The organism is Acetobacter malorum (assembly GCF_002153605.1).
Taxonomy (GTDB): Bacteria; Pseudomonadota; Alphaproteobacteria; order Acetobacterales; family Acetobacteraceae; genus Acetobacter; species Acetobacter malorum_A.
In genome coordinates this window covers 1-57671 of record NZ_JOPG01000014.1, presented here as the reverse complement: position 1 = coordinate 57671, position 57671 = coordinate 1, and the positions used below count along the sequence as shown (strand labels likewise).

Here is a 57671-nt window from a genome sequence, read left to right as displayed (position 1 = left end):
TCCATGGCGGCAATCTTGGCTGGCTGATATTTCAGTGTGTTCAGGCCCTGCGTATCACCCGCCAGAATTTGCAGCGGCGCAACAATGGCAGCCATCCACATGGCCATGGAGAACATGACCTTCACCGCTTCCGTCGGGGCACGCCCTGCCCGTCTGGCCCGCAGCAGATGCCAGGCTCCTACGCCACCCACCACAAACGCCACGCACAGGAAGGCGGCCAGCGCCATGTGCACAAGGCGGAACGGGAAGGATGGGTTGAAGACAATGGCCCACCAGTCTGCCGGGATAAAGCGGCCTGTGCCGGGCTCAATCGCGTAGCCTTGCGGAGTTTGCATCCAGGAGTTGGAAGACAGGATCCAGCTCATGGAAATCAGCGTGCCCAGTGAGACCACGCAGGTGGCGAAAAAGTGCAGCTTCCGCCCCACCTTGTTCATGCCAAACAGCATGATGCCGAGAAAGCCTGCCTCCAGGAAGAAGGCGGTCATCACCTCATAGCCAAGCAGTGGCCCCAGAATAGGCCCGGCTTTTTGCGAAAACTGCGCCCAGTTGGTGCCGAATTCGTACGACATGACCAGCCCGGAGACCACGCCCATGCCAAAAACAATAGAAAATGCCCGCAGCCAGTAGCGGAACAGGTCCAGATAAACCTGCCGCCCGGTTTTAAGCCACAGGCCTTCCAGCACCGCCAGAAACGCGGCCAGCCCGATAGAAAAAGCGGGAAAAACAATATGAAATCCGACAGTGAATGCAAATTGCAATCGTGCCAGAAATAAGGGATCCAGTGCGCCCACGAGGCCCGTACTCCATTCTCAGAACGTACGCGCCTTCAAAACCTGGTCTCGACGACACGAACGCGGTTTTAGTGCGAAACATTTCCGATGCATGCGCCTGAAATGTCGTCGCGTTCTGCCTGGATGTGCCACCAGCACACCCCACGCGACAAAGCGTTTGTCGTCATGACATCATAAACAGGCTTTATAGTGAACACGTGGGCACACGGAAAGTTGCATGCCCCGCGTAAGAAAACCCTGCGCAGAGCGTGCCCTTACAGGGGGCAACCTTCCGGCGGCAGGGCCAGAGCCGGATTATGCAGAAAGCTCGGGTCTGTCAGCGTCTGAAGGAAGGCCTCCAGCGCCTGCTCGTCCATCGGAGACAAGGCGGGGCTGTACGTATGCGCCTGCAAAGCAGCACTCAGCGTGGGAGCTGAGCCATCATGCAGATAAGGCGCGGTCACCCCGACATTGCGCAGCGATGGCGTTCTGACCCGCGCCGGATGGGCGGCGTTAATGCTGTGGAAAGACTGATCCGTGAACAAAGAGCCACTATGGCAGGACGCACAGTGAGCCTGCCCGAAAAATAGCGTCGCCCCGCGTTGCGCATCATCCGGCAGACGGGCCTGTTTTTTCTGCGCCTGATCCCACAGACTGTTTTGCGAGATCAGCGTGCGCTCAAACGCGGCCAGCGCCTCCGGCACGGTATGGGCATCAATACGCCCGTTTTCATTTTTGAAAGCACGCGCAAAAAGCTTCTGATAACAGGCATCAGCAGATACCCGATGCAACAACGTCGTCCAGTCCGGCATGCCCATTTCCACCGGACCATGCCCGAAGACGGGCGTGGAGACCTGCTGCTCCAGCGAGGTAATATGCTGGTCCAGCCATGTCAGCGTTTTTAACCCGCCAACATTCCCGAGTGATGGCACGTTGCGCACCCCGGCATCATCCGTAATGCCTGCATGGGTTGGCATCCCATCCGCAAACGCATGCCGCTGCTCATGGCAGGAGGCGCAGGACATGCTGCCATCGCCCGACAGATCCGCATCATAAAACAACCGGCGCCCAAGCTGAATACGCGCCTCGTCATCTGACAAAGGCGCGCTCTCTGCCGGAGCGATGAACGCGGACGCCAGACACATACCCACCACAAAACGCACAACAGAACCGACTGACCTCATGGGGTCGGGATCACCATCAGCGTCATGTCCGGCTTGCCGCTGCCACTCACTTCAATCACTGCGCGTCCGGCTGCCAGTGGGAAATCCACCATTTTGCCAATGCCGCTACAGGCTGGCCCGCGATTATGGCCGGAGGAGAGAATGGTTTTGCCGCCCTGCACCACATCCAGCCAGGCCCGGCTGCCCAGCATGACGCGATACGTACCTGCTGCTGGCGCATCAAACGCAAACATGCCGCCGGAACTCACCTTGCCACCCGGCTGCTCAGGCCGCACGGCATAATGCATGTCTGCGGTGGAGCGGAGCTGCGCGGCCACGGCTTTTCCGGCTGTGAGTTTGACGCCGTCCAGTTCATCTGTGGTCGCGGCGGCTGTTACGGGGGCTGGTCCCGCCCAGCCCTTTAGCGCGTCTGGCAGAGGCGCTGCTTCCTTTGGGCAATTCTGCATGCCGTGGCCACCATGCTCTGCATGCTCACTGTGGCCCTGATCCATCTGCTGAGCCTGAGCCGACGCCCCCGGAAAACCCGGCACGGCCCCTGCGCCCACAAACCCAAGTGATAAAATTGTCACAGCCTTTAACGCAAACTGTTTCCCAATTGCCATACGCCTCACGCTCCATCTATATACCAACGGATATTGTATATATCGGAATATTGATAAAGGACCCTTATCCTAAATGAAAGCCTTCCTCCCGGCGACCACGCGCACCCTTTCTGCCGTGACACTGGCCAGCCTGCTTTCCACAGTTGCAAGCGCAGCCTTTGCCGAAACATCTTCACTTATTGCCGCGCCGGACCGCCATCAGGTTAAACAGAAGGCTTCCAAACCAACGCCGTCCGCGCCTCCTGCGGCCCCGCAGACACGGGCCGACAGCGCCTATGATGCGCTGACAACCGGCACCCCCACCTATAACAGCGTGGTGGCGGACCGCTCCAATTCTGACATTTATGGCCCCGGTGAAATTACGGTATATGGCACCCCGCACCGGAATGCGCTGGTAGGCAATTCCACCGTCTCCGCCGATGCTATTTATACTTTGAATAAAAACACGCTGGATGAAGCTGCCAATCTGATCCCCGGCGTAAACTCAGCCAACACCGGGGGCACGCGGAATGAGCGCACCATTCTGGTGCGTGGGTTCAACCGCTTTCAGGTCCCGCTGATGGTGGACGGTATCCGCATTTATCTTCCTGCGGATAACCGGCTGGATTACGGGCGTTTTCTGACACCGGACATTGCGGAAATTCAGGTCGCCAAAGGCTATGCCTCCGTGCTGGACGGCCCGGACGCTATGGGCGGCATGGTCAACCTTGTGACCAGAAAACCCCATAAGGAGCTGGAAGGCGAACTGCGCGGCGGCAGCATGCTGGGGCATGATGGCGGGTATTCAGGCTATAACGTGTTCGGGCTGATCGGCACCAAGCATGAAAAATGGTACGCGCAGGCCAATTTCGCCATCAATAACGTGGACCATACGGACCTTTCTTCCAATTATGACCCCACGCCGTCTCAGGGCAAAGGCAAACGCCTGCTGACAGATTCTGAAGACTGGCGCGTGAACTTTAAGGTTGGCTACACACCGAACGCCACGGACGAATACACCATTAACTACACCCGCCAAAGCGGTGAAAAGCGCGCGCCGTTTAGCGTGACGGACTCTGTCAGCGCGCAGAAGGACTGGACATGGCCCGCGTGGGATCTGGACAGCCTCTCCCTCACCTCCCGCACAAAACTGGGTGACCGACTGACCCTGCGCTCCCGCCTGTATCGCAATACCTTCTATAATCTTCTCAGAAGTTTTGATAACGCTGAGCTGAATACCCAGACAAAACCCAAAGCCTTTAACAGCTATTATAATGACACAGCCTGGGGCGGGAACGTCCGTCTGGATGCCGAACTCTCCCGGCAGGATACGCTGGGCATTGCGTTCTATGGTCGTCGGGATGAACATTCCGAAAACGAGCAGGTTTTTCCCAGTGGCGCTTACCAGCCCACCGTCAGTTCGGTTGAAGAAAGCTACAGTATTGCGGGCGAAAACGTGTTTCGCTTTCTGCCCAACCTCGATTTGACAACCGGCGTCAGTTATGACTGGCGCGTGCTGGACAAGGCGCAGGGTTATTCCAGCGGGATTATCCATTACCCCACCCGCAACCGTGGCGCGCCCAACGGGCAGGCTCGCCTGAGCTGGCGGCCGGACAAAGTGTCTGAACTGCATATCAGCGTGTCGGACCGCGTGCGCTTCCCTACTTTGTTTGAGCGCTTCAGCACCCGTTTTGGCGGTGCTGTCTCTAACCCCGGCCTGCGCCCGGAACGCGCCCAGAACTATGAGCTGGGCGGGTCCCATACCTTTGGAAAGATCGAGGTCTCCGGCGCTCTTTTCTATTCTCACCTGACAGACCTGATTGCGTCGTTCCCCGTGCACTATAACGGCACCACCGTCTCCCAGAGCCGGAACATCAACAGCGGGAACTATGCCGGGGCGGAAATTTCTCTGGCCATTCCGGTGCGGAAGGACCTGCTGATTGGCGGCAACTATACCTACACGCATCAGGATGTGAGCGCGCCGGGGTCCTCCCCACGCTACCGGCCAACAGATGTGCCGTCTCACAAGGCATTTGCCTATGTGGAATGGTCGCCTATCAAAAAGCTGCGTTTTATGCCGAACGTAGCAATTTCCTCCAATCGCTGGACCATGAACTCCATGGGCACAACCTATTTCCGCACCGGGCATAATGTGAACATCTCCGCCCGCGTGGACTACCAGATTACCCCCAACGTGCAGATTGGCGCGAATGCCTCCAACCTGCTGGACCAGAACTACCAGATGGTGGGCGGCTACCCGGAACAGGGACGCAACTTTTACGTCAATCTGAAAATATCCGGTTAAACCGCACAGCCCTGTGCAAGGCCGCGTTTGCAGTGAACGCGGCGCATAGCTGACCGGCTATGGCGTTAACATGTTGGCACGGCCTTCGGGCTGTGCCTAAAAATGTCTTATGACATCAGCCCGCCCGGCCCAGACCGCCAGCCTCCGCCCCCGCGCCATCCGCCGTGCTGAAGGCGTGAAGCTCCGCAAGAGCGCGCCCCGCACCAAACAGGCAGACTGGCAGCCCCCTAAAAACCGGAAGGACCCGGTTTCCATCCTTGTGGAACAGGGCACGCATCGCATTACAGCGCTGATGCCGGTGCGGTATGCGCGCATGGCGGCCTCTCCCTTTGCCTTCCTGCGCGGGGCTGCGGCTGTCATGGCGTCAGATCTGGCCGGAACGCTCTCTGCTGGCCCCAAAGTGCAGAGCTGTGGCGATTGCCATCTGGCTAATTTTGGCAGTTATGCCTCCCCAGAAGGCATCCCTGTTTTTGACATCAATGATTTTGATGAAACGCTCTCCGCCCCGTTTGAATGGGACGTGAAGCGTTTAGGCACCTCTCTGGTGCTGGCCGGGCGTGAAGGTGGCCTGTCCGAAAGTGCCTCCCGCGCGCTGGCCCGCACCATGGCCCAGACGTATGCACAGGAAATGGCAAAACTGGCCCCGCTGAACCCGCTGGCGATCTGGGCTGAACGGATTGACCTGTCCGCCGCCATTGCCGGTTTTCAGGACAAGCAGGCGCGCAAAAAGGTGCAAAGCCTGCTGGATGCGCGGCTGGAAAGTGCCCGCAGCCACTTTGGCCTTGTAGCGGATGAGGGCGGCACCCCGCGCCTGACGGAAAAACCACCGCTGGTGGTGCGTCTGCCGGAACAGGATGACACCATCCGCGCCGCCTTTGCCCGTTACCTCGCCACACAGCCGCCGGAACGCGCCATTCTGCTCTCCCGCTACACGTTGCAGGATGTGATTTTTAAAGTTGTGGGCGTGGGTAGCGTGGGCACCTTCTGCGCCATTGGTCTGTTTGCCACACCGGATAATGAGGTGCTGCTGCTCCAGATCAAGGAAGCGCAGACCTCTGTTCTGGCCCCGCATCTTGCCCCCTCCCCGTTCCGCAATCAGGGGGAACGGGTGGTGACGGGCCAGCGGATTATGCAGACCGCATCTGACGCTTTTCTGGGCTGGACACATAGCGGCGGCACGGATGAAGTGGACGGTGAGACCGGCACCCAGCCCATCGGCCAGCGCCAGTTTTACGTCCGCCGCCTGAAAGACCAGAGACTGGCCGCCATTGGCGCGGAATTTGCCCAGATTGGCCTGCCAGACTACGCCCTGCTGTGTGGCCGCACACTGGCCCGCGCCCACGCCCGCTCTGGCGACGTTGCCACCCTCTCCGGCTATCTCGGCGCAGGCCGCGCCTTTGCCGATGCCATCGCCACCTTCTCCACCGCCTACGCCGACCAGACTAAAGCCGACTGGAAAGCGTTTTGTGCGGCGATTAAGAAGGGGAGGATTTCTGCGCAATTACCCGGCACAGAGAAGAAAGCGCCAGAAGATTCCAATATATACTCTTGATCTTTCTGAAACGTCTTGGTAGCGCTAGCATACTCTAGGTTGCAACTCTGTCCACAAATTTTATTATTGAAAAAATGACCGCCTTTGCTCGCTGACGATTTGGGCTGAAATTGCTGATTATCCAGATCCTGCTCAAATTATTAAGAGCATTCCTAAATTTTACTATTCGTGATGCATAACTGAAATGTTCTTACTTTACATATAAAGAATTGTCTCGGGCGCCACAAAGGCAGATACTATTTTACTATGTTGCACGCATTCAACCAAAAAGGTGTTCGCCGCGTTCTATGTAACCGGCACGAGGAACATACGAACAATAAGAACGAAGATGCCATTACATCCATGGTCTTTTCTCCGCTTGCCTTTATGCGAGCAGTAGACGCTTGGTTAGTCGTCAAAACCCTACTTGGACCAGATCTACTCTCTGATTACGCAACACGGCATCCTAACGCGCATGAAATCCAGTTGTGGCCAAATGGACTGAAAGCTCAAGCGCGAAATGGAGATTCCACTTCCCGCTGTGAACCCGATCTTGTGATGCAGTTTCAGTTTGATGACATCCGTTCACTTATCATCACATGGGAAATGAAGTGGACATGGATTATGGCTACAAATGAATTATTGTATGAAATCGTTCGCGAACAGGAAGCCATAAAAAAGGCATATCCTCGGTCTCGGAGACTGATTGTGGCCCTGACCCAGACCGCAGGTCCAATCAAACGTGCAGGCGTTATAAATATACGATGGACTGATGTGCATCGCATAGCCCACCAACTGAAGTCAGAAACTTTTGCTACACCAGTCCGAGAGTGGGGGAAACAAGTGAGCACATTCTTAGAAAAAGCTAAACAGATATCATTTTCTGGCTTTCATACCCTTTCAGTAGAAAAAATTAAATTCCAATTCACGGAGCAACCAAAATGAATGAATGCAATATTTTCAAGTCGTTTTTAAATTCTGATACAACATGGAGGGAAGTAGAGCGCTTATCTGAAGAAGCGCCAGAGATGTTCCATAAAACTGGCTTATCTCTTGATTTACAAGAAAATGATTATGATGAAGCCTCTTTCCAAGATGTTATTGCGAGCAGCTCATGCTATTCCTATAAATTATTTCTTCCAAAGAGCAAAAAACATAGAGGGCTGTTGATCGCTTTTGAAATGTACCGTCCTGTTAGTCATTCATCTTGGGAGCACTCCAACTCTGCTTTGATAACATGCGCTTACACGCCAGCATACAAAGATCTCTGGAGTTTACAGATGGTACTGGCGGATGAAAATGGATATCCCGCGGATGATTACACTAGGGACAATTGTTATTTATATCCTGACGTTCCGGAACTAGTTGTATGGGGAGAAAAAAATAATACGACTGAGCGTCCCAAGGTCCCTTTGGACGAAACAGATTGGTTTTTCAGTATCCCACTCTCAACAATCAGCAATCGACAAGCATTTTTTGAAAAAATTGTGCTGCCATGTTCTAGTCTACTGAAAGGAACAGAGCCCGCTAGCGCTTTGGCCGTCTCTAATGCTGTGCGTTTTAATGAATGGTCAAAGAAATAAAAAATGAAATTTCTAGTATTTTCTAAATAGAATAATTTTGTGAATTTTTAAAGGTGCATTATAATGTTTGTTAATATTTATAATTTTAAAAAATAAACTCCATGACTATCAGTTACAAAAAAGGGCCTCAAAAGAGGCCCTTTTCGCGTCAAACCAAACCCCGAAAACCTCAAACGGTTTCGTAGTTCTTCTGCACAAACTCATTTAGCAGGCGCACGCCAAAGCCGGTGGCACCTTTGGGCTGGCCGTTGCGCGGGGTTTTGCTCCAGGCTGTTCCGGCAATGTCCAGATGCGCCCACGGGGTTTCACCCACAAAGCGCTTGAGGAACTGAGCGGCAGTGATGGAACCACCCGGACGGCCACCGATGTTTTTCATGTCGGCAATGTCGGATTTCAGCATGGCGTCATACTCAGCGCCCATCGGCATACGCCACAGCTTGTCACCCGTTGCCACGCCCGCTGCCGTCAGGTTGGCAGAAAGATCGTCATTGTTGGAGAACAGGCCTGCATATTCATGGCCAAGGCTGATGATGATGGCACCCGTCAGCGTAGCAAGGTCCACCATCAGCTTCGGCGCAAAACGGTCCCGCGCATACCAGAGGATATCTGCCAGAACGAGGCGCCCCTCGGCGTCCGTGTTCAGCACTTCAATGGTCTGCCCGGAAGCACTGCGCACCACGTCACCGGGGCGCTGGGCCGTGCCGGACACCATGTTTTCCACCAGCCCGATCACGCCAACAGCGTTCACTTTCGCCTTACGGCCAGCGAGCGCTGTCATCAGACCGGTCACGGTAGCGGCACCGGCCATGTCTTCTTTCATTTCTTCCATGCCAGCAGCCGGCTTGATGGAAATGCCACCAGAGTCAAAGGTCACGCCCTTGCCAATAAAGGCCAGCGGAGCTTCATCCTTCGCGCCGCCGTTCCAGCGCATCACCACAGTGCGCGGTGCGTTTGCACTGCCCTGTGCCACACCCAGCAGGGCACCAAAGCCGAGCTTTTCCATATCGGCCTGCTCAAGCACCTCGACCTCAAGTCCAAGGCTGCGCAGTGTCGTCACGCGGGCGGTGAATTCTTCCGGGTTCAGCACGTTGGCCGGTTCCGTCACCAGATCCCGCGTCAGGATCACGCCGCGGGCCACAGCGGCCAGCGGAGCGAACGCGGCATCTGCTGCGGCGGGATCAGCCGTCAGCACCGTCACGCTTGCCAGACGGTGCTTTTTCTCAACCGCCGGAGCACTGTGATACAGTGAGAAGTGATACGCACCCAGCACCGCACCCTGCGCTACAGAGGCGGCAAAGCCCTGCGGCACATTACCCAGTGCAACGGTCGCTTTTTCCTGCACCCCAAAAACAGAGGCCGCAATGCCACCAGCGGCTTCAGCTTCTTTCGCGCCAAAAGCGTCCAGCTTGCCAACGCCAATCAGCACAATGCGGGAAAAGCCAGCGCCCGGTGCCAGCACCACGCAGGTGGAGCCGTCTTTGCCGGTAAAATCATCGGCTTCGGCAGCGCGGGTCAGTGCGCCGTTGGTGGCTTTGTCTGCGGCGTCAAAAATGGCCGGGCGGTCCTGCCCTTCGGCCAGCAGAAGAGCCAGTGCCCCACCATCGGGCAGGGTCTCGGGAGAAAATGAAATCTGAAGCATTGCGCGCTGGCCTCCTTAAGACGTCTTAGCTTTTGCCTGACTTGGGTACGTCCCGCCTCGCCCCTTGGCAATAGGGCAGCCGGACCGGCTCTTAAAAAAACAGGCAGGGCATGACGCGCCGCCGTTCCTGGCGTATGATGGGCAAATGAGCACCCATACCGACGCTGACCTGCTGGCCCTTGCCGCCAGACTGGCGGATGAAGCCGCCGAAATTATCCGCACCATTCGCGCGCGGGGTTTTGAAACGCTGACCAAAACCGACTCCTCGCCGGTGACGGAAGCGGACCACGCGGCAGAAGCCCATATCCTCAAGGGCCTGCGCGCTGCCGTGCCCGATATTCCGGTGATCGCGGAAGAGGAAGTGGCCTCCGGGCTGCGTGGCGCTGTGTCCGAGGCCTACTGGCTGGTGGACCCGCTGGACGGCACGCGGGAATTTGCCGCCGGGCGAGATGACTTTACCGTCAATATCGGCCTTGTGCGCAATGGCCGCGCCGTGCTGGGAGCCATGGCGCTCCCCGCTTATTATCAGCTTTACACCGGTGGCGTCGGCCTGCCTGCGCAGCGCCGGGACAAGAACGGCACCACTGCCATTCACACCCGCACACCGCCCGCTGAAGGGCTGAGCGTTCTGGCCTCCCGCCATTATGCGGATGATCCGCGTCTGGCCGCGTATCTGGGGGAACGCCGCATTGCCTCCGTGGGTAATATCGGTTCCGCCGTCAAATTTGCGCGCGTAGCAGAAGGGGCGGTTGATTTCTATCCGCGCCTCGGCCCGACCATGGAGTGGGACACCGCAGCCCCGCAGGCTATTGTGGAAGCCGCTGGCGGCCACATCACGCTGCTGGATGGTTCCCCGCTGCTCTATGGCAAGCCGGACTGGAAAAATCCGCCTTTTGTCTGCACCGGAAAACTCTGACTTTTATGACCGAACGCCTTGCTGCCACCCCTTCTGGCATTGCCACCGCCGCCCGTATTCTGCAGGCCGGCGGACTGGTGGCGTTCGGCACGGAGACCGTTTACGGGCTGGGCGGAGACGCCACGCAACCCGCAGCCGTGGCCCGGATTTTTGAAGCCAAGAACCGCCCGCGCTTCAACCCGCTGATCAGCCATTTTGCCAGCGCTAAGGCCGCCTTTACGCAGGTGCAGGCCAACCCGCTGGCGCAGAAACTGGCAGAAAAATTCTGGCCCGGTCCGCTCACACTGGTTCTGCCGCGCGCCCCCGGCAGCACGGTGAGCGATCTGGCCGCCGATGGCCTGTCCTCCCTCGCCGTGCGCGTTCCCCGCGGTGAGGCCGTTCTGGCATTGCTGGAGGAAGTCGGGCGTCCGGTCGCGGCTCCCTCTGCCAACCGTTCCGGCCGTATCAGCCCCTCCGACGCCAGCCATGTGCTGGAAGAATTGTCAGGCCGGATTGATGCCGTGCTGGATACCGGCCCCTGCGCCGTGGGGCTGGAAAGCACCGTGCTGGACCTGACCAACCCGGACCGCCCCTGCCTGCTGCGCCCCGGCGGTGTCTCGGTTGAGGAACTGGAAGCGGTGTGCGGCCCCCTCGCCCGACCGGAAACAGAAGCCGATGCCGCGCCGCTTTCTCCGGGCCGCATGCTCTCCCATTACGCCCCCAGCCTGCCCGTGCGCCTGAACGCGACCAGCGTTGGCCCGCAGGAAGGGCTTCTGGCCTTTGGCCCCACTCCGCTGCCGGGTGCGGCAGTCACATGGAACCTCAGCCCGACCGGTGATCTGGAAGAAGCCGCCGCCCGCCTGTTTTCCGGCCTGCGTTTTCTGGACAGCCAGCAGCCGACGTTTGATCTGACCGGCCTTGCCGTGCAGCCTATCCCTTCGCACGGGCTTGGCCTTGCTATTCAGGACCGTTTGCACCGTGCCGCCGCCCCCCGGCCTGCGGAACACGATCTGCCATGAGCCAGATGGACCCCAGAGAAATCAAGATTCTCTCCGATATTCTGGCGCTCGTGCTGGAAGATCAGAAGGGACAGTCTGAGACCGCGCTGGAAGCCATCAAAGCCCGCGCCCGCCGGGATGGCATTACCGGTGGCGCACTGAAAAACCTGTTCCAGACCCTCGCTCCGGATATTGACCGCCTGACAGCCGCCCGCAAAGCGCGGGAAGATACCGAAATCCGCACTCTGGAAAGCACCATTCATACCCTCCGCATCCAGTTGCATGACCGCGGAGAAGTGCTGAACCGGATGGAGCATAATCTGCGCATTGTGCGCGGCAATAATGAAAACCTGAAATCTCAGCTGCATGTCATGCAGACAGCCCATGCGGAAGCAAGACATATGCTCAGCATGAAGATGATGGAAAACAGCTACCCCCGGCTGATGATTATTTTCGTCGCCGTTATGGCCGGGTTGCTGGCTGGCATTGCCGGCACACAGCTTTTCCACCTGTTTTATAACGCGTTTCATCCCGTGACAGATAACGCACGCTACCTCTATTAAGAAAAATGCGTGATCTGCTCACAGTCTCTTGTTTATGATACTCTGATCCCCGATCAAGGCTTGCTCCATGTCCGACACTCCCCTGCCCTCCGCTCTTCTTGATGCTCTGTCTGCCCTGCTTGGTCCGTCCGGGCTGCTGACCGAAGCCGGGGATACGGACCCGTTCTGCACAGACTGGCGCATGCTCTATCATGGCCGCTGCGCCGCGGTGCTGCGCCCGGCCAATACGGAAGAATGCGCAAAGGCTGTGGCCCTGTGTGCAGAATACGGCGTGCCGATGGTGCCGCAGGGTGGCAATACCAGCATGGTGGGCGGTGCCACGCCGGATGAAAGCGGCAAGGCTGTTGTTATTTCCACCAACCGCATGACCCGTGTTCACGCCATTGACCATGCCGACCTGACCATGACAGTCGAGGCTGGCGTCACGCTCAAAGCCGCACAGGATGCCGCAGCGGCGGAAGGGCTGATGCTGCCGCTTTCCATTTCCTCGGAAGGCTCTGCTGAAATTGGCGGCATTCTGGCCACCAACGCAGGCGGCAACAACACCGTGCGTTATGGCAATGCGCGGGAACTGGCGCTGGGGCTGGAAGCGGTTCTGCCAGACGGACAGGTACTGAACCTGATGCGCCGCCTCCGCAAGGACAATACCGGCTACGCCCTGCGACAGTTGCTGATTGGCTCGGAAGGCACGCTGGGGATTATCACCACCGCCATTATTCAGCTTCAGCCCGCCCCGCGCTCCCGCGAGACCGCGCTGTGTGCGCTGGCTGACCCACAGGGCGTGCTGGACCTGTTTGCCGCTTTCCGTAGGCAGGACCCGGCCGCCATTCAGGCGTTTGAATATATGTCCGGCACCAGCATGGCGCTGGTCAACAACCTGATTGAAGGAGCCTCCCTGCCGCTTTCCGAACCCGCCCCGGCTTACGCTCTGGTGGAACTCGGCAGCCCGCGCGCGGATGACAGCCTGCGCACCCTGATGGAAGAGGTTCTGGGGCAGGCTCTGGAAGATGGACTGGTGACCGATGCCGTTCTGGCAGAAAGTGAAGGCCAGCGTCAGGCTCTGTGGGTGATCCGTGAGGAACATGCAGAAGCCCAGAAACGCGCCGGGGCCTCCGTCAAAAACGATGTTTCCGTCCCGCTCTCCGCCATTCCGGAGTTCATCACCAAAGCGACGGTGGCGTGTGAGGCGCTGATCCCCGGCATCCGCGTGGCCCCGTTCGGGCATATTGGGGATGGCAACATCCACTTCAATCTGGTGCAGCCGGAAGGTATGGACCCGAAGGCCTTCCTCGCGCAGGACCATGCGATGATGGACACTGTCGCCAATATTGTCCGCACCCTGGACGGGTCTTTCTCTGCCGAACATGGTGTCGGGCAGTTGAAAACCTACATGATGCCGTCCTGGCGTGGTGGTGCGGAACTGGATGCCATGCGCAAGATCAAAGCCGCACTGGACCCGAAAACCCTGATGAACCCGGGCAAAATTTTTCCGTAAGCTTAAAGAAAAACAGCGCCTGCCCTGATAATTTCAGGACAGGCGCTGTTAAGAGAGACCGATAAAGCCGAGCGCAGATTTCAACGCCTCGGCAGGCTTTAAAAGCCACTCACGCAAACACGCATTTATTTATTGCGCGAGAAGAAATCCATTTCAGGATACCGCAGCGCGGAGAGCTGAAGCAGCAGGGCTGGCAGCAGGATCACACCCACGTCCACACCCATCAGCCCGATGGCCGCAATGGTCAGGAGCGGAGCAATAATCCGCTCCACATGGGCCGCGCGTGGGCTGCCACAGGCCAGAACAGAGCACAGGCCACCCACGGCAATAAAGGCCGCCGCGATGATGGCGCGGAACGGATGACGCAGCATGCTCGGCGTAAGACCGCCCATCACACTGTCCAGAGAGGACATGTCTGACGACCAGCCAGCCAGTCCGAACAGGAAGGTGAACGGCAGGATCAGCACGCCAAACACATCTTTGAGCAGCGTCAGAAAGCTCATCACCACCGGAGGCAGCAGAACAAATGCCACCCCGAGCGCGACATCCACAACCAGAACGACAAGTGCGGGCGTGACAGAATTATTCTTCATGCCCGCACTTTACTGCAAAATGTGTCAGGATTTCAGTCTTTCCACCACTTAACGGGCTGCGGCTCATCATTTTCCACCACCAGCACCTCATCTTCTTCCACCGTTTCAAGCGGCTTCAGACGCGGGCGACCACGCGGGCGGGCTTCCAGCTTTTTACGCAGGGCCTGCATTTCTTCTTCCAGCGCTTCCACAGTGCGCTGGGCGCTCCGCAGGGCGCGTCCGGCTTCAGTCAGCTCTTCCTCACGCTCGGCCAGCTTGCTTTTCAGTTCCCGCACCATGATATCCGCATGGGCCTGCCGGGTTTCAAGCCCGCGCTGCGTGGTCTGCAAAGACTCAATCTGGCGTTCAGCGTCTTCAAAACGCAGCTTTTCATCAGCCAGCTGACGACGCAGCTTGGAAACTTCCGAATTTTCTTCATCGGAAAAATGCACAGCGCGAGAGGTTGTACCCGTCCGCGGCATGGCCAGTGTGCGGGGCGTTGTGCGCGCCAGAGAATGTTTTTCCACCTGCACATCACCATCTTTTACAAAACGACGGCGTTTGCCCTGAGCGGGATCAGATGCCGGGCGGGGCGTTCCGGCGCGGGCGCGGCTGGGCGATCCAAGCCGTTCCAGAGCGTTGCGCAGGGAGGCTTCTTCAAAAGCCTCATCACGTTTGTCTTCACCTCGTGAGGTGGATAAAAATGATGGTGTCTTCATAAATTCGGAAGTCACGCTTCTTTATACTTTCCTGACTCTGTCAAACATGAAAACCGGATTTGCCACACAAAACTGATGCTGGACGATGCGCCCACTCCAGCCAGAGCAACCCGGAAAACGTTTTTCCCTGCCCGAGGCAAGGTGGGTATGACCCAACAGGTTCCATGATATTTGTTGGTAAAGACCTGCCTGAGCTTTAAAAGCAGTTAGACGGGTTCGTTGCTCCTGCTTATCACGCATTTCACGGTTTTCAAAGGGTTTCTGGGAAGAACACCCTTCTTTTCTATGAAAAATCCGTCATTTAGCGCAACATACCGCCCGTTCCGGCTAAAACAGTCCAAGAAGAAATCTTGAAATCTCTTTGCAAAACAGACTGTATTTTAGAAAATTCTTTGGCAGAATATTATAATCATTTTTTAGTGTTATTACTTCAAAAACACGGGTGGTTTTAGAAAAACAACCACCCGTCAATCTGATTTTATACCGCGGGCCGCTGCGCCGCAGGGGTCCAGACAAGGTCCGTCTTACCGTCCTGATTAAAATGCCGTGCCAGCACGAAGAAATAATCAGACAACCGATTCAAGCATTTTAAAAGTTCCGGGTTCAGCACCTCCTGCTGCGCAAGTGCGACCACACGCCGCTCTGTTGTGCGCGTCTGAGTGCGGGCCAGATGCGCCCATGCTGCGGCTTGCGTGCCACCGGGCAGCACAAAACTGGTCAAAGGGGCCTGCGTCTGCCGTAACTGCTCCACCCAGAGTTCCAGTTCCAGCACAATTTCTCCACTCAACCGGCTGGCTTTCTGCGCTTTTGGGCCTTCCGGCTGGCAGAGGTCGGCCCCCATATCAAAAAGCCAGTTCTGGAGCTGTGCCAACTGGGCGGCGTCTTTGCTCTCTGCGGGCACATGACTACGCACCAGCCCCACCACGGCATTGAGTTCATCCAGACAGCCCATAGCTTCAATCCGGGCACTATCCTTGGCCACGCGGGAGCCGTCGCCCAGAGAAGTCTGCCCGGCATCCCCGCCACGGGTCACAACACGATCAATGCGGATACTCATGCGCTCATCCTCTTCTCATTCAGGCAGGTTTCTGCTTCCGCCCTGCCCGGTTCTGCCTCTATAAGGCGGCATCATGCTTTCATTATCCAGTCTTCCCCGTTCATGGCGCGTCTGCGGCGCTCTGCTTGCTGGCATCGGCACCATTATGGGCGCGCTCACCGCCCATCTGCCGGAGGCTGACTTCGGCCCCGGTGGCCGCCTGATGGCGCATGGCGCACTGGAAATGCAGATGTGGCACGCCCTCGCCCTGCTTGTGCTGGGCCTGACCACACAGGGCCGCCCCACCAAACCGCTGGCGCTGGGCGGCTGCGGCCTGCTGCTCGGCACCCTGCTGTTCTGCGGGGGCGTGTATTACACGGCCTTTACCGGCCAGCATGCCGCGCATGTTGCCCCGACCGGCGGGAGCATTCTCATTCTTTCATGGCTCTGCCTTGCTGCCGGATGGGTGCGCGGATGACTGAAACTATTCGTGGCGCATGGCTGGGGCCGGAAGGGCTGGAAGCTGTTCTGGAGCAGGATTTGCAGCGACGCGGCGTAACCGTGGACCGCTGGCACGGCCAGCTTGCCCTCTCATCCCAGCCCTCCGTATTTTCCCCCTGGGCGCTGGATGTGTGGGAAGAGCCGGAACTGGTCACCATCCCCTCCATCAAGGGGGCTGCAAAAATCCTGCGTGCCCGCCAGCGGAACTGGGGTTTGTATGCCGCCGACTTCTTCCGACGGGCTGCACTGATTGAAGACAATCTGCCACCCATCAAAGCCGCTCTCCTCACCTTCCCCACGGCAGCACCAACTGCCCCCCTTGGCGCGTGGACCCTGCTGAGCCCGGAGACCATGCTGTTTTCCGCCCGCAAAAGCAGCCCGTTTATCAACGGTGCGCCAAAATTTGTGGAAAACCGGACGGGACCGCCATCCCGTGCTTATCTGAAACTGTGGGAAGCCTGCACGCTGCTGCGCCGCTGGCCGCAGCCGGGCGAAACCTGTCTGGATCTGGGAGCCACACCCGGCGGCTGGACATGGGCCATTGCCCAGCTTGGTGCAGACGTTACCGCCATTGACCGCGCCCCGCTGGACCCCGCCGTGGCCGCCATGCCGCACGTCCAGTTCCAGCAGGGCAGCGCCTTTGGGCTGGAACCCTCTTCCTTCCCGGAAGTGGACTGGGTGTTTTCAGATATTATCGCCTATCCGGCCCGCCTGCTGGCGCTGGCCAGACGCTGGATTGAGTCAGGCCGCACCAAAAACATGGTGCTGACCGTCAAATTTCAGGGCGAAACGGACCATGAGACCGTAACGGCTTTTGAGGCCATTCCCGGTGGCAGCCTGCGGCATCTGGCCCATAACAAGCATGAGCTGACGTTTTTCTGGTCGCAGGCGGAGGCGGCCTCAGCGGCTGCGGTCTAACAACCGCTCGCCCCAGCGCACCAGAACAATCGCCAGCAGGAAACACAGCACCATCAGGCCAGCGGCAATCATCTGCTGCTGGCTGGTGTTGCCATCGGCGGCCAGAACCTGAAGCACTGAAGCCCCGGCATGCTGGCCCGTTTTACGATCCACCCACGGCAGCAGGCTCAGTCCTTCCCGCAGCAGGGAAATCAACAAAGCTGTCAGAGCGACAGCGCACACTGTTTTCAGCAGGGTGCGCCCGATGCTGCCTGCGGCAGTCGGGGGGTGCCTTTTATCCGGCATGCAGTCTCCGTCATGTTTCAGGTCATTGCAGCCGGTCCTTATTCAGAAACCGGATGGCCGCTTTTTTTCATAGCCGCCTGATGGCGACGGATGGAGGTTTTAAAGCCCGGCAGGTCAGTCGCCACCAGCGTGTCGGTATAGGTGCCTTTTTTCCAGATCCAGCGATCAGACCCGTCCACCAGAATATCTTTCATGATGCCATGCGTTGTCGGCAGCAGGCTGATAGGGCCGCTGACAGAATCCAGCACCTTGGTCCAGTTGCCCTTCTGCTGGAGGTAAACGTCCGTGGAGCACCCCGCAGAGCCGCACAGGCTGGCGGACTGTACCTGCACAAACAGGCCAATGCTCTTTCCCGTAGTAGACAGGGGGGCTGAGCCGATCAGCACCAGCGGTTTTTCATGATGCCGCGCGGCAGAAGCCAGATCCTCCGCATTCAGGATGCGGGCCTGTTTATCCAGCGCGGAGCCGGGCTGGCTGGTCATAATCACCGGGTCCCCGCTCTGCTGCGCCGTCCCCTTGCTGGCATGCCCTTTATGCGCGCTGCTTTTGTGCGTGCTGGCCTTTCCTTGTGTTGCGGCATGGCCGGGCACGGCGCTCAACGCCAGCACGGCAAGGCCTGCCAGCACCCGGCCTGAAAGAACATGTCGGTTCAAGGTTGCGATCCTCCCGCAAGCTGTGGAACAGAAGACTACCATGAAAATGCACGATCCCAATACGTTCGATACGTCCGAACCCGACCATCCGCGCCCCGGCCCATACCGACATTATAAAGGTGGACTTTATACCGTGATTTGCGTGGGGCGCCACAGCGAGACCGAGGAATGGCTGGTCACTTACCGGAGTGAAGCACGGGGGGATTACTGGGTGCGCCCTCTGGCCATGTGGCAGGAAACTGTAAACGGTGTGCCGCGTTTTGCTCCCATTGCGTCTTCTGATCAGTGAATAAATAACGATTTCAAAACTATTCACCAACGCCCTCTTTAGAAATAGAGAGCCCATCCACAACACAGAACGACGCTCTTTCGGAATCTTTCTAAAAACCTATTCGGAACCTTTTTAGAAAGAGCGCGTTTAGACCTCCTGTAAGACAATTATACTTCGACAGGAGACGATTATGATTTCAAAAAAACATTTTACGCTTAGTGCTGCTCTGCTGACCGGCGCTCTGGCTTTCGCTCCAGCACTTTCCCACGCAGAGACTATCCAGTCTGAAGGCAATTTTGCCAGCGCGAAAGCAACCCCGTCCCGCGTGACAGGCGGCGTGCGCGCCACGCTGGAAACCGAGAACAATCTGCTCAGCTATACCATCACCTGGAACAACCTGTCCGGCCCGGTGACGGGGGCTGAACTGCTGGCGGCGAAAGACCTGTCCAAAACCGCGGAAAAGGTTGCGGACCTGAAGGGCCCGTATCTTGCACCGCTGACGGGCACCATCACTCTCAGCGCGGATCAGATTGATCTGTATCGCCACGGCCAGCTGTTTGTGGGTCTGGGCACAGCATCCCATCCGCATGGTGAAGTGCGCGCGCAGCTGATCCCGGCTCCGGGCACCAACACCAAATAATCTGAACACATCCGCCTAAGTGTTGAGAAAAAAAGGGGGTGGCCCACATGGGTCGCCCCCTTTTTACTGTCCGGTCAGACCTTACGCGGCCTGCGCCTTCACCAGTGCAATCAGTTCCGGCACAATGTCGGGGTCGGCCAGTGTAGACAGGTCACCCAGTCCTTCCAGATCATGCATGGCAATTTTGCGCAGCAGACGGCGGACAATTTTGCCAGACCGGGTTTTGGGCAGATCCCGCACCACATAGATTTTCTCGGGCACAGCATAACGCCCAACCCCGGCGGCTACCGCACGGTTGACGGCAGACGGGTGAAACACGCCCTCTTCCTTCGGCACCACAAAGACCACCAGCCCCTGCCCTTTCAGGTCATGCGGAATACCGACGGCGGCACTTTCCACCACCTCATGGTCCATCGCCACGGCATCTTCAATTTCCGCCGTGCCAATCCGGTGGCCGGAGACATTCACCACATCATCCACGCGGCCTGTAATCCAGTAATAGCCATCGGCCTCCCGCCGAGCGCCATCCCCGGTAAAGTAGTAGCCCGGACAGGTGGTGAAGTAGGTCTGGCGGAAGCGGTCGTGATCTTTCCAGATGGACAGAGCCTGTCCCGGCCATGAGCGTGCCATGCACAGCAGCCCTTCACCCGGGCCTTCCACCAGTTGCCCCTGCGTATCCAGCAGAGCAGCGCTTACACCCGGCAGAGGCAGGCAGGCCGCACCGGGCCGCGGGGTCACGCAGCCAGCGGCAGCGGTGATCATCACGCCGCCGGTTTCCGTCTGCCACCATGTGTCCACCACCGGGCACCGGCCTTTGCCAACTTCATCATGGAACCACTGCCAGGCTTCCGGGCTGATCGGCTCCCCGACTGTCCCAATCACCCGCAGGCTGGCCAGCGAGCGGCTGCGCACCACATCATCCCCTTCCCGCATGGCAGCACGCACCACCGTTGGGGAAGAATAGAAAGCCGTCACACCATACTGGTCGATCACGTCCCACCAGCGGCCCGGCGCGGGCCATGAGGGCAGACCTTCATACACCAGAATGGTGCCGCCATTGGTCAGCGGGCCATAGACCACATAGGTGTGGCCGGTAATCCAGCTGGTATCCGCCGTGCACCAGAAAATATCGTCCGGCTTATGGTCAAACACCGTGGCATGCGTAAACGCCGCCCAGACCAGATAGCCGCCAGAGCCATGCACCAGCCCCTTGGGGCGCCCGGTGCTGCCGGAGGTGTAGAGCAGAAAGAGCGGGTCCAGCGCGCTCATGCTTTCCGCCGGGCAGTCTGGCTGCTCCTGCGCCACTTCATCCGCGTAAGAAAGATCCCGTCCCGGCTGCATCGGCACATCGGCCCCGGTTACGGCCACCACCAGAACATGCCGCACGCGGCTTTCCGCACCGCAGCGCGTAATGGCCTCATCCATGGTCGTTTTGCTGGGAATGCGCTTGTCGCCCCGGCGGGCTACATCCGCCGTCAGCACCAGCACGGCCCCGCTATCGCTCAGACGCTCAGCCAGACCATCGGCGGAAAAGCCGCCGAACAGCACGACATGTACCGCCCCAATACGGGCGCAGGCCAGCATGGCAATCACCCCTTCCGCCACCATGGGCAGATGGATGGCGACGCAATCGCCCTTCTTGACACCAAGCCGCCGCAGCACATTGGCGAGACGGCAAACGCGGACGTGCAGCTCCTGATAAGTCAGGCTTTCCTTCTGGTCCTCATCCTGCCCCTGCCAGATCAGCGCGATCTTATCAGGCTGGGTCCGGACATGCCGGTCCAGACAGTTTTCCGAGACATTCAGCCGCCCGTCAGAAAACCAGTCAATCCGTACATCATTCTTAAAGTCAGAGCGGGATGCGTGTTGTGGTGGAACATGCCAGGCCAGCTTACGGGCCTGCTCAAGCCAGAAGGTGTCAGGATCCTGATGTGCCTTATGCACCATATCCCCATATTGCCCGGCTGTCAGACCCACTCCAGCCGGAGCTTTAAACACTTCTGGCACGCTCGTTCCGCTCCTTATCTTTGTAGCCCCGTTCTGTCTGGTTACAGGGACAGAATGGTTTTGATCACATCGGGGGCCAGGGGGAAAGGCACAGCGACTTGATCGAGAGGATTAAACTTCGTTCATTACAACACAAAAAAGGCCAGCCGCACTGCGACTGACCTTTTTGCAAAACTCTGCTCTTCCGGTGCTGGGAGACTGTCCCCTCAGCCCAAAAGAGAGATCAGGCGATGCCTTACAGAGCGGCTCTGGCGCGATCCAGAACGGCCTTACAGGTTTTCTGGCGCACAGGAATGCTGGACGTGGCAATAGAATAGGTCTTGCCATTGGCCTGCAGCTGGCCTGCTGTTCCACGCGCGTAGAACATGTTGCCTTCCTGACCATCCGGCACGGCATTGGTTTTCTGATTATAGGACTGAAGCACCTTAAAGGCGTCGTCATAATCAGGAACGTAGTTGCCCTGCGTACAATAGTTCAGCAGGCCACCCACTTCAGCCGGGTCGATGGAACCAACATAACCGGACAGGTCCGTATCGGTCAGCGTCGCCGTTTTACCACCAGATTCAGCCTGTTCGCCCCCTTTGGAGACAGGGGCCGGGGTATCGGCAGCATGAGCAAACAGCGGCGCGCCGGCCAGCATAGTCGTAACAGCAAGCGCCGACAGGGCACGTACGGAAATCAGTTTCATTCAGAATCTCCCTAGCGGAATATGCGCCAAAGTGGCCTGCAAATTTGGGAAAGATCAAGCCAGCCCCCTGCGCACCGGGAGCATGGCAGACCACAGGTCAGCCGCGGCTTTCTTACCAGCGCACGGCCCGGCCGGCCCAAAAAGAGGCCTGCCCGCCTGCCGCTTTCTGGCCATCGGGCAAATGAGTGGCCGCTGTTCCGGCCTGCCTTGCCACCACCCTCATTTTTGATCTGATAACAAAACACCTTGATGAGAGAGGCGCTTTTGGCCTTATCCACAAAGCAGAGACGCCCGCTTTATTCGCCAGAGCACTCTCCCCCCGGCAGCGCACCGGGGCACTGTGATCGCCCCTCCGTTCCTGCCTTGCGCCTCTCCTCACACCACGCCCCAAACCCTGAGCCTCTCCCCCTCTGCACCGTTCACGATAGTGTGACCAGAGCGCCCAAGCCCCTGTTCCGGCAGCTTTATGCAAACTGATTGGACAGAAGGCCTGTGCTGACTATGATAGATAGTCACGAGTCAGAAACGATCTGAAGGGAGCCGTCGCCCATGCTGCCGGCCAGTCTTTTTCACCAGACCGAGTTTGCAGGCCACGGCAAGGCATCGGAAACCATTTGCGACGCGCTGCGCAAAGCTATTCTGGCGGATAGCCTCCGCGCGGGGCAGGCACTCCCACAGTCCGAACTCGCCGCTGGCTTTGGGGTCAGTATTATTCCCGTGCGGGAAGCCCTGAAGCATCTGGAAGCCGAAGGGCTGGTGACATTCCAGCCCAACCGGGGCGCGATGGTGATGGGGCTGGATGCCGAGGACATTCTGGAATACTCGCAAATCCGCGCGTTGCTGGAAGAGCAGGCCGCGCGGGATGCTGTGGCGAACCTGACCCGCGTGGACCTTGCCCATATAGAAGATGCCTATGAGGCTTTTGTGGAAGGCACCCGCAACCCGGATACCTCCCGCCCTTCCGGCGCGCTGAACCGGGCCTTCCACAACGCTATTTATGCAGCAGCCCGTAAGCCCCGCCTGCTGGAAATGATTGACGACCTGCACAACCGGCTGGACCGCTACATTCGCGGGCACCTGGTTCTGGAAGGCCGCAAGACCGTAACCGATGCGGAACACCGGGCCATTATGGAAGCCTGCCGCGCCCGGGATGCCGATCTCGCCGCCCGCCTCACGCGCGAGCATATTCTGGAAGCTGCCCATATCTCCGCTGATGTCTTCCGCAAGAAGAACAATCTGGATGAGGCCAGCTAACAAAACCCTGCGGCGCTCCGCCGAAGGACACATGCGTAGAGGCTGAAGAGGCTACCGGATGATTCTCTGGAATCAGCCCGTTTGCCTGCTTGATGTGTGAAACCGGCCTGAAACGGCCTGCCCCACACGAGTCTGAACACCCCCATATCCCGCAGAAATCTGGCGAAAACACAGGCTTAGCCACGCTCTGATTATATGATTTTGCAAATCATATAATATCGTGTAACGAGGAAAAATCGTTGTGGAGCCAAAACTTCCTGAGTCTTCCCGCAGCCAGCGAAGTCAGGCTTGTCCTGTTCGGAATTCATGCCATGTCCTTATCTGACTCTTTTGCGCCTGCATTCGCCTCCCGAAGCCCGCTGCGTCAGGCGATTATCCGGGCCATGCGCCAACCGGAAGAGCACTGCGTGGCGGCTCTCACGCCCGATGCCACACTTACGGCAGAAGACGGCAAACGCGTTACCGATCTTGCGGCCGGTCTGGCCACATCCCTCCGGGCGGAACGCAACCCCGGTATTGTGGAAAGTCTGGTGCAGGAATTCGCCCTTTCCTCAGCCGAGGGCGTGGCGCTGATGTGTCTGGCAGAAGCCCTGCTGCGCATCCCCGATACCGCAACGCGTGATGCGCTGATCCGTGACAAGATTGGTGAGGGCGACTGGCTCTCCCACATTTCCCGCAGCACGCCGATTTTTGCCAATGCTGCGGCATGGGGGCTGGCCGTAACAGGCAAGCTCGTCACCCCGCAGGATGACAGCAGCCTGAAATCCGCTCTGCTCGGCTTTGTCAGTCGCGGCACCAAGCCGGTGATCCGCAAGGCCGTCGATGCCGCCATGCGCATGATGGGCGAGCAGTTTGTGCTGGGGGAAACCATTGAAAAAGCCCGCGCTAACAGCAGCAAGCTGGAAGCACTCGGCTTTTCCTATTCCTATGACATGCTGGGAGAAGCCGCCCTCACCGCGCGTGATGCCGAGCGTTACAAGCAGGATTACCTGACCGCCATTCGCGCCATTGGCCGCAGCGCGCAGGGGGCAAATGTGTATGAACGCCCCGGCATTTCCATCAAGCTCTCTGCCCTGCATCCGCGTTATGCCCGCGCCCAGCATGAACGCGTAATGACGGAACTGCTGCCGGTTGTGCAGGAACTCACTCTTCTGGCCCGCAAATATGACATCGGCCTGAATATTGATGCCGAAGAAACCGAGCGTCTGGACGTCTCGCTCGACCTGCTGGAAGCCCTGTGCCACACGCCGGGTCTGGAAGGCTGGAACGGCATTGGCTTTGTGGTGCAGGCTTACGGCAAGCGCTGCCCGTATGTGCTGGATTACATTATTGACCTCGCCCGCCGCAGCGACCGCCGTATCATGGTGCGTCTGGTTAAAGGCGCTTACTGGGACAGCGAGATTAAAAAGGGTCAGGTTGAAGGCCTGAAAGACTTCCCGGTCTATACCCGCAAAGCCCACACGGACATCAGCTATATTGCCTGCGCGCGAAAGCTGCTGAACGCACGGGATGTGATCTTCCCGCAGTTCGCCACCCATAATGCCCGCACACTTGCTACCATTTACACACTGGCAGGCGAGAAATTTGAAGTTGGCTCCTATGAATTCCAGTGCCTGCACGGCATGGGGGAACCGCTTTACAAACAGGTTGTGGGGGCAGGCAAACTCAACCGTCCGGCCCGTATTTATGCGCCCGTCGGCACGCATGAAACGCTTCTGGCGTATCTGGTGCGCCGTCTGCTTGAAAACGGCGCGAATTCCTCCTTCGTTAACCAGATTGGCGACCCGGCCATTCCGGTGTCCAGTCTGGTGGAAGACCCCATTCAGGTTGCGCACAGCTTTACGCCGTATGGCGCATCGCACCCGGATATTCGTAAACCGCCTGCCCTGTTCGGGGCCGAACGCCGCAACTCTGCCGGGACCGATCTGGCGGATGACAGCGTGCTGTCCGATCTGCTGGAGGGCCTGACCAAAGCCTCCGGCCCCTGGCAGGCCGCGCCAATGGTGGTTGGCGTCAAACCCGGCAAAAAAACCCAGCCTGTCACCAACCCGTCCGACCGGCGCGATGTGGTGGGCACGGTGGAATACGCCACCCCGGATAGCGTGAAAAAGGCCGCTGCTGCCGCTGTTAAAGGGCAGGCAAGCTGGTCTGACCTCACCCCGCAGGCACGTGCTGATATTCTGATCAAGGCGTCTGACAGCCTTGAAGCCCACCGTGATGAACTGCTGGCCCTGCTCTCCCGCGAGGCTGGGAAATCCCTGCCCAATGGCGTGGCGGAAGTGCGGGAAGCCGTGGACTTCCTCCGCTATTACGCTGCCACCATTGCAAGGGATTTTGACAACGCAACCCATGCCCCGCTGGGCGTGGTGGCGTGTATCAGCCCGTGGAACTTCCCGCTGGCCATCTTCCTCGGTCAGGTGGCCGCAGCCCTTGCCGCTGGCAACGTGGTGCTGGCCAAACCGGCAGAAGAAACACCGCTGATCGCCGCCCTCGCTGTGACTATTCTGCGCGAGGCCGGGGTGCCCGCCGCGGCTCTGCAACTGCTGCCGGGTGAAGGCGACATTGGGGCTGCTCTGGTGGGGGATGAGCGCGTATCCGGCGTAATGTTCACCGGCTCCACCGTCGTGGCCCAGATCATCAATCGTCAGCTTGAAGGTCGCCGCACCCACACTGGCCAGCCGGTACCGTTTATTGCGGAAACCGGCGGCCAGAACGCCATGATTGTGGATTCCTCTGCACTGGCCGAGCAGGTGGTGATGGATGTTGTCGCCTCCGCGTTTGACAGCGCCGGGCAGCGCTGCTCCGCCCTGCGCGTGCTGTGCGTGCAGGAAGATTGCGCCGACCATGTGCTGACCATGCTGCGCGGTGCCATGCGGGAGTTGCGTATTGGCAATCCCGCCTTGCTCTCCACCGATGTTGGCCCGGTGATTACGGCAGACGCAGCGGAAGGCATTACCAAACACGTCGAGACGTTCCGCCAGAAAAAAGCGCCTGTTTATGCGCTGCCCCTGCCGGAACACTGCGCCAACGGCAGCTTTGTAGCCCCCACGCTGATTGAAGTTGCCAACATTCGGGAAATTGGCCCGGAAGTGTTCGGCCCCGTTCTGCATGTGCTGCGCTATTCCCGCAGCACGCTGGATACAATGCTCTCCAGCATTAACGAGACGGGCTATGGTCTGACCTTTGGCCTGCACACCCGCATTGAATCCACCGTGCAACATGTGCTCTCGCGCATTGATGCCGGGAACCTCTACGTCAACCGCAATACCATTGGCGCGGTAGTCGGTGTGCAGCCGTTTGGTGGGCGTGGCCTGTCCGGTACTGGCCCCAAGGCGGGTGGTCCGCTCATTCTGCGCCGTCTGCTGGCGCAGGCTCCGGCCCTGCCTCCGCTGGTGCGTGGGCGTATCCCTGCCACCATGGCCCGCTGGACGGACTGGCTGCGGGAGCAGGGCGAGAGCAAAGCCGCCTGCACGGCTGCTGCTCTCAGCCGCCAGACACTGGTGGGCGGGCAGATCGCCCTCCCCGGCCCGGTCGGAGAAAGCAACCTCTACAGCCTGACGCGGCGCGGCAATATCCTGTGCATCGCCCAGACAAAAGCGGGGCTGTATGACCAGATTTCTCTGGCTCTGTCCGGGGATAACGCCGCTCTTGTTCTGGCGGATGCAAGCCTGACGTGCTGGATTGCAACCCTGCCGGATGCGTTGCAACTGGTTATCCGCCCGGTCACCTCAGCCACGGAAGAGGCCTGCGCCATTGTGCTGGGGGAACAGGATGACGCTGCGTTTGCCGAAGCCCGTAAGGCACTGAGCACCAGTGAGCGCCCGATTGCCTCCGCATGGCTGACGGCGGCAGGTCTGCCTGCGCCGGAAAGCGTGGTGGAGGAACAGTGCCGCAGCATTAACACCACTGCGGCGGGGGGGAATGCCAGCCTGATGGCGCTGGGCTAAACCTTCCGCCCTACCCCTGCACTCCGGACAAAGCAGGCAAGAGACTCCACACAAGCCGGGCGAATAATGATATGACGCCCGGCTTACCGGATCTTTTTCCCGTGTTTATTTTTTAAGTGGAGACCCTATGAGCACCCGTGCAGGACATGACCCCCGACTGGTTATCAGCATCATTCTGGTAACCATGGCCATGGGCATGCTGGACGCTATTTCCCTGCTGCATCTGAAGATTTTTGCCGGATACATGACCGCCACCGTCCTGCTGATGGCCGTGCATATCGCCACATCAGAAAGCGTGGTGCTATCCGGCTTTGAAGCCATTGGCCTGTATCTGCTGGGCGCACTGACGGGTGGCCGCCTTGTGCGGCGGGACCGCACCGTGCGCCTTGCTGTGGGCGATGTTCTGCTGGTGGTGGGCACCATTGTTGGGCTGACTGCACTGGAATGGGCTGCGCAACCGCCGGGCTGCACCTATATCACGCTCGGCCTGCTGGCCTTTGCCATGGGGCTGCAAACCTCCGCCACCCGCCACGCCAAGGTTGCGGATATGAGCCTGCCCGCCGCCACCATGCTCCTGCATGGTCTGGCACATAACAGCACGTTTGCCGGGGGCACCAACCCCGGCACATGGCGTCGGCTGGCCGCCATCAGTAGCCTGTTTGTGGGGGCTGTCATTGGCACACTGACATCCAGCCACAGCGTTTCCCTCGCCATTGCCGTAGCCGCCGGAACGATCCTCACCGCCGGCGCCCTGCTGCACGTGCGCGAGCATAAACTGCTGGCGCATCTGGACCGGATTACGGTGCATTAATTTGTGGAACCGCCTGCGGCTTTCCCCACACTCCCCTCCAAAGACGCGTGTTGGCACTGGATTGAGCAGCTCAATAGTTTTGGCCCGCGTCTGACCGGCACGCCCGCGCACGAGGCCTCTCTTGCCTTCCTCGCGACCGAACTTGAAAAAATAGGGCTGAAAGCCGAAGAAACCGTTCATTCCATCACCCGCTGGACGCCTGAGCATGTGTCCTTAAGCGGGCCGGATGGCCCCATTCCAGTTGCCGCCCCTTATCCATATTCTGGCCAGACCCCGGCAGAGGGCGTGAGCGCAGAACTCGTCTGGTATGACGGCAAGCCGCATTCTTTTCGGAAAGCACAGGGCAAAATCGCCGTTATCCTCCTTAAGCGGATCGATCTGACGCGTTTCCTGATCAGCCTGTTCATGAAACGCAAAAACAGCCTGCCAGATCAAAGCGCCAGCTTTCCCGCCCGGATCAAAACACCGCTTCTTACGGGACTGATGGGCGTTGCGCTGGATAAGGCCCGCAAGGCGGGTGTGCGGGGTGTGATCTGCCTGTTCGAGGGTGTTTCTCCCCCACAACTGGCCGGACAGGTTGTGCCGTTCACAACCCCCTATGCGGATCTGCCTGCTCTCTGGGTCAGTGCGTCTGAACGCACGCGCCTGAAAGCACTCGCCACCACCGGCCAGAAAGTTACGCTGACACTCAAAGCAACTGTAGAACCGGTGCAGACACGCTCACTTCATGCTGTGTTACCGGGGCAACGACAGGATGAAACGCTCCTGATCACTACGCATACGGACGGCCCTAATGCGTGCGAGGAAAACGGAGCAGCCGGCGTTCTGGCGTTGGCACACTATTTTTCCGGCCTCCCGCTACAGGCTCGCCAGAGAACATTGATCTTTGTGCTGGCAACGGGCCACTTCCAGATCCCGCAAATTGGCCTGAAGGGTGATCAGGCCACCTCTGCCTGGCTGGCTGCCAATCAGCCATTGTGGGACGGCAAAGCAGGCCATGCCCGCGCCGTTGCCGGAATAACGCTGGAACATCTGGGCTGTATGGAATGGCGGGACAACCCGACGACCGGGACCCCTGAGGCGACAGGAGAGCTGGAACGGGACATTGTTTACACAACCAATCGTCAGTTCAACCAGATTTACTGTCAGGCCGCCCGGCTCCAGACGCGGCTACGCGCTGTGACCGTCTTCCCACGCCTGAAAAAGACCATGCTGGGTGAAGGACAGCCGCTCTATAGCGCTGGCATCCCCGTTATCTCAACCTGCCCTATCCCCGATTATCTGTGCCAGATCCTGCCCGGCGGCGGGCTGGAACGCCTGAATGCTGAGTATGCTTCTCAGCAGATCATGACGTTCGCACGCGTTGCCACAGCACTCGTCACACTCCCGAAAAAACACTTCGGCCATGTGCCTTTTTCAAGATTTCGCGCCCTCTTGCGGTCTGTCTTATCCCGCTAAAGCACATCCTGAAAATGGGCACATAACCTGCGTCTTGTCGTGCGTGCCCCAGCCTATGCAGCCCCGGTCATAGCGAGACTATTTTTTGGGAGACTTTTCAGGTTTTTTCGGAGGGTCCCGGTCTCCCGTTACCCCGCTGTGGGACGGCGGATCGCTCGCCGGAAAGCTATCGTCCAGAGTGTCGTCCAGATTTTCTTCCTGAATCTGTCGTTTGCCGTTTTTGTCTTTTTTATCGACCATGACACAACCTCACATTGATCTGTGAAAAAGCGCCCCTCACACGGGAAGACGGCAGGACATTTTATCCGGCGTGTTTAAGGGGCATTACAACAGAACGCCGTGCAGACAGAAGGTTTCCATTTTAAATGAAGCCAGATGTTCATCATAAAAAAAGGGCGCTGACTGTGCCGAAACATCAGTCAGCGCCCCTCTTATCTGGCGCGAAAAAGACCGCCCGCTTTTAAGCGCTCTTGTTCTTCAGCGATGCCAGAACGAAGAAGAAGACCGAGGTGCTAAGGCTGGCAATGGCGGTCATCCGTTCTGACGGGTTGAACATCATGGCGATGAACACAAAGGCCACAGCCAGCAGCGTTGCATAATTGCAGAACGGGAACAGCGGCAGGTTGAAGCCATCCCCCTGCCCCGCCTGCTCCGCCCGGCGCCGTGTTTGCACATAAGCGGAGACAATCAGGCAATACACCACCAGAATGACGCCACCGCTACAGCTCAGCAGGAAAGCAAAAATAGTGTTGGGCGCAAGGATGGAGGAAAACGCCACCAGCGTGCCCGCCACACTGCTGACCGTAATGGCCAGACGCGGTGTGTGCGTATGGGATTTACGTGCCAGAATGGCCGGAGCATCACCGCCCCCGGCCAGTTCCGTCAGAATACGGGACGTAATATACATGCTGGAATTGAGGCAGGACAGCACCGCACTCAGCACCACAATGCGCATCAGCAGGCCAGCACCCGGAACACCCATAACGTCCATGGCCGTTACAAACGGAGAGCGGCCCGGAATAATGGAAGGCCATGGCACAACCATCAGGATCATGGCGACGGACGCCAGATAAAACAGCGTGACACGGGTGCCGATACTGCGCGTCACCCGTGCGACGTTCTTGCCCGGTTCCGGGGATTCTGCTGCTGCAACGGTCGCAATTTCAGACCCCATCATGGTGAACAGAATGGTGGGGATAATGGACAGAACCGCCACCGGCCCATGCGGGAAAAAGCCGCCATGCCCAAGCACGTTTTCACGCACTGGCACACCCGGTCCAAACACATGGAAAACATACAGCAGAGCCGCCCCGATAAAGGCGACAATGCTGATGACCTTGATCATGGAAAGCCAGAATTCACACTCCCCAAACACGCGGGGGGCTGCAAAATTGACCAGCTTAAGCAGCACAATCAGGGCAATGGACAGCAGCCAGACCGGCATGGCAATCCAGTCCTGTAACAGAAGGGCGCCGGCAATTGCCTCGCTCCCCAGCACCACAACCCAGAAAAACCAGTAGAGCCAGCCTGCGGTAAAGCCCAGCTTATCCCCATGTGCTGCGCGGATATATTCCACAAAGGAGCCACGTCCCGGGTCCGCCGTGACCATCTCCCCCAGCATACGCATGACCAGAATGACCAGAAAACCGACGGCCAGAAACGCCAGCAGCACGGCCGGGCCAGTTGCGGCAATGGCCGCACTACTTCCGACGAACAGCCCCGCACCAATAATGCCGCCCAGAGCGATCATCGCTATATGCCGGTTTCTTAAACCCGCAGGCTGTGTGGTGGGTGGGGTGCTGTCCTGATCGACCATAAGCGCGGCGTCCTGTGTTGTTGTTATCCGGGAGATTATTGCTCATTCGGAAGAAAGAGGGAAATTTCCGTTAGAAATGCTTGAAGAAGTAAGCCTCGATAATACCGGCATGGTGGCCAAGGTCCGGCAGGGCATAGTTTTGGGGCACGCCAGCGCGGGCCAGCGCCTTTCCGGCAGGGCCGGAAAACGCAACGCCTCCGGTCAGCGCGGCGGATGTTGTGGCGTTGAGCGTATATTCAGCCGAGACATCCAGCTCGTCTGAAATATGCCGCCCGGTATGGGGTTTGAGGCCTGCCCCTGTGGCATAAAGCAAAGACAGATCATAATAATGCAGACCAAGCTTCAGGCTGTCCTGCGGGTTCATCAGATGCACGGGCGGAGTGGCTGTCAGGTCAATCTGATGCACTTCCAGATTGGAAAGCGGGGCCAGATACATCCCCACAATTTCCCCCGGCCAGTACCCGCCATAACAATAGCGCTTACCGTCATACAGGAAGAACGTGTCGTAACTCCGTTTGACGGAGCCTTCCGGGTTTCTGGCACCGCTATAGCGCGTATAGCGATAGAACAGGGAGGGCTGCCAGGGCAGCATGGAAAATCTGTAGCCGGGCTCAAGAAACATGCCGTAGGCCTCAACAGATTGATACCCATTGCCAGCGTGACTGTTCTGCTCGGATACAAAATCTCCGTAGAACGTAAAGTTCTTGGAAATGCCAAGCTGTTTGATGGGGAATAACGTGCCGCCCCAGCTCAGGGAGGCCACGTTCATCCCCTCCCTGTCCGCACGGGCGGAATAATCATAGTGTGCGGACGTATCGGCCTCACGCACATGGAAGTAGGTAAGCGTTACAAACGCCGCGCGGTCCGCATAGGTGTTTTCCCCATGCCCGCCGGGACGATTGACAAACCAGCTGACGTCAAACCCGACAAACTTGGTTTTAGGGCGGTCATACCCCTTGTCGATATCATTATCGGAGTTGCTCTCCAGCATGAAGACATCGGCGCGCACCGGGTTGCCTTCCAGCTTGATGACACCGGGGCCGGAAAAGGCAAAGCGCGGTGCATACCACCATGCGCCACGGTTGCCGGCACTGTAGGTGCCTTTGCCAATCAGGAAGCCATCATCCACCGCAAAGGCCTGCCTGCCACCCAGAATTGTCAGTTTGTTAGGATTTCCGAAAAGCTTGACGGGCATTTCCACGCCCAGATTGGCTTCTTCCAGATAAATAGAACGGGGTGTGCCGGAGGTTTGAGACACCTCTTCCGCATCCCCGTTGCCCAGCGTCGTCGCACCGAGGGCGGAGGCTCTGCCAATAACCGTAAAACCATGCCCCAGCGCCCACTGGCCGGTCAGAATGGGTTTGCCGTAAAACTCACCATAAACAGGGTTTTTATGCCGCTGATAGGCACCGTTTTTCTGGGGTGCGTAAGAACCCGCGCCAAAGTTGGCATTGGGAACAAAAAAGGCTGAACCCCCAATGTCCAGACCGCCCTGCAGCGTCAGACCACGCACAGACACCAGCGTTGTATCCGCCTGTGCGCTTTGGCTTTGCATCCCAAAAGACATACACAGGCCCAGACCGCCCAGAACAAGAGAATGAACTGTCTTGCGCATGGTGCCCTAGCACACACTGCGGCAACAGGCCGCCATACTCTGTCTCATGCCATAACACTCCCTCTTTTTGCCTCGGGGCACATCTTGTGCTTCTGCCCCTGAGGCTCTGACATTTGGGACCAGAAGATCCCTTTCTTCCTCCACATAAAATTCCAGCCTCTGTCTGGAAAAACCCTGCGCACAGATGTGCGAAGACCAGACATCAGGCTCCGCCAGTCAACCGCACACACCAGCCAGAAGGCTGGACGTACAGAGCCCGGACAACGCTCTAAAATATTATAACAACTTCATAACAATATGAGGTTTGCACGATATTATATTATTTTCAAGCGTAACGTGCTTTTACGATTATTACCGCACGGTGGGATTATTAACATATTCCACATGGAAAAGACAAAGAATAAAAAGACATTTCTCTAAACATATAGTTTTGAAAAGAGAATGATGTTGTAGATTATCTGCTTAATACTATACGAACCCGAAACAAAAAAATTATTCGTTTTCGATTTGCCTCTGAGCAAGAAAGCAGATTTCCGGGCCTTCTCAGACAACACAAAATCGTGAGCCGTTGCGAGCAGCAGAAAACACGGAGGGCGTTCCTCCCCGCCCTCAGTCCGTCACAAAATTGTGACGGCCCCCGCCTCCAACCTGCTTCCGGCTGATCCGTTCCCACTGTCATTACAGGGATTACACCGCGCTGCTCCGCCTCCCGCCCAACCAGAAGGAACTGACGCCATATGGCTAAACCCAATGTTTCAGAAGTTATTGTCCAGACGCTTGAAACCGCTGGTGTGGACGCCATTTACGGCGTGGTGGGAGACAGCCTGAACGGCATTACAGATAGCCTGCTCAAACATAAATCAATCCGCTGGGTGCATGTCCGGCACGAGGAAGTCGCCGCTTTTGCCGCCGCTGGTGCCGCCCATGTGACCGGCAAACTGGCCGTGTGCGCGGGGTCCTGCGGGCCGGGCAACCTGCACCTTATTAATGGGCTGTATGACGCGCACCGCTCCCGTGTGCCGGTTCTGGCCATTGCCGCCCAGATTCCCAGCCCGGAACTGGGGTCGGGTTATTTTCAGGAAACACGTCCGGAAGCCCTGTTCCGGGAATGCAGCCATTATTGCGAGACCATTTCCTCGCCTGAACAGGCCCCGCGCCTTGTTGAGCTAGCCATTCGCGCCGCCGTGGGGCAGCGCGGCGTGGCCGTTATTGTCATCCCCGGTGATGTCGCGCTGAAAACGGCTGTGACAACGGCTATTTCTGCACAATCTGCTCTTCTGCCTAAAGCCCCGCGCGTTATCCCGTCAGAAGATGAGCTGAGCGCACTGGCAACGCTTTTAAAGAGCGGCAAGAAAATCACCCTGCTGGCCGGGCGCGGCTGTGCCGGTGCCCATAAGCAGCTTTTAAAGCTGGCGGAAGCGCTGAAGGCTCCCATTGTCCACGCGCTGGGCGGCAAGGAGCATGTGGAATACGATAACCCCTATGATGTCGGCATGACGGGGCTGATCGGCTTTTCCTCCGGCTATCACACTCTGATGGCCGCCGATGTGGTGCTGATGCTGGGCACGGACTTCCCTTACCGGCAGTTCTATCCGGAAAATGCCAAAATTGCGCAGATTGATATCCGGCCAGAACAGCTTGGCCGCCGCTGCACGCTGGCTCTGGGGCTGGTGGGCGATGTTGCCTCCACACTGGACGCCCTGTTACCTCTCCTGCCCGTGCGCACCGACCGCAGCCATCTGGACCGCAGTCTGGAACTGTATGCCAAAGCCCGGCAAGGGCTGGATGATCTGGCAACCGGCGGCAAAGGCCCCATCCACCCGCAATACCTCACAAGGCTTGTCGATCAGGCCGCCGCCGATGATGCCATTTTCACCGCAGATGTTGGCACCCCCACCGTCTGGGCCGCCCGTTATCTGACCATGAATGGTCGGCGGCAGCTGATTGGCTCCTTTGTCCACGGCTCTATGGCCAACGCCTTGCCGCAGGCCATTGGCGCACAGGTGGCGCAGCCTGGCCGGCAGGTAATCAGCCTTTCGGGCGACGGTGGCTTTACCATGCTGATGGGCGACCTGATCACACTGACGCAGGAAAAACTGCCGGTTAAGCTGATTATCGTGAACAATGGCTCGCTCGGCTTTGTCGCGATGGAAATGAAAGCCGCAGGTTATCTGGAAACCGGTGTGAACCTGTAAAACCCGGACTTTGCCGCCATGGCTCGCGCCATGGGCCTGCACGCCGTGCGGGTTGAAAATCCGGCGGACCTGCCCGCTGCCGTGGATGAAATTCTCAACCACCCCGGCCCCGCCGTGCTGGATGCTGTGACCAACACGCAGGAACTCGCCATGCCACCCAAAATTGAAAAAGCCCAGATTACCGGCTTTAGCCTCTACGCCCTGAAAGCCGTGATGAACGGGCGGGGTGACGAAATACTTGATGTTGCCAAAACGAATCTTCCGTTTCTCCGGTAAAATAAGGCAGCAGTTTTCGAAATTCTGGTTGCGGGGCATCTTTTTTTGCGTGATGCTCCTCTTTTTTATTCAGACAATCCATTTTTTAGAAAAAGTGTTTTCAAATTTAAGAACTAACAGACTGTCTGGAATTCTCTTATGGTCATACTTAAAATATTACATAGAAAAATTTACCAGAAGCCTTGAGCATAATATTGACTAAGGATCATCCCATTCACATGTCACAACAAATCGACCACCCTTCTATAAAAGAAGAACTCTTCCTAAAATTACAACAAGACCATTCTATTTTTGATCCCAGCAGTGCAAACACTGATAAAATCAGGTGCTGCATGTGCGGAAGATTACTCGCAAAAGATCAGTTCTCACTCGAACATATAATTCCGCAACAAGCTTTAAAAGCAGACCTAAGGGCTGCTCGAACATTGGTTCCCACGAATACTCGAGCGGGCTTGACGTTACTATGCAACACTCCTTTGGAACTTAAAGGTCGAAAATATTCCGAGAAGGGTTGCAACTCATGGAAAGGAGCAAAATACGACACAAATATAAACAAAATAATAAACGGAGTAATTAATAAAATAAATCACAAAAACCCAATAATTTCATTACTATCTCTGTGTTATTTAGCTCTATTCAGTAAATTTGGCTATAGAGTTGCGTTTACAAAAGCAGGCATCATTTGTAGAAAACAGTTTTTCTCTCCCGCGAAATTTCAAGCTGATCTTCCAGATTTTTCTCAACTAGCTTTTCTCGGTTCTTCACCACTGGATATCACCGAAAATAACCAAGCTTACTGGTCTTCTCCTTTTTGGTTTGATGAAGGGCAGCAGCAAGTAGGCCAGTATGTCGAGTAGGTGTACGTCATTTATCTATGACGCTGCCTCTGTCTCACCCATTAACGCATCCGATCAGTTCATCTATTCCATGGCTACCCCGCAAATACATTTTGCGCCCAGATTTCCGTCAGTTTTTCGACTAATATTTTTCTTTATGCATCAGATATACTGCTCAACCTTACCAAAATGCTTCCACTCAAACGTCGAAAATTTTTATTCGCCGACTGTCCGGCTTCCGACCAAACATTTCAGCATTTTCCCCCAACATAAAAGATTATCGCAGAACGACACCCAATACGGCATCAACCAGCAACAACTGCACATCTGCAATTTGGTGTTTTTATTGGATTTTTGGGAATTGGAGCGGATGAGGGGAATCGAACCCCCGTATGCAGCTTGGGAAGCTGCCGTTCTACCATTGAACTACATCCGCATACCGTGGCGCGCACTATAGCGAGATCAAACGGGCCTGACAATCCGTTCTCTCTCGCTTTTTTCGGCAGTCAGTCTGCCTCCATATCCGCCGTCACCAGATCAGCCACATGCCCAATCTCGCGCAGGGTCAGGCCTTCAGGCGGTTTGGTGCGCGCACTCCCACGGGCAATACGGCGCGGCAGCACGGCTTTATCAAACCCCAGCTTGGCGGCTTCCTTCAGGCGCGCATCGGCCTGTGAGACCTGCCGCACTTCGCCAGACAACCCGACCTCGCCAAAATAGACCTCACCCGCGCTGGTCGGCATGCCGGTTGCTGCGGAAATCAGGGCAGCCGCCACGGCCAGATCGGCCGCAGGTTCGGCCACTTTCAGGCCGCCAGCCACATTCAGATAGACATCCATGCCAGAAAGCTTCACGCCGCAGCGTGTTTCCAGCACCGCCAGCAGCATGGACAGGCGGCCACTATCCCAGCCCACCACGGCACGGCGGGGTGCGTTGTCCCCACTTTTGGGGGCCAGCAGCGCCTGAACTTCCAGCAAAACAGGCCGCGTGCCTTCCAGCCCGGCAAACACGGCAGATCCGGCAATATTGCCGCGTCGTTCCGCAAGGAACAGGGCTGAGGGGTTAGAGACTTCCTCCAGCCCCCGGTCCGTCATGGCAAACACGCCAATCTCATCCGTAGCGCCAAACCGGTTTTTGGCAGCGCGCAAAATGCGGAACTGATGCCCCCGGTCGCCCTCAAAATACATGACGGCATCGACCATATGCTCCAGCACACGTGGGCCAGCCAAAGCCCCTTCCTTGGTGACATGCCCGACCAGTATCAGGCTGAACCCTTTGCGCTTGGCCAGACGGATCAGTTCAAACGCGCAGGCCCGCACCTGAGAAACCGAGCCGGGCGCGCTTTCCACCGTTTCCAGCCACATGGTCTGGATGGAATCGATCACCACCACCCGCACATCCGGCTCGGCTTCCAGCGTGGCGACAATGTCGGCCACGTTGATGGAGGCCGCGAGGTCCAGCGTCGCCTGCCCTACGCCCAGACGCAGGGCGCGCAGACGGATCTGGTCTACCGCTTCCTCGCCCGAGATATACAGAACGCGCTCGCTCTTCGCCGCCAGCTTACAGGCAGCCTGAAGCAGCAGAGTGGATTTCCCGATCCCCGGATCACCCCCCACCAGCACCACAGAGGCCGGAACCAGCCCGCCACCCAGCACGCGGTCCAGTTCTGCAATGCTGGTCTGGATACGCGGTGGCGGAGCGGCCATGCCCTCCAGCCCTTCCAGCTTGACGCGCCGGCCTTTGCTGCTGGCGCGGGGGGAAGACGCCGCCAGCGGCTCCACCGCGATTTCCTCCAGCGTATTCCACTCACCGCAGGCCTCGCACTGGCCCATCCATTTGGGATACACCGCCCCACAGGCCCGGCAGGCAAACTGGCGGGCTGGTCGTTTAGCCAAGAGCGTTCTCCCCCATCATCGTATCGCTCATCTGGGGGCGGACACCCCGGTTCTCAAGAGCCGGGGCTTACGGACGCCCCACGGACTCATAGGTAAACCCGGCAGCGCGCATGGCGGCGGGGTCAAAAATATTGCGCAGGTCCACAATGGTACGAGTGCGCATCCGCTGGCTGAGTTCCACCGGGGAGAGCGCGCGGAAAATGTTCCACTCCGTCAGCACGACCAGCACATCCGCTTGCTCCGCCGCATCGAGCGCATCGGCACAATAGGTGACACTTTCCGGCAGCAGCGGTCTGGCTGCTGTCATACCCACCGGGTCATACGCCCGAATATCCGCGCCGGCTTCCGCCAGACGATGCAGAATCGGGATAGACGCGGATTCGCGCATATCATCTGTTTCCGGCTTAAAGGTCAGCCCCAGCACGGCCACCGTCTTGCCCGCCACCGAGCCGCCACAGGCCGCAATAATGCGCCCGGCCATGCCGGCCTTCCGCGCCTCGTTCACCTGCACCGTGGTTTCCACCAGACGGCAGGCGCTATGGGCTTCCTGCGCAATGCGGGAGAGGGCCAGCGTATCCTTGGGGAAGCAGGAACCCCCATAACCGGGCCCGGGTTGCAGGAACTTGCGGCCAATGCGCCCGTCCAGCCCCATGCCGCGGGCCAGATCATGCACGTCCGCACCCAGCGTTTCGCACAGATCGGCCATTTCATTGATGAAGGAGATCTTCATCGCCAGGAAGGAATTGGAGGCGTATTTGGTCAGTTCCGCCGTTTCCAGCCCGGTGAAGAGCAGCGGCGCTTCAATCACGGACAGCGGGCGATACACCCGGCGCAGCACATCTTCTGCCCGGCTCGCACGTTCCGGGCGCGTCTGGTCCAGCCCGATAATCACACGGTCCGGCCGCATGAAGTCGCCAATGGCGCTGCCCTCCCGCAGGAATTCCGGGTTGGAGGCCACATCAAAATCTGCCTCCGGGCGCGCCTGCCGGATAATCTCGGCAATACGGCGGCTGCTGCCCACCGGCACGGTGGATTTGGTGACAATCACGGCATAGCCGGTCAGGGCCTCGGCAATCTGGCGGGCGGCGGCGTGGACATACTGCATGTCCGCAGCGCCATCGCCATTGCGGGGCGGCGTGCCCACGGCAATGAACACAGCCTCTGCCCCGGACACGGCGCTGGCAATATCATCTCCAAACGTCAGACGGCCTGCCTGACTGTTGGACGCTACCAGCGCATCCAGCCCCGGCTCGTAAATGGGAATACGGCCTTCCCGCAAAGCGGACAGACGCGCGGGGTTGGTTTCAACAATTGCGACATTAATGCCGAACTCGGCAAAACACGCGCCTGATACAAGCCCGACATACCCGCCGCCGATCATGGCTATGCGCATTCCCTGCCCTCCTGCCTTACTCATTATCCATTGGGTAGACTTCAAAACTGGCTGACACCAATGCCCTCCGCAGGCGATTGTCGCAATGCTTGATGTCGCATTTTTATAACCGGACCTTTGACGGCCCCCTGACTTCACGCTACGGCTGAACGTTCCTTATGACTCACCCCAGAAACAGGACCGGACCGCCTGACCGGATGGATATGTTGCTCGATCTTGTGGCCAAACTGGGCCGTACTACCCTCGGCCTGATCCGCGCAGCGGGGTCTCTGACGCTGTTTGCGCTCTCCGGCCTCTCTCATATTTTCAGGCCGCCGTTTTACGGGCGCGTGTTCCTGTCCACGTTTCTGGAAACCGGGTTTTTCTCACTGCCTGTGGTGGCACTGACGGCCCTGTTCTCTGGCGGTGTGATCGCCCTGCAATCCTACACCGGCTTTGCGCAGTACCATGTGCAGAGCGCCATTGCAGGCATTGTGGTGCTGGCCGTAACCCGTGAGCTGGGGCCTGTTCTGGCCGGGCTGATGGTGGCGGGCCGCGTGGGTGCTGCCATGGCGGCGGAAATTGGCACCATGCGGGTGACGGATCAGGTGGATGCACTCACCACCCTCTCCACCAACCCCATGAAGTATCTGGTGGCCCCGCGCCTGCTGGCGGGACTGATTGCCCTGCCGCTGCTGGTGCTGGTGGCGGACGTGCTGGGTGTGGCCGGGGGCTTTACTGTCTCCGTCGTCAAGCTCGGCTTTTCTCCCCACGCCTACATCACCGCCACGCTGAATTCGGTAAAGGTGATTGATGTCACCGTCGGGCTGGTCAAAGCCGCCCTGTTCGGCTTCCTGATCGCCCTGATGGGCTGCTATTACGGCTATAATAGCAAAGGCGGCGCGGAAGGCGTTGGCACCGCCACAACCTCCGCCGTGGTGGCTGCATCCATCCTGCTGCTGGCCTTTGATTACCTCCTGACGGACCTGTTCTTCTCACAATGACCGGCACCCTCCCCAAAATCCGTATTCGGGACCTTCACAAGTCCTTCGGTTCCAAAAAGGTGCTGGATGGCATCAATCTGGATGTCATGCCCGGCACGTCCTTTGTGATTATCGGCGGCTCCGGTAGCGGGAAATCCGTTCTGCTGCGCTGTATTCTGGGGCTGATCACGCCGGACACGGGCAGCATTGAAATTGACGGCGAGGACATGATTACCGCCTCCCCCCGCAGGCAGGACGCTCTGCGCGGCAAGATTGGCATGCTGTTCCAGAACGGCGCGCTGTTTGACAGCCTGCCGGTGTGGGAGAACGTGACCTTCGGCCTGCTGGCCCTCAAAAGGCTGAACCGTAAGGAAGCCCGTGGCCATGCCGGGAGCATCCTTGCGCAGGTCGGGCTGGACCCGTCCGTTGGGGAACTCTACCCGTCCGAACTCTCCGGCGGCATGCAAAAGCGCGTCGGCCTTGCCCGCGCCATTGCTGCCCAGCCGGACATTCTGTTTTTTGATGAACCCACAACCGGGCTGGACCCCATTATGGGCGCTGTCATTGACGGGCTGATTGTGGACTGCGTGAAAAAGCTCGGTTCCACCGCCATTGCCATTACGCATGACATGGCCTCCGCCCAGCGCATCGGGGATGAAGCCGCCATGCTCTATAAAGGCCAGCTGATCTGGCAGGGGCCGGCAAGCTCACTGATGGATAGCGGGAACGCCATGGTGGACCAGTTTACCCACGGGCGGCGTGAAGGCCCCATTACCATGGAACTCCGCCGCTAAAGGCTACGCCTGGGCGGACTTTTCCACTTGCTCCCCTCCCCGCCGGGTGAGATAGAAGCACAACCGGATTGAAACACAGGAACAAGACCATGAAACACGCGGTTCTGATGCTGGTATGTGCTTTTACGCTCTGCTCCTGCGGGATGTTCGGCAAGAGTGAGCCGCGCCACATGACGACAGCGGCACAGTGGGAAAAATACGGCTACAAGGACCACCTGCAGGAAACGGCGCAAACCGCTAAATCCACCACCGCAGACGACGCCGACCCGCTCCAGATGCATAAAAACGACAAGACCAAAGACAGCAAGAAGAGCAAAAAGAAGTCCTCTTCCTGATCTCAGTCTGACCGGGAGGACACACAGCCTCCCGCCTCCTGAAAGCCTTCTCTTCGCAACCACCCGGTTCTCTGGCACGTTGGAGCTGCATGTTCCTTGTGCCGGAGTTTAGAGAAGCCTTATGACCCGCCAGCCGTTCCGCGTTCTTCTTCCTGTCCTGTGTATGGTGCTGGCAGGGCTTTTCCACCCGATAGTTTCAGGTTCGACAGCATGGGCGGCTCAGGCAGAAGCCCCTGCGACGCAACCTGCCTCTCCGGCACAAACGCCAGCCCCATTGATTGCAGACATCACGCTGTTTGCGTCGGACGCCACGCTGAACGCGATGGGGGATGAGATCCGCGCGATCTACGTCGGCAGCCGCAAAGATTACTCCACAACCCAGAATACCAATGCCCTGAACATGCTGCTGCGCCGCGCAACAGCGGTCTCCACCAAGGCGGAGGCCCTGCTGGCGCAGATCAAGCCGTATGAATCCGTCTATCAGAATTTTGTGGACATTCTGGGCAAGCCGGAAGCATCGGAACCCGCCTCCATCACCCAGCAGCGCAAAATGCTGACAGCCCGGCAGCAGGACATTTCCGGCCGCATGACGCGCCTGCGGCTTTACCAGCTGGAAGCCCAGCAACTGATGCAGGAACTCCGCCAGCATGGCACGGCCATCCAGCAGGCCACCATGACGCAGCGGTTCCCCACCCCGCTGGGAGTCAATTTCTGGTCTCAGCTTTCCAGCACCGCCAAACAGGACAGAGACCGCGCAGCCGCTCTGGTTTCCGAGATTGGTCTGGTGCTGAAAAATGCCTTTACCGGCCAGCATGCACTGCTCACGCTGGGGGCCATGGCGCTCTCCGGCCTGCTGCTGGCGTTCCATTTTTTCTGCCACACGCCTGTGCGAATGCTGGTCTCCCGCTTTCTGCCCACGGGCCGCATTCGCCCCATTACAGCCGCCGTCATTTGTTCGCTGATTGGCGTTGTGGCGTGGGGCGGGGCGTTTCAGATCATCTGGAATGCAATCAGCTTCAACAATGATGCGGTTGCGGATGATCTGTCTGCTCTGGCCGATATGGTCGCGGCACAGGTGCCGCTGTGCGGGTTTGTGCTGGAACTGGGCATGAGCATTCTCTCCCGCAAGCCGGAATGGCGGGTGTTCCCCATGCCGGACACGCTGGCGCGCAATCTGCGCCTTTTCCCCTTCTGGTTTGCCTCGGCCCTGATTGTGCGCGGCGTTCTGCGCTATGTGGATACCCAGAGCGGGCTGGGGCTGCTGCCCATTCAGCTTCTGGACGGGCTCTATACGCTCACCGTCAGCCCGCTGCTGTTTGCCATCCCCCGCCAGTTGCGCCTTTCGGCCCAGCAGGATGACCCGGCGACCAACTCTGCCGAAATTGCCCCACTTTTAAGAACACTCGTAACCACCATTGCCATTGTCTGCTGGGGGGCGGTGCTGACGGGCTATATCCCGCTGGGTTACACCATCATCTCATGGGTGTCCGTCATGGCCATTACCATGACCGGCCTGCTGCTGGTGGCCCTGCTGGCAACGGCGCTGGGCAGCAGCGTCTTTCCCTCCAGCGCCCCGGTTGGCGCGCATCTGGTCAAGCTGGGTCTGCCTGCCCGGCTGGTGGATCAGGCGAGCGTGGTCATCCCCGGTCTGATCAGCGTTTTTCTGCTGGTTGTTGCTTTTTCTGTCGCCACAGCCGGGGCGGAGTTTGATCCCTCACAGGTTGGCCGCCGTATTCTGTCCATCTTCAAAGGCCAGTCGGCAACGGAAGGCAGCTTCAACCTCTCGCTGGATGCGGTGCTGCTCTGTGCCGGGCTGCCTATTCTGGGCCACTATGCCATCCGCATTGTCAGAAACTGGTTCCGCCTGCACTTCTTCCCCACCACGCGGCTGGATATTGGCGCGCAGGCGTCCATCCTGAATATTCTCACCTATAGCGCCTGGATCGTCATCGGCCTGTGCATGGCCTCTGCCCTTGGGGTCACGGTCAAAAGCATGACATGGGTTGTCAGTGCCCTCTCCGTTGGTATCGGTTTTGGCCTGCAATCCATTGTGCAGAACTTTGTATCCGGCATTATCCTGATGGCCGAACGCCCCGTCTCCATCGGTGATGTGGTCGATATTGCCGGGGCACATGGGGAGGTCGCGCGCATCAGTGTGCGTTCCACCAACATCAAGCTGGCTGATGGCTCCACGATGATTGTGCCAAACTCGCAGTTCATCACCTCTGCGGTGCGCAACGCCACGCGGGCAGAAAAGCCGGGTGTGTTCACCATTCCGTTGCAGGTGCCGTTTACGTCTGACCTGCACAAAGCCATGAATGTGATGACCAGCACGCTGGCCGCCTGCGAAAATGTGGAAGCCCAGCCAGTGCCAACCGCCAGCATTACGTCAGTAACAGACGGCTCCGCTATCCTGACCGGCACGGCCCGCGCCCGTGTGGGGATGGATACCGCCACCGTGCGCAGTCAGGCCCTGTTCGCCCTGTGGCAGGCCTTTCAGGACAATCAGATTCCGGTCACGGTCACCAGCACCCTGATCCCACCCAAACAATAGAATAAAAAAAGCCGGGCTTCTCACCCGGCTTTTTCTTTTTAGAAATCAGCCTGCGCGCTGATGGAAAAAGACCGTGGCGCACCAAGCATCACCTCACTCGGGTAGCTGGTGTCCGCCCACTGGATGAAGTGCTTGTTGCCAATATTATCGATGCGGCCATAGACCGTAATGTTCTTATAGGCATGCCAGCCTGCAAAAACATTGACCAGCGCATAGTCTTTCAGAGACAGGGTATTCGCGTAATCCCCTTTCCGTGCCGAGACGTATCGCATCCCCGCCCCCAGATCGAGCGGCAGATCCCCCACACGGGACCAGATGGCCCACAGATTGGCCGTAACCGCAGGCACATCCGGCACCTGATTGCCCGATGCATCCACTGAGGCGCTGGGATGAAAAGACCCGTAACGGGAATAAGTGTACGCGACGTTGCCCGACAGGCTCCAGTGCCGGTTAAGGGTCAGGTCCCCCTGCCACTCCACCCCGCGAGATTTCTGCACACCTGCAGTCGCTACCGTATCCGGCCCGGTGGAAACCAGCATGCGGGTGCGGCGAATATCATACAGCGCCAGAGTGGTAGTAAAGCGTCCGTCCCACAGGCTGGCCTTCACGCCAATTTCGCCCTGCCTTGAATGGCTCAGCCGGGTAAACTGCCCACGGTTGGCCAGAAACAGGTTAGACCCCGGCGGGTCTTCCCCCGTCGTATAAACACCATACACGCTGACGTTTTTCGTAATATCGAACACCGGCCCGATACGGAAATTATCCGGGTTATAATGGCCTTTAAAGCTGGTCGCTGCGTTAAACTGCCCGGCCTGCGTATAATTCTGCCGGTCGAGCGAGAGCCAGTCATACCGGAACCCGCCCACAAGCCGCAGATTATCCCGAACGGTCAGAACATCTTCCAGAAACACCCCCGCCTGCACCATGGTGGTGGGAGATTTCATGAAGGGATATTCCCCGGCAAAAGACCCAAGCGGCGTGGCCTCCGGGCTGGTGAGAGACACACTGTCCGCATAATCCGCAGACGGAAAGCCACGGTTCCGGATAAAGCGCAGATAATAGGCATCCCCACCCAGCACAAAACGGTTCTTCATACCGAAGAGCGAAAAATCAAACTGCGCGTGCAGCGTATCCCCCACCTGATGCTGGTTTTGATACACATAAAACCGGTCGCGCCCGATGCGCCCCGGCGCAAGGGCATTACCTGCGCTATCCGTACTGCCGGGACTGCTGAGATAGCTCAGGCTTTCCGCATTGTTCCAGCGCCGTTTGGAATAAATGAAGTAGCTGCTGTTATGAAACAGAACATGGCTGTTCATCCGCCAGTCCAGATGCAAAGTCGGTGTGGCGTTGACAGACCCGGCCTTGCCATCCCGCACATTATAATACCGCCACATAGAAGCACGGGTAATGCCCAGGCCTTTGCTGGAACTCAGCAGGCCGCCCACGCGCCCGCCCGTCTGGGAAAGGTCCACCAGCGGTGTGCCATAATAGGTTGAAAGCCGGTCCGTCAGATAATCCATGCTCAGCCGTGCCGTGAATTTTGAGGTCGGCTTCCAGAGCAAAGTCGTGGTGAAATCATCCGAGTGCGGATCAGCCCCTTTTACAAACCCGTCGGAAGAAATGCGACTGAAGTCCGTGCGTAACGCCAGCGTTTGCGTAATGGGCACGGAACCACCCACGCCCGCATTCCATGTATTAAAACTGCCATAGGAGACCAGCGCATTCGCATGGGGGCCATCAAAAGTCGGGGTTCTGGAACGCATGTCCACTGTGCCGCCCACAGCCCCCTGCCCATACAGCACGGAGGACGGGCCTTTAAGCACCTGCACGCTTTCCAGATTGAAACTGTTCTGGGGCCGGTTGACCATCGTGGTCGGGCCAAAATACTGGCCGTCATGCAACACCAGAATCTGGTTCCCGGTAAAGCCGCGCATCATCAGCTGCGCCGGACTGCCCGGAGACCCACCGGATGATACACCGGGGGCGCTGTCCGCTGCTGCCTCGGCCTGTGCGTAGCCGCGCTGCATCATCAGGTCATGAGACACTACATTGATGGTGCCCGGTGTATGCTGGATGGACAGACCGAGCTTCCCGCCTACGGCTGGCACAGCCTGAAGCGGCGCAGTCTTGCCATAAGCCGTAATATATTCCGGGCCGGCAGCGTGCAGGACTGCGGCAGAGCTTTCCGGCTGAGACCTTTTGGATTTCTTTAAAGGTCTGGCATGAGGATTTCCCGATTCATCGGGCGTTGCCGCATAGACTGCGGAAACAGGATTCAGGCCCAGCAAAAGACTGAGCGCGTAAGAGAGTGGACGCACGGGGTTCGCTCCAAAAAACGTCACCGCGGTGGAAGCACTGAGCAAACCGTGCCTCGCCGCCACATCACCCCGTATGGCAGCTCCGTCCGTGACTTTCGGGCAATGGCAGGTCTCCTGGCTTGCTGGTCATCGGATCTTGCAGCAGCCTTCCCCCCCATGCCCGGCACGGGGAGTGGCATGAATGCCGCTCGTCCTCTCAGCTTACAGTTGCGGGGGCAGCATCGGCTTCAACCGATTTCCCTCTTAGCCCTCCGGCGGCAGACACAGCCAGAAGGCACCATAGCTGCGTGCAGCCTAAACATGCTCCGCAAAAACTTGTCAACGAACGTGGGGCTGCACGTAGCCTGAAAACGGCCCGCAAGCCACGGCCTCAGCGAGGCCCTGTGATGCCGGCTGTTGCGAAAAACCGGGTTTGCGTACACTCTGCCCGCATCAGTCAACAGCCCCGCGCAAGCGGGTTAAAAGGGAAGACCGGAGGCCGTTTTGCACGGCTCAGTCGGTCGCTGCTCCCGCAACTGTAGGCGGTCTATCTGGGCTTTTTCTGCCATGCGGCAGGCCACTGGTGAACAACCGGGAAGGTGAGGCTCAGACGCATATCCGCGAGCCAGGAGACCTGCTGTTGTCGTTCAAGACCGTGCCGCCGGGCGGGATGTACCGGAAGGCAGGAGTGTAACACCGTGAGACCGTTCTCACCCTTATCCCTTTCCGGCTTGCCCCGGCCATACCGCACTGCCGAGGCTTATCATCCGGCTTTTGCCAGACTGCTGCGCGCATGCCCGCCTCGTACCCATGCCCTGCAGGCCGCCCGTCTGGCTCTGCTCCCGCCCCCGGAGCAGGAAGACAGTATTGCGCGTAATGGCCACGCTCTTTTCCTGAAACTCATGCCCCGCCTGCCCGCAACCCACCGGGAACGCGGGGCCATGCTGGAAGAGGCTTTTCGCCCCCTTCTGCTAACCGCCACGGACTCTCTTGAAACCATGCCCACACTCACACTGGACATGGAGCCCGATGCCGCGCAACGCATTGTGGAGGCCTATGTGGCCGTGCATTGGGCCCGTGGCGCACAGGCCGCCGCCATGAGCCTGTATAACGCTCCAGCATGAAGGCGCTCCGCAGGGCGCTCTATCTGACGCACAGATGGCTCGGCCTCGGCATGGGCCTGCTTATGGCAGGCTGGTGCGCCTCCGGCATTGTCATGCTCTGGCACACGTGGCCGCAGCCGGATGCACGCGCCCTCGCCGCTGTTCCGGCAGAACTCCACTGGCCCGCCTCCATTCCGAACTTACGCGATCTGGACAAAGACAAACGCTTTCAGGCGTTTCAGATCAGCATGGTCGGTCAGGAACCCGTTCTGACGCTTACGCCCGAAGACGGACCGCCTTTTGCGCTCGACCTGCGCACTGGGCATGCTGGTCGCATCCCCCCGGAAGACGCCGCCTCCAGCGCCAGCCGCTACGCCCGCGCCACAGGCGCACAAGGCCAGCCAGTATTTGACGGCCTCACCACGGATGACCAGTGGGTTCTGGATACCCACGGGCGAGAAAACGGGTTTTATCGTTTTCTTTTCCCTGATGCCAACCACATACAGGTTTACGTTTCCTCTCTGACAGGCGAGGTCATGCAGGCCACAACCCGCACAACCCGTTTATGGGCGTGGGCTGGCGCTATCCCGCACTGGCTTTATCCGGCAGTGCTGCGCAGACATCCCGCTCTCTGGCAACAGGTCGTGATTGTGCTGTCTGGCACAGGTGTTTTTCTGACGATCACCGGGCTGTGGATTGGCGTTCTGCGGCTCCGGCGCGGCTCCCGCTTCACGCCTTACCGGGGGTGGCACTGTGTCCACCATATCAGCGGGACAGTGTTTGGCTTGCTGGCTTTGCTGTGGGTAACAACCGGATTGCTCACCATGTCCCCCGGCGGCCTGTTTCACAGCAACCCGGATGTGGTCAGTCCGTTGCGCGTCACTGGCAGCGTGACCGGCGCAGAACTTCAGGCTCTGCTTTCCCGGCTTAGCGACGCAGCCCCTAGCGGCTGGACCGGTGTGAAAAGTGCCTTGGTGAGCGGGCATGCTTTCCTGCACGTCATGCAGGCTTCCGGCGCTCAAAGGCTGGACGGAACATTAACCCCGGCTCCTTTGAGCAAAGAGCAGCTTGCCCACCTCCTACTCCCCAAAGGCCTGATCAGAAACGCCGAAAGTCTAACTTTTCTCCCCAGCGGAGACGCCTATTACTTCGACCGCCCGACGCATAAACGGCACTTCCCTGTCTGGCGCGCGCAGGCTGTGGACGGCACTTTGATCTATCTGGATGCGCAGTCCGGCGCTGTGCAGGCCATGCTGGACCAGCCTGCACGGCAGTCGCGCTGGCTGGTTTACGGCTTTCACGATCTCGATTTCTGGCCATGGTTGCGGGAGGCCCCCACACATTGGAGCATCGCCTTGCCGCTCCTGAGTGGCGTGCTCTGCGTGTTTCTGTCAGGCGTCCTTATCGGCATGCGCCGTATCCGGCTGATGCGCCGCAAGCGGTGTTGAAGAGCTGGCAGACCAGCCTGATGCAGGCCTTCAACCGCCTTTACTGCGTCACAACAAACTCAAGCTGATAAAATGCCTGATCTGCTGAGCGTTTTTGCGCCTGCACCTGAATGGTTTCATCCTGCGGTTGCAGGCAGTTCACCAGATACACCGTGTCGGCTCCCGCCCCGTGATTGGTATAGGCGAGATGATACAAGCCTTTTTTTAAACGACCCGGCACAGAAAACTGAAGGGCAATAACCCCTTCCCCACCTTTGATCGCCGGGAGTGTGGGAAAACTGGCTGAGTTTACCAGCAAGGACACCGGCTTTCCATTCAGCGTAACACGCAGAGAATGGGCTATCCGGGCCGCATAGGCCTGCTGTTCCTCCGCAGAAATCACGCCATCCCCGTTCCGGTCAATCTGGGGGATCACACGGTCTGCCACATCCACGCCGGGTGTCAGACGCAAACGGAGTGTCACGCCCTCCCGCGCCAGATCCACCGTGGTGGCCTGCAAATATTCATCCAGCCGGTGGGCCGAGGCCGGATGCACCCCGGTCAGACCCATCAGCCCGCCAATAAGTGCTGTTTTGCGGATTATCCTACACACACTCATTTGACGGTAAACCGGCTGCCGTAACTGTTAGTCGGGTCCCGATAGACCGTATGCACATGCAATGTCGGGTCACCCCCCACACCCTGCGGGGAAAACTCAATAACCAGATGCGGCCCCTGAATACGGTAATAGGAAGAGCCATTGCGGTCGGGTGCATGGGTGGTCGGGCCGCTCCACGCAAACCATGTCTCGTTCAGGTCGCTCTCAATTTCTTTCAGACGCGGCGCGGCATAAACCGGATTGATAATCCCGGCCCATTCACGGATGACATCCAGCAGCAGCGCCTTCTGTGCGGGCGTCATGGCCGAGCCTTTCAGCCCTTCCGGCACAATGGTTTCCCCGTCATGCCCCGGCCCCATCACCAGATCCTCCACCTTGTAAGGCAGAATGGCCTGTTTGCGCTGGGCCGGTGTCAGGGCGTCCAGCAGGGCAAAAGCCTTGTCATTCTCACCCGCCAGAACACGCACGGTCTTGCCACCCGCCTGATACACCGCAGGCTGCGCGCCCGTCAGCGTAGGCGTCATCACGCCATGTGCGCCATCAATCACAATATTCAGGCCCAGATGATGGCCGCCAAACTGCACCATCCACGGCGTTGTCGCACTCGGCTCCCCAAAAATAGCGATGGTGTAAACCGCTTTCCCGGAGGCGAAATTGGTGCCGGCATCCGTCAAAGCCTGATCCGACCCCATAATGTCCTGCACTTTCTGAAACCCCTTCTCGCTAAGGAGTGTTTTCAGAAGCGTCATGGCAGCAGCACGCTGCGGCTCCGTCAGACTACCCATCTGGCGACCGGGGCGCGGTACGTCGCTGACCGGAAAGTTGGACCACATGGCCTTGCCATATTGCTCACCAAGAAAACCGCCCGGCGGCCCCATCCCCGGCCCGCGTGCTACGGGAGCGTTGGCATTGGCGCTTGTTACTGGTTCAGCCGGTCCACCGGGTGTCGTGCGGCGGAACCGCGCCAGCACAGCAGATTTTTGCGCCACAAACGGAAACTGCACCGTCGCTTTGCCCTGCGCGTCGAACGTGGCGAGAAACGCCTGTGCCGCCGCAACGCCCTTTTGTGTCTGCTGCACAGGCCCCTCCTCCTCAGTGGAAGCTGCAACGGCTGGTTGCATCATCTGACCCGCGAGAGACGGTGCAGCCAGAAGTAATCCTGCCGCCACAACAAAAGTCTTTTGCATAAAACGCACTCCGCGCCCGCAGCCGGGCAATTTTAACATCTCTTCTGTGCAGCACAGACTGCCTCCCAATTCTGGCGGGAGCAAGGTGCTTCCCCTATGGTCTGTCAGGCGTAGAGTTCAGTCTCTTAACAGCAGGAGCTTTCCATGCCTTTCCGTGCTTCTCTGAAGCCTGTTCTGGCCCACCGGACACAAACACTGTGTCTGGCTGCGGCTGTTCTGGCGGTCTCCGCCCCCCTCCTTTGCCCAACAAACGCCCACGCTACCAGTTGTGCAGATCTGGCCCGGCAGGCATTGCCCGAGACCACCTTTACAAGCGTGCAGACGGTGGAGGCCGGGCAATGGCACGCACCCCAGACTCAGCTGACGCGCATTATGTCCGCACCGGGCATGAATGTGGCAGGCAAACCCACACGCGGCAGCACACCCGCTTTCTGTCGGGTTGCCGCAACGCTGCATCCCTCCTCTGACTCCGCCATCCGTATTGAAGTCTGGATGCCGCTGAAAGGCTGGAATGGTCGCTTTCTGGGGGTTGGGAATTTCGGCTGGGCTGGCTCCCTGATGTATCAGGGCATGGAAACCGGCGTGAGCGAAGGCTATGCCGTAGCCAGCACAGATACCGGGCATGACGACAGCACGCCGGACGGACAAGGCGGTCGCTTTACCCTTGGCCACCCGGAAAAAATGGTAGATTACGCCTACCGCGCCGACCACCTGATGACCACCACAGCCAAAACTCTCATCCACAGTTTTTACGGCCAGAACGCCAGCCATTCTTACTGGATTGGCTGCTCACTGGGCGGACTGGAAGGGCTGATTGAAGCCAAACGCTTCCCCGAGGATTATGACGGCATTGTTGTGGGTGCCCCGCCCAACCCCATTGTAAATTTCAATGCCGAGCAGCTCTGGGCCGGGTGGATGAGCTACCATAATCCCGCCCTGCGTGTGCCGCGCGAGAAATTCCAGCTTTTGAACAAGGCTGTGATGAACGCCTGCGCGACGCCCGTTGGCAAAAAGCAGGGGTTTCTGGATGAACCAGACGCCTGCCATTTTGAACCTAAAGACCTGCTTTGTAAGGGCGCGGATACCTCCAGCTGCCTGACGGCGTCCGAAGTGCAGTCCGCCGAACAGATTTATCAGGGTCCGGTCAACCCGCGCAGGCATCAGGTGATTTTCCCGGGGCCAGCCAAAGGCAGCGAGGGTGGTTTTTCAGCCGATGGCAAAGCCTTTCCGGTCGCCCTTGATCTTTTCAAATACGCAGCCTTCCAGAACCCGAACTGGGACTGGACGACCCTGAACTGGGACACCGACATTGCCAAGGCCACACAGACCGTTGGCCCCCTGCTGCATGTGGATGACAACCTGACGCCGTTCTTCCAGCACGGTGGGAAACTGCTGATGTATATTGGCTGGAATGACGGCCACAACCCGGAACAGCTGGCTGAGTATTATCAGGCTGTGATGAAAAATGCTGGCGGCAGCGCAAAGGATGCCATGCGTCTGATCACCATCCCCGGCATGGGCCACTGTTATGGCGGCGCAGGGTGTGATACGTTCAGCAAGCTGGGTGCGATTGATAACTGGGTCAGCCACCAGACCGCCCCGGACAAACTGATTGCCGCCCGCGTGGAAGACGGCAAAATCACCCGCACCCGCCCGCTCTGCGCCTGGCCCGCTGTTGCCCGCTATGACGGTAAAGGCAGCATGGAAGGTGCGGCGAGTTTTGCGTGTGTGGTGCCGGTAAAAGCACACTGACATCCAATGCCAAAAACAGTTCAGGCTGACCCAGCCTTTAAAAGGTCAGCCTGAAAAACACCCTGCCCCCTAAGGACTGTTTCCCCAACAGTCCTTAGTGATGCGGTTCCTCATGCACCATATCCAGATCAGCAAAGCGTGTGTATTCGCCTTCAAAGAACAGATGCACGACGCCAGTGGGGCCGTGACGCTGTTTTTCCAGAATGAGTTCGGCCTTGTTATGCACAAGGCTCATTTTACGCTGCCAGTCATCAAGAGCCGCTGAATATTTCTCCATGGAATCAAACGCTGTTTCCTTGGGCATACGCTGCTGGAGATAATACTCGTCTCGATACACAAACATCACGGAATCCGCGTCCTGCTCAATCGAGCCGGATTCACGCAAATCCGAGAGCATCGGGCGTTTGTCTTCACGGCTTTCTACCTGACGGGAGAGCTGGGACAGTGCGATTACCGGCACTTCCAGTTCCTTCGCAATTGCCTTCAGCCCCTGTGTAATCATGGAAATTTCCAGAACGCGGCTTTCCGGGCGCGTGCCAACGGAGGGCCGCATCAGCTGGAGGTAATCGACCACCACAAGGCTTAGTCCACGCGTCCGCTTCAAACGGCGGCAACGGGTTCGCATGGCAGAGAGCGAGATAGCCGGCGTATCGTCAATGACCAGTGGCAGGCGGGAGAGTTCACGGCTCACGCGCACAAAGCGGTCAAACTCTTTCTGGCCAATGTCACCACGACGGATTTTTTCACCGGACACTTCCGCCTGCTCGGACAGAATACGAGTGGCCAGCTGTTCCGCCGACATTTCCAGCGAGAAAATAGCGACGGTGCCGGTCGGTTCGACACCCGGCCCTTTTTCTTCCGCCTCAATCATCAGCGCACGGGCCGCGGAGAAGGCAATTTTGGTGGCCAGTGCGGTTTTACCCATTGCCGGACGACCGGCCAGAATCATCAGATCCGACGGGTGCAGACCACCGGTTTTCTTATCAAGGTCGCGCAGGCCGGAGGTCAGGCCGGACACATGCCCTTCCCGCCGGAAGGCCAGTTCGGCTGTTTTAATGGCGTCGGTCAGGGCGCGGTCAAACACCACAAAGCCGCCGTCCTGTCCTTTTTCCGTGGCCAGACGGAACAGCGCCTCTTCCCCCGCGGCAATCTGATCCGGGCCGGAAAGGTCGGAGATTGTGCCGAACGCGCTGTTCACCACGTTCTCGCCAATATCAATCAACTGGCGACGGATCCACGCATCATGAATGGCGCGGCCATAATCCCCGGCGTTGATAATACCAACCATGGAAGTCAGCAGTTTGGCCAGATAGGCCATGCCGCCAACGTCATTCAGGATACCGGAATTTTCCAGCTCCGCCCGCAGGGTCACGGGGTCTGCCAGCTGGCCGTTTTCAATCCGGCGGGCAATCGCATCATAAATGCGGCCATTCACCTGATTGGCAAAATGCGCGCCGGTCAGAAAGTCCGAAACGCGGTCATACGCCCGGTTGTTTGTCAGCAGCGCGCCCAGAAGGGCCTGCTCTGCTTCAAGGTTGGCAGGAGGATGGCGAAGGGAGAGCGACAGAAGTGTTTCTTCTTCCTGCCGCGCGGGTTGGGTCTGGGTCATGCTCACGCCATTTGTTCTATCAGGTCCTGAAGCACACGTCTCCCGGCATCACCGGCAAGACGCATACGCCCCCGCTGCATGCGGGAGATGGCCTGACCGCAGTCAGACCAGAATATCACGCTTTAAACGTCCTAAAGCTGGGGACGCGCAGCCTGTGTGGCCAGCTTTGCCGCCTGATCCAGCGAATCAAACGCGGTGATGATGTGGTAGAGCGAGCTGGTCGGAATTTTTGTGACCGCAGGCGCACCCGCCGCATCCAGCTGGTCTACCCATGTGCCCACCGGGCAACCGGTAAAATAGTGATCCAGCAGATTTCCCGCCAGACGCACCGCCATACCGCGGCTGTCCTGCTTATCCTGGCTCAGCACACCCCGCAGGGCTTCCCCCTGCACCCACAAGCGGGAGCCGCCCCGCAGAACCGTGCCATCCCGCTTCAGCACATCCCGCACCCGGCCCGTTTCCGGCACCATGCCAAAACGGGTAGCAAAGCTGGCAAGCCGCATAGCGGGTTCGGACGTATCAACGCCCGTCAGGCGGCTATATTCGCCCAGCAGCCAGACCCATTCAAAATGGTGCCCCGGCTCGACCCATTGCCCGGCCTCACCGGGAGCAAGCTGCCAATCCTTTGTAAAGAACTCACCCAGCGTGCCCGTTACAGGCTCAAAAAAGCGCGTGCGGAACAGCCGGTAGAGCGTATGCGCCAGAGCAAGATCAGGCTCATGCTTTGTGGTGCCATACAGCGCCAGCACGGCTTCCAGCAGATGCATGTGCGGGTTCTGCTGCCGCGCTGCGCCGTCATCCGGCAGGCAGTTCAGAAAGCCACCTTCTGCTGTGGCCATATTTTTCTGAATCCAGACCAGTGTTTCCCGCGCCAGTGTTTCAGCCCGCCCCGAGCCTTCCAGCCGCCCGTACCAGGCCAGCGCGAACACTACAAAAGCGAGGTCATACAGGTCTGCGGTGTTGTCCTTCACACCGCCTTCCCGCGTGAGGTTCCGCACCCAGCCGCCATCTTCACGCCGCGCATGCAGCATGAAGCGGAAAATACCGTGGGCGCGGGACACCCCTTCTTCCCACCCCTGCAGTGCCGCCCAGGAGAACGCAAACAACTGCCGCGCCTGCACGCGCACCCGCTTGAACGGCGGCAGAGCAGGCTCTCCCTCCAGCGTCAGAGATTCCTGTGCGCCCAGCAAGGCCAGATCATGCGGCGTCCCGTCGCATCCTGTTGTGGCCCAGAAAGGCAGAGCCTTCTGGAACAGCCAGTCAGAAAACCGGTCCCGCACAGCCACCAGCGGCAGCGGTGCGCCATCTGTCTGCGCGTCGGTCAGAGGGTTGGGAGGAAGTGTGCGACTCATGATCCCTGAATCCGTCCAATCGTAGCCGTTGTGGAATGCCCTGCGGCCAGAGTGGCCAGCACGAGCCGCCCGCCATTGCTCTGCACAATATCTGCTCCCACAACCTGCTCCGGTTTATAATCCGCCCCTTTAATCAGCACATCTGGCATCAGTGCGCGAATGGTTTCCAGTGGTGTGTCCTCATCAAAGGACACCACGGCATCCACGTAGCGGATGGCGGCCATCACGCGAGCACGGGAGTCCAGAGAATTCACAGGCCGCGTCGGGCCTTTCAGGCGGCTGACGCTGGCATCTGTATTGAGGGCCACTACCAACCGGTCACACGCAGCTCGGGCTTCCGCCAGCAGGCCGACATGGCCGGGGTGAATGATGTCAAAGCAGCCATTGGTAAAGCCAACCTTCAACCCCTGCGCCTGCCAGCGCTGCACCTGCGCACAGGCTGCGGAGAGCGGGAGCAGATGCGGAATGTCATCCGGGCCGGACTGTTCCTCCAGCTCGTGCTGCACTTCCTGAATATCCGCCGTAGCCGTACCGAGCTTGCCCACCACAACGCCCGCTGCCGCATTGGCGACGCGCATGGCCTGCTCGAACGACATGCCGGAGCCAACGCCCAGCGCCATGGTCGCGATGACGGTATCCCCCGCGCCGGAGACATCGAACACTTCCCGCGCACGGGCTGGCACGGACAACACCGGGCCATCCCGTCGGACCAGCATCATCCCTTTTTCCGACCGCGTGGCGAGAATGGCGGAGGCATCGGCCTGCGCCATCACGGTACGCGCCGCCAGTTCCGCCTCTGCTTCTGTCCCCACCGGCATGCCGGAGGCCAGAGCGAGTTCCTTCGCGTTCGGCGTGATACAGGTCGCCCCGCGATACTGGGTGTAATCCGCCGTCTTGGGGTCCACAAACACCGGGATGCCCCGCGCGCGGGCCATGGTGAAGATATGTGTCAGCACGGTAGGGCTGCATACGCCCTTGCCATAGTCGGACACCACAACGGCCTGAACCTGATCAATCTGTGCATCAATCGCGCGGCACAGCGCCTCGGCCTCTTCCGGCTGGAGCGGAGCGCGGCTTTCCTCATCCGCACGGACCACCTGCTGATGCACGGCAATAAACCGCGTCTTGCAAATGGTAGGCCGCGCAGGCGAACAGACGGTGGCATCTACCACGCGGGGCTGACTAACAAGAGCCTGCCGCAGCACCCCTCCGGCTTCATCCTGCCCGACCAGCCCGACCAGAATGGCGCGCCCACCCAGAGAAATGACGTTATTGGCGACGTTCCCTGCCCCGCCCGGCATTTCCCGCCGGGAGTCCAGCAGAAGCACCGGCACTGGCGCTTCTGGCGAGATCCGCTCCATGGTTCCGTAAAGGAACCTGTCCAGCATCACGTCCCCCAGGCAGAGGACCGAAACTGAAGAAAAATCCATCCCCGTCAGCCTCCGAAGGTCTGCACAAAATCGGCCAGACCAGTCTGCCGCCGCGTCAGCAGCCGTCCGGCAGTCAGCACGGCGCGGGCTTCAAAAATCGCGCGGTCGAGTTCCGTATTGACCACTACATGGTCAAACTCCCGCCAATGGGAAATTTCATCCCGTGCGGCAGCCATCCGGCGGGCAATCTCATCCGGGTGGTCGGAGGCGCGGGAATGGAGGCGGCGTTCCAGCTCTGCCAGAGAGGGCGGCAGCACAAACAGGCTGACCACATCATCCGGCAGCGCCTTGCGAATCTGCTGGTGGCCCTGCCAGTCGATATCAAACACCATATCGTGCCCGGCGTTCAGCGCCTCTTCCACCGGGGCGCGCGGGGTGCCGTAGCCCCGGCCAAACACAATGGCCCATTCCAGCAGCTCGCCATTGGCGGCCATCTCTTCAAACTGCTCCATCGTGCGGAAGTGATAATGCACACCTTCCTTCTCACCGGGGCGCGGCTGCCGTGTGGTGACGGACACAGAATGGCGCAGCTTGGGTTCAGACGCCCGCAACGCGTTGGCAATGGTCGATTTCCCTGCGCCCGACGGCGCGGAAATAACAAAACACACCCCCCGACGTTTGATGCCCTTACCCTGTTCAGACGCTGCGTTCGACATACCGCCGTTCCACCCTATTCCGTGTTCTCAACTCACCACCCACCCTGCGTCTCTGCCACAAGCGCCGTCTGGGTGCCATAATGGGAAGATCTTCTAACAGTCTCGGGTTAAGAGGGCGACATGAAACACGATACCGTTCTGATTACCGGCGCGTCATCCGGGCTGGGGCGCTCGCTGGCTCTGACGCTGGCCCGGCCCGGCCGCAGGCTCTTTCTGGGTGGACGCAATGGTGACCGCCTGACCGACACGGCCCGCCAGTGC

47 protein-coding genes, 1 tRNA gene, 1 pseudogene and 2 riboswitches (1 of these 51 running past the window's edge) are annotated in these 57671 nt (G+C 58.7%); of the genes and pseudogenes, 26 read left to right on the top strand and 23 right to left on the bottom strand.

The genetic code is table 11. The annotated features are described in order from the left end of the window. The 3 genes from HK23_RS07130 to HK23_RS07120 form a co-directional block, all read right to left on the bottom strand. Positions 1–791, bottom strand: partial view of a cytochrome ubiquinol oxidase subunit I gene (locus HK23_RS07130; protein ID WP_086653438.1) — the 5' portion only. It extends 643 nt beyond the left edge of the window; the window shows 791 of its 1434 coding nt (coding positions 1–791); the start codon lies at positions 789–791; the stop codon falls past the left edge of the window. A gap of 254 nt (positions 792–1045) precedes the next feature. Next, entirely contained in the window at positions 1046–1954 is a 909-nt protein-coding gene (locus HK23_RS07125) for a cytochrome-c peroxidase (RefSeq protein ID WP_256940106.1), read from the bottom strand. Next, entirely contained in the window at positions 1951–2556 is a 606-nt protein-coding gene (locus tag HK23_RS07120) for a hypothetical protein (RefSeq protein WP_086653437.1), read from the bottom strand. The genes HK23_RS07125 and HK23_RS07120 overlap by 4 nt, the downstream gene beginning before the upstream one ends. Before the next feature lie 73 nt (positions 2557–2629). On the opposite strand from HK23_RS07120, the gene HK23_RS07115 reads away from it, so the two are divergent. The 4 genes from HK23_RS07115 (at position 2630) to HK23_RS14280 (ending at position 7954) form a co-directional block, all read left to right on the top strand. Then, the gene (locus HK23_RS07115; protein WP_086653436.1) at positions 2630–4840 is read left to right on the top strand and encodes a TonB-dependent receptor plug domain-containing protein; all 2211 of its coding nucleotides are present in this window, start codon (positions 2630–2632) and stop codon (positions 4838–4840) included. A 109-nt stretch (positions 4841–4949) separates the two neighbouring features. Further along, a complete protein-coding gene (locus tag HK23_RS07110; RefSeq protein ID WP_086653435.1) occupies positions 4950–6392 on the top strand; it encodes a DUF2252 domain-containing protein in 1443 nt (480 codons plus the stop codon). 246 nt (positions 6393–6638) lie between these two features. Continuing rightward, a complete protein-coding gene (locus HK23_RS07105; protein ID WP_086653434.1) occupies positions 6639–7316 on the top strand; it encodes a hypothetical protein in 678 nt (225 codons plus the stop codon). Continuing rightward, positions 7313–7954: a hypothetical protein gene (locus tag HK23_RS14280; protein WP_143217508.1), complete on the top strand. Its 642-nt coding sequence runs from the start codon at positions 7313–7315 to the stop codon at positions 7952–7954. Before HK23_RS07105 ends, HK23_RS14280 begins: the two co-directional genes overlap by 4 nt. Positions 7955–8123: 169 nt before the next feature. On the opposite strand, the gene HK23_RS07100 is transcribed toward HK23_RS14280, so the two are convergent. Then, entirely contained in the window at positions 8124–9593 is a 1470-nt protein-coding gene (locus HK23_RS07100; protein WP_086653433.1) for a leucyl aminopeptidase, read from the bottom strand. A 145-nt stretch (positions 9594–9738) separates the two neighbouring features. On the opposite strand from HK23_RS07100, the gene cysQ reads away from it, so the two are divergent. From cysQ to HK23_RS07080, 4 genes are all read left to right on the top strand, one after another. Next, a complete protein-coding gene (gene cysQ, locus HK23_RS07095; protein ID WP_086653459.1) occupies positions 9739–10509 on the top strand; it encodes a 3'(2'),5'-bisphosphate nucleotidase CysQ in 771 nt (256 codons plus the stop codon). A 5-nt stretch (positions 10510–10514) separates the two neighbouring features. After that, positions 10515–11507 (top strand): L-threonylcarbamoyladenylate synthase, encoded by a 993-nt coding sequence (locus HK23_RS07090; RefSeq protein WP_086653432.1) that lies wholly within the window; start codon positions 10515–10517, stop codon positions 11505–11507. Next, positions 11504–12049: a hypothetical protein gene (locus HK23_RS07085; protein WP_063907957.1), complete on the top strand. Its 546-nt coding sequence runs from the start codon at positions 11504–11506 to the stop codon at positions 12047–12049. Before HK23_RS07090 ends, HK23_RS07085 begins: the two co-directional genes overlap by 4 nt. A gap of 67 nt (positions 12050–12116) precedes the next feature. Beyond that, positions 12117–13544 (top strand): FAD-binding oxidoreductase, encoded by a 1428-nt coding sequence (locus HK23_RS07080; protein ID WP_086653431.1) that lies wholly within the window; start codon positions 12117–12119, stop codon positions 13542–13544. Between the two features lie 125 nt (positions 13545–13669). Here the strand turns inward: HK23_RS07080 and HK23_RS07075 are convergent, their stop codons facing one another. The 3 genes from HK23_RS07075 to HK23_RS07065 form a co-directional block, all read right to left on the bottom strand. Continuing rightward, on the bottom strand, positions 13670–14137 hold the full coding sequence (locus HK23_RS07075; protein WP_061490838.1) for a hypothetical protein: 468 nt from the start codon (positions 14135–14137) through the stop codon (positions 13670–13672). A gap of 32 nt (positions 14138–14169) precedes the next feature. Then, positions 14170–14850: a hypothetical protein gene (locus HK23_RS07070; protein ID WP_256940105.1), complete on the bottom strand. Its 681-nt coding sequence runs from the start codon at positions 14848–14850 to the stop codon at positions 14170–14172. Between the two features lie 463 nt (positions 14851–15313). After that, positions 15314–15892, bottom strand: a complete 579-nt coding sequence (locus HK23_RS07065) for a cob(I)yrinic acid a,c-diamide adenosyltransferase (protein WP_086653429.1) — start codon at positions 15890–15892, stop codon at positions 15314–15316. Positions 15893–15965: 73 nt separating this feature from the next. Between HK23_RS07065 and HK23_RS07060 the strand changes: the two genes are divergently transcribed. Together HK23_RS07060 and HK23_RS07055 are read left to right on the top strand one after the other, a co-directional pair. Beyond that, positions 15966–16349, top strand: a complete 384-nt coding sequence (locus HK23_RS07060) for a DUF423 domain-containing protein (RefSeq protein WP_063907955.1) — start codon at positions 15966–15968, stop codon at positions 16347–16349. Then, positions 16346–17290, top strand: coding sequence for an SAM-dependent methyltransferase (locus HK23_RS07055; RefSeq protein WP_086653428.1), 945 nt, complete (start codon positions 16346–16348; stop codon positions 17288–17290). Before HK23_RS07060 ends, HK23_RS07055 begins: the two co-directional genes overlap by 4 nt. Here HK23_RS07055 and HK23_RS07050 read toward each other — a convergent pair. Together HK23_RS07050 and HK23_RS07045 are read right to left on the bottom strand one after the other, a co-directional pair. Continuing rightward, positions 17273–17575 carry a hypothetical protein gene (locus tag HK23_RS07050; RefSeq protein WP_063907953.1) on the bottom strand — a complete coding sequence of 101 codons (303 nt, stop codon included), beginning with the start codon at positions 17573–17575 and terminating at the stop codon, positions 17273–17275. The genes HK23_RS07055 and HK23_RS07050 overlap by 18 nt on opposite strands. A 38-nt stretch (positions 17576–17613) precedes the next feature. Next, complete coding sequence (locus HK23_RS07045; protein WP_256940104.1) at positions 17614–18228, bottom strand: hypothetical protein; 615 nt, start codon at positions 18226–18228, stop codon at positions 17614–17616. A 40-nt stretch (positions 18229–18268) separates the two neighbouring features. Between HK23_RS07045 and HK23_RS07040 the strand changes: the two genes are divergently transcribed. Both HK23_RS07040 and HK23_RS07035 read left to right on the top strand, forming a co-directional pair. Then, the gene (locus HK23_RS07040; protein ID WP_256940103.1) at positions 18269–18517 is read left to right on the top strand and encodes a DUF1653 domain-containing protein; all 249 of its coding nucleotides are present in this window, start codon (positions 18269–18271) and stop codon (positions 18515–18517) included. Between the two features lie 172 nt (positions 18518–18689). After that, positions 18690–19139 carry a CHRD domain-containing protein gene (locus tag HK23_RS07035; RefSeq protein WP_063907952.1) on the top strand — a complete coding sequence of 150 codons (450 nt, stop codon included), beginning with the start codon at positions 18690–18692 and terminating at the stop codon, positions 19137–19139. Positions 19140–19220: 81 nt separating this feature from the next. Here the strand turns inward: HK23_RS07035 and acs are convergent, their stop codons facing one another. Both acs and HK23_RS07025 read right to left on the bottom strand, forming a co-directional pair. Continuing rightward, the gene (gene acs, locus HK23_RS07030; protein WP_373270315.1) at positions 19221–21116 is read right to left on the bottom strand and encodes an acetate--CoA ligase; all 1896 of its coding nucleotides are present in this window, start codon (positions 21114–21116) and stop codon (positions 19221–19223) included. Positions 21117–21381: 265 nt separating this feature from the next. After that, positions 21382–21834: a YjjA family protein gene (locus HK23_RS07025; protein ID WP_063907951.1), complete on the bottom strand. Its 453-nt coding sequence runs from the start codon at positions 21832–21834 to the stop codon at positions 21382–21384. Positions 21835–22383: 549 nt separating this feature from the next. On the opposite strand from HK23_RS07025, the gene HK23_RS07020 reads away from it, so the two are divergent. From HK23_RS07020 to HK23_RS07005, 4 genes are all read left to right on the top strand, one after another. After that, entirely contained in the window at positions 22384–23088 is a 705-nt protein-coding gene (locus HK23_RS07020; RefSeq protein ID WP_063907949.1) for a GntR family transcriptional regulator, read from the top strand. 311 nt (positions 23089–23399) lie between these two features. Beyond that, complete coding sequence (gene putA, locus HK23_RS07015; protein WP_086653427.1) at positions 23400–27035, top strand: bifunctional proline dehydrogenase/L-glutamate gamma-semialdehyde dehydrogenase PutA; 3636 nt, start codon at positions 23400–23402, stop codon at positions 27033–27035. 127 nt (positions 27036–27162) lie between these two features. Next, positions 27163–27846, top strand: coding sequence for a YoaK family protein (locus HK23_RS07010; protein ID WP_063907947.1), 684 nt, complete (start codon positions 27163–27165; stop codon positions 27844–27846). Between the two features lie 3 nt (positions 27847–27849). Next, positions 27850–29304: a zinc-binding metallopeptidase family protein gene (locus HK23_RS07005; RefSeq protein WP_086653426.1), complete on the top strand. Its 1455-nt coding sequence runs from the start codon at positions 27850–27852 to the stop codon at positions 29302–29304. 460 nt (positions 29305–29764) lie between these two features. Here HK23_RS07005 and HK23_RS07000 read toward each other — a convergent pair whose 3' ends face one another. Next, positions 29765–31120 (bottom strand): amino acid permease, encoded by a 1356-nt coding sequence (locus tag HK23_RS07000; protein WP_086653425.1) that lies wholly within the window; start codon positions 31118–31120, stop codon positions 29765–29767. Positions 31121–31190: 70 nt separating this feature from the next. Beyond that, positions 31191–32687 carry an alginate export family protein gene (locus HK23_RS06995; RefSeq protein WP_306300683.1) on the bottom strand — a complete coding sequence of 499 codons (1497 nt, stop codon included), beginning with the start codon at positions 32685–32687 and terminating at the stop codon, positions 31191–31193. A 785-nt stretch (positions 32688–33472) separates the two neighbouring features. Here HK23_RS06995 and poxB point away from each other — a divergent pair. Both poxB and HK23_RS14275 read left to right on the top strand, forming a co-directional pair. Next, positions 33473–35206 (top strand): annotated as a pseudogene (gene poxB / locus HK23_RS06990) (ubiquinone-dependent pyruvate dehydrogenase). A gap of 218 nt (positions 35207–35424) precedes the next feature. After that, entirely contained in the window at positions 35425–36063 is a 639-nt protein-coding gene (locus HK23_RS14275) for a hypothetical protein (RefSeq protein ID WP_143217507.1), read from the top strand. Between the two features lie 341 nt (positions 36064–36404). Here HK23_RS14275 and HK23_RS06985 read toward each other — a convergent pair. The 3 genes from HK23_RS06985 to HK23_RS06975 form a co-directional block, all read right to left on the bottom strand. Continuing rightward, positions 36405–36478: transfer RNA gene (locus tag HK23_RS06985), tRNA-Gly, on the bottom strand. A gap of 70 nt (positions 36479–36548) precedes the next feature. Beyond that, the gene (radA, locus tag HK23_RS06980; RefSeq protein ID WP_086653423.1) at positions 36549–37937 is read right to left on the bottom strand and encodes a DNA repair protein RadA; all 1389 of its coding nucleotides are present in this window, start codon (positions 37935–37937) and stop codon (positions 36549–36551) included. 67 nt (positions 37938–38004) lie between these two features. Continuing rightward, a complete protein-coding gene (locus HK23_RS06975) occupies positions 38005–39330 on the bottom strand; it encodes a UDP-glucose dehydrogenase family protein (protein WP_179193833.1) in 1326 nt (441 codons plus the stop codon). A gap of 197 nt (positions 39331–39527) precedes the next feature. Here HK23_RS06975 and HK23_RS06970 point away from each other — a divergent pair, with 197 nt between their 5' ends. The 4 genes from HK23_RS06970 to HK23_RS06955 all read left to right on the top strand — a co-directional run bounded on the left by HK23_RS06970 (position 39528) and on the right by HK23_RS06955 (position 43975). Beyond that, positions 39528–40313 (top strand): MlaE family ABC transporter permease, encoded by a 786-nt coding sequence (locus HK23_RS06970; protein WP_063907944.1) that lies wholly within the window; start codon positions 39528–39530, stop codon positions 40311–40313. After that, entirely contained in the window at positions 40310–41086 is a 777-nt protein-coding gene (locus HK23_RS06965; RefSeq protein ID WP_063907943.1) for an ABC transporter ATP-binding protein, read from the top strand. The genes HK23_RS06970 and HK23_RS06965 overlap by 4 nt, the downstream gene beginning before the upstream one ends. 89 nt (positions 41087–41175) lie before the next feature. Beyond that, positions 41176–41421 carry a hypothetical protein gene (locus tag HK23_RS06960; RefSeq protein WP_086653422.1) on the top strand — a complete coding sequence of 82 codons (246 nt, stop codon included), beginning with the start codon at positions 41176–41178 and terminating at the stop codon, positions 41419–41421. A 121-nt stretch (positions 41422–41542) separates the two neighbouring features. Next, the gene (locus HK23_RS06955) at positions 41543–43975 is read left to right on the top strand and encodes a mechanosensitive ion channel domain-containing protein (RefSeq protein ID WP_086653421.1); all 2433 of its coding nucleotides are present in this window, start codon (positions 41543–41545) and stop codon (positions 43973–43975) included. A 38-nt stretch (positions 43976–44013) separates the two neighbouring features. Here HK23_RS06955 and HK23_RS06950 read toward each other — a convergent pair whose 3' ends face one another. Further along, on the bottom strand, positions 44014–46296 hold the full coding sequence (locus HK23_RS06950; protein WP_256940102.1) for a TonB-dependent receptor: 2283 nt from the start codon (positions 46294–46296) through the stop codon (positions 44014–44016). A gap of 87 nt (positions 46297–46383) precedes the next feature. Beyond that, positions 46384–46593: riboswitch (cobalamin riboswitch) on the bottom strand. A gap of 126 nt (positions 46594–46719) precedes the next feature. After that, positions 46720–46931, top strand: a riboswitch (cobalamin riboswitch). Between the two features lie 42 nt (positions 46932–46973). On the opposite strand from HK23_RS06950, the gene HK23_RS06945 reads away from it, so the two are divergent. Together HK23_RS06945 and HK23_RS06940 are read left to right on the top strand one after the other, a co-directional pair. Beyond that, positions 46974–47399, top strand: a complete 426-nt coding sequence (locus HK23_RS06945) for a hypothetical protein (protein WP_086653420.1) — start codon at positions 46974–46976, stop codon at positions 47397–47399. Next, positions 47396–48826: a PepSY domain-containing protein gene (locus tag HK23_RS06940; RefSeq protein ID WP_086653419.1), complete on the top strand. Its 1431-nt coding sequence runs from the start codon at positions 47396–47398 to the stop codon at positions 48824–48826. The genes HK23_RS06945 and HK23_RS06940 overlap by 4 nt, the downstream gene beginning before the upstream one ends. Before the next feature lie 40 nt (positions 48827–48866). Here HK23_RS06940 and HK23_RS06935 read toward each other — a convergent pair whose 3' ends face one another. Further along, on the bottom strand, positions 48867–49424 hold the full coding sequence (locus HK23_RS06935) for a hypothetical protein (protein WP_086653418.1): 558 nt from the start codon (positions 49422–49424) through the stop codon (positions 48867–48869). Further along, positions 49421–50548: a DUF3500 domain-containing protein gene (locus HK23_RS06930; protein ID WP_373270314.1), complete on the bottom strand. Its 1128-nt coding sequence runs from the start codon at positions 50546–50548 to the stop codon at positions 49421–49423. Before HK23_RS06930 ends, HK23_RS06935 begins: the two co-directional genes overlap by 4 nt. A 207-nt stretch (positions 50549–50755) precedes the next feature. Between HK23_RS06930 and HK23_RS06925 the strand changes: the two genes are divergently transcribed. Further along, positions 50756–52363 (top strand): tannase/feruloyl esterase family alpha/beta hydrolase, encoded by a 1608-nt coding sequence (locus tag HK23_RS06925; protein WP_086653417.1) that lies wholly within the window; start codon positions 50756–50758, stop codon positions 52361–52363. A 94-nt stretch (positions 52364–52457) separates the two neighbouring features. Here the strand turns inward: HK23_RS06925 and HK23_RS06920 are convergent, their stop codons facing one another. The 4 genes from HK23_RS06920 to gmk form a co-directional block, all read right to left on the bottom strand. Next, positions 52458–53972: a replicative DNA helicase gene (locus HK23_RS06920; RefSeq protein WP_086653416.1), complete on the bottom strand. Its 1515-nt coding sequence runs from the start codon at positions 53970–53972 to the stop codon at positions 52458–52460. A 131-nt stretch (positions 53973–54103) separates the two neighbouring features. After that, positions 54104–55324: an AGE family epimerase/isomerase gene (locus tag HK23_RS06915; RefSeq protein WP_086653415.1), complete on the bottom strand. Its 1221-nt coding sequence runs from the start codon at positions 55322–55324 to the stop codon at positions 54104–54106. After that, complete coding sequence (gene rfaE1, locus HK23_RS06910; RefSeq protein ID WP_086653414.1) at positions 55321–56754, bottom strand: D-glycero-beta-D-manno-heptose-7-phosphate kinase; 1434 nt, start codon at positions 56752–56754, stop codon at positions 55321–55323. Before rfaE1 ends, HK23_RS06915 begins: the two co-directional genes overlap by 4 nt. A 5-nt stretch (positions 56755–56759) precedes the next feature. Beyond that, the gene (gene gmk, locus HK23_RS06905; protein ID WP_063907936.1) at positions 56760–57410 is read right to left on the bottom strand and encodes a guanylate kinase; all 651 of its coding nucleotides are present in this window, start codon (positions 57408–57410) and stop codon (positions 56760–56762) included. Positions 57411–57530: 120 nt separating this feature from the next. Between gmk and HK23_RS14270 the strand changes: the two genes are divergently transcribed. Then, on the top strand, positions 57531–57671 hold a 141-nt coding region (locus tag HK23_RS14270; RefSeq protein ID WP_143217506.1), incomplete at its 3' end, for an SDR family NAD(P)-dependent oxidoreductase.

What these genes read in the sequence shown, in the direction of transcription:
- HK23_RS07125 (WP_256940106.1), bottom strand. Translation starts at nt 1,954, where the DNA reads ATGAGGTCAGTCGGTTCTGTTGTGCGTTTTGTGGTGGGTATGTGTCTG.
- HK23_RS07120 (WP_086653437.1), bottom strand. Translation starts at nt 2,556, where the DNA reads ATGGCAATTGGGAAACAGTTTGCGTTAAAGGCTGTGACAATTTTATCA.
- HK23_RS07115 (WP_086653436.1), top strand. Translation starts at nt 2,630, where the DNA reads ATGAAAGCCTTCCTCCCGGCGACCACGCGCACCCTTTCTGCCGTGACA.
- HK23_RS07110 (WP_086653435.1), top strand. Translation starts at nt 4,950, where the DNA reads ATGACATCAGCCCGCCCGGCCCAGACCGCCAGCCTCCGCCCCCGCGCC.
- HK23_RS07105 (WP_086653434.1), top strand. Translation starts at nt 6,639, where the DNA reads ATGTTGCACGCATTCAACCAAAAAGGTGTTCGCCGCGTTCTATGTAAC.
- HK23_RS14280 (WP_143217508.1), top strand. Translation starts at nt 7,313, where the DNA reads ATGAATGAATGCAATATTTTCAAGTCGTTTTTAAATTCTGATACAACA.
- HK23_RS07100 (WP_086653433.1), bottom strand. Translation starts at nt 9,593, where the DNA reads ATGCTTCAGATTTCATTTTCTCCCGAGACCCTGCCCGATGGTGGGGCA.
- cysQ (WP_086653459.1), top strand. Translation starts at nt 9,739, where the DNA reads ATGAGCACCCATACCGACGCTGACCTGCTGGCCCTTGCCGCCAGACTG.
- HK23_RS07090 (WP_086653432.1), top strand. Translation starts at nt 10,515, where the DNA reads ATGACCGAACGCCTTGCTGCCACCCCTTCTGGCATTGCCACCGCCGCC.
- HK23_RS07085 (WP_063907957.1), top strand. Translation starts at nt 11,504, where the DNA reads ATGAGCCAGATGGACCCCAGAGAAATCAAGATTCTCTCCGATATTCTG.
- HK23_RS07080 (WP_086653431.1), top strand. Translation starts at nt 12,117, where the DNA reads ATGTCCGACACTCCCCTGCCCTCCGCTCTTCTTGATGCTCTGTCTGCC.
- HK23_RS07075 (WP_061490838.1), bottom strand. Translation starts at nt 14,137, where the DNA reads ATGAAGAATAATTCTGTCACGCCCGCACTTGTCGTTCTGGTTGTGGAT.
- HK23_RS07065 (WP_086653429.1), bottom strand. Translation starts at nt 15,892, where the DNA reads ATGAGTATCCGCATTGATCGTGTTGTGACCCGTGGCGGGGATGCCGGG.
- HK23_RS07060 (WP_063907955.1), top strand. Translation starts at nt 15,966, where the DNA reads ATGCTTTCATTATCCAGTCTTCCCCGTTCATGGCGCGTCTGCGGCGCT.
- HK23_RS07055 (WP_086653428.1), top strand. Translation starts at nt 16,346, where the DNA reads ATGACTGAAACTATTCGTGGCGCATGGCTGGGGCCGGAAGGGCTGGAA.
- HK23_RS07050 (WP_063907953.1), bottom strand. Translation starts at nt 17,575, where the DNA reads ATGCCGGATAAAAGGCACCCCCCGACTGCCGCAGGCAGCATCGGGCGC.
- HK23_RS07040 (WP_256940103.1), top strand. Translation starts at nt 18,269, where the DNA reads ATGAAAATGCACGATCCCAATACGTTCGATACGTCCGAACCCGACCAT.
- HK23_RS07035 (WP_063907952.1), top strand. Translation starts at nt 18,690, where the DNA reads ATGATTTCAAAAAAACATTTTACGCTTAGTGCTGCTCTGCTGACCGGC.
- HK23_RS07025 (WP_063907951.1), bottom strand. Translation starts at nt 21,834, where the DNA reads ATGAAACTGATTTCCGTACGTGCCCTGTCGGCGCTTGCTGTTACGACT.
- HK23_RS07020 (WP_063907949.1), top strand. Translation starts at nt 22,384, where the DNA reads ATGCTGCCGGCCAGTCTTTTTCACCAGACCGAGTTTGCAGGCCACGGC.
- putA (WP_086653427.1), top strand. Translation starts at nt 23,400, where the DNA reads ATGTCCTTATCTGACTCTTTTGCGCCTGCATTCGCCTCCCGAAGCCCG.
- HK23_RS07010 (WP_063907947.1), top strand. Translation starts at nt 27,163, where the DNA reads ATGAGCACCCGTGCAGGACATGACCCCCGACTGGTTATCAGCATCATT.
- HK23_RS07000 (WP_086653425.1), bottom strand. Translation starts at nt 31,120, where the DNA reads ATGGTCGATCAGGACAGCACCCCACCCACCACACAGCCTGCGGGTTTA.
- HK23_RS06995 (WP_306300683.1), bottom strand. Translation starts at nt 32,687, where the DNA reads ATGTCTTTTGGGATGCAAAGCCAAAGCGCACAGGCGGATACAACGCTG.
- HK23_RS14275 (WP_143217507.1), top strand. Translation starts at nt 35,425, where the DNA reads ATGTCACAACAAATCGACCACCCTTCTATAAAAGAAGAACTCTTCCTA.
- HK23_RS06975 (WP_179193833.1), bottom strand. Translation starts at nt 39,330, where the DNA reads ATGCGCATAGCCATGATCGGCGGCGGGTATGTCGGGCTTGTATCAGGC.
- HK23_RS06970 (WP_063907944.1), top strand. Translation starts at nt 39,528, where the DNA reads ATGGATATGTTGCTCGATCTTGTGGCCAAACTGGGCCGTACTACCCTC.
- HK23_RS06965 (WP_063907943.1), top strand. Translation starts at nt 40,310, where the DNA reads ATGACCGGCACCCTCCCCAAAATCCGTATTCGGGACCTTCACAAGTCC.
- HK23_RS06960 (WP_086653422.1), top strand. Translation starts at nt 41,176, where the DNA reads ATGAAACACGCGGTTCTGATGCTGGTATGTGCTTTTACGCTCTGCTCC.
- HK23_RS06955 (WP_086653421.1), top strand. Translation starts at nt 41,543, where the DNA reads ATGACCCGCCAGCCGTTCCGCGTTCTTCTTCCTGTCCTGTGTATGGTG.
- HK23_RS06940 (WP_086653419.1), top strand. Translation starts at nt 47,396, where the DNA reads ATGAAGGCGCTCCGCAGGGCGCTCTATCTGACGCACAGATGGCTCGGC.
- HK23_RS06935 (WP_086653418.1), bottom strand. Translation starts at nt 49,424, where the DNA reads ATGAGTGTGTGTAGGATAATCCGCAAAACAGCACTTATTGGCGGGCTG.
- HK23_RS06930 (WP_373270314.1), bottom strand. Translation starts at nt 50,548, where the DNA reads ATGATGCAACCAGCCGTTGCAGCTTCCACTGAGGAGGAGGGGCCTGTG.
- HK23_RS06925 (WP_086653417.1), top strand. Translation starts at nt 50,756, where the DNA reads ATGCCTTTCCGTGCTTCTCTGAAGCCTGTTCTGGCCCACCGGACACAA.
- HK23_RS06920 (WP_086653416.1), bottom strand. Translation starts at nt 53,972, where the DNA reads ATGACCCAGACCCAACCCGCGCGGCAGGAAGAAGAAACACTTCTGTCG.
- HK23_RS06915 (WP_086653415.1), bottom strand. Translation starts at nt 55,324, where the DNA reads ATGAGTCGCACACTTCCTCCCAACCCTCTGACCGACGCGCAGACAGAT.
- rfaE1 (WP_086653414.1), bottom strand. Translation starts at nt 56,754, where the DNA reads ATGGATTTTTCTTCAGTTTCGGTCCTCTGCCTGGGGGACGTGATGCTG.
- gmk (WP_063907936.1), bottom strand. Translation starts at nt 57,410, where the DNA reads ATGTCGAACGCAGCGTCTGAACAGGGTAAGGGCATCAAACGTCGGGGG.